The 57,671-nt window shown below is 68.7% G+C and carries 47 protein-coding genes (1 of these 47 running past the window's edge); 25 read left to right on the forward strand and 22 right to left on the reverse strand.

The window, feature by feature from the left end:
* The first annotated feature begins 31 nt into the window (after positions 1-31).
* The gene (locus K0H49_RS20490; RefSeq protein ID WP_219216374.1) at positions 32-667 is read left to right on the forward strand and encodes a tRNA-uridine aminocarboxypropyltransferase; all 636 of its coding nucleotides are present in this window, start codon (positions 32-34) and stop codon (positions 665-667) included.
* A gap of 62 nt (positions 668-729) precedes the next feature.
* Here the strand turns inward: K0H49_RS20490 and K0H49_RS20495 are convergent, their stop codons facing one another.
* Both K0H49_RS20495 and K0H49_RS20500 read right to left on the reverse strand, forming a co-directional pair.
* Positions 730-981, reverse strand: a complete 252-nt coding sequence (locus K0H49_RS20495; protein ID WP_219216376.1) for a hypothetical protein — start codon at positions 979-981, stop codon at positions 730-732.
* Positions 982-1,138: 157 nt separating this feature from the next.
* On the reverse strand, positions 1,139-2,032 hold the full coding sequence (locus K0H49_RS20500; protein ID WP_219216378.1) for a DMT family transporter: 894 nt from the start codon (positions 2,030-2,032) through the stop codon (positions 1,139-1,141).
* 339 nt (positions 2,033-2,371) lie between these two features.
* Between K0H49_RS20500 and K0H49_RS20505 the strand changes: the two genes are divergently transcribed.
* On the forward strand, positions 2,372-4,279 hold the full coding sequence (locus K0H49_RS20505; RefSeq protein WP_374122389.1) for a potassium transporter Kup: 1,908 nt from the start codon (positions 2,372-2,374) through the stop codon (positions 4,277-4,279).
* A 16-nt stretch (positions 4,280-4,295) separates the two neighbouring features.
* Here the strand turns inward: K0H49_RS20505 and K0H49_RS20510 are convergent, their stop codons facing one another.
* The 8 genes from K0H49_RS20510 to K0H49_RS20545 all read right to left on the reverse strand — a co-directional run bounded on the left by K0H49_RS20510 (position 4,296) and on the right by K0H49_RS20545 (position 18,608).
* Positions 4,296-4,643, reverse strand: coding sequence for a copper-binding protein (locus K0H49_RS20510; protein ID WP_219216383.1), 348 nt, complete (start codon positions 4,641-4,643; stop codon positions 4,296-4,298).
* Positions 4,644-4,660: 17 nt separating this feature from the next.
* On the reverse strand, positions 4,661-7,825 hold the full coding sequence (locus tag K0H49_RS20515; RefSeq protein WP_219216385.1) for an efflux RND transporter permease subunit: 3,165 nt from the start codon (positions 7,823-7,825) through the stop codon (positions 4,661-4,663).
* A complete protein-coding gene (locus K0H49_RS20520) occupies positions 7,822-9,312 on the reverse strand; it encodes an efflux RND transporter periplasmic adaptor subunit (RefSeq protein WP_219216386.1) in 1,491 nt (496 codons plus the stop codon). Before K0H49_RS20520 ends, K0H49_RS20515 begins: the two co-directional genes overlap by 4 nt.
* On the reverse strand, positions 9,309-10,550 hold the full coding sequence (locus K0H49_RS20525) for a TolC family protein (protein ID WP_219216389.1): 1,242 nt from the start codon (positions 10,548-10,550) through the stop codon (positions 9,309-9,311). The genes K0H49_RS20520 and K0H49_RS20525 overlap by 4 nt, the downstream gene beginning before the upstream one ends.
* 76 nt (positions 10,551-10,626) lie before the next feature.
* The gene (locus tag K0H49_RS20530; RefSeq protein WP_219216390.1) at positions 10,627-11,013 is read right to left on the reverse strand and encodes a hypothetical protein; all 387 of its coding nucleotides are present in this window, start codon (positions 11,011-11,013) and stop codon (positions 10,627-10,629) included.
* Between the two features lie 49 nt (positions 11,014-11,062).
* Positions 11,063-12,085 (reverse strand): transglutaminase family protein, encoded by a 1,023-nt coding sequence (locus K0H49_RS20535; protein WP_219216392.1) that lies wholly within the window; start codon positions 12,083-12,085, stop codon positions 11,063-11,065.
* A gap of 231 nt (positions 12,086-12,316) precedes the next feature.
* Entirely contained in the window at positions 12,317-15,028 is a 2,712-nt protein-coding gene (locus tag K0H49_RS20540; protein ID WP_219216394.1) for a circularly permuted type 2 ATP-grasp protein, read from the reverse strand.
* Positions 15,029-15,107: 79 nt separating this feature from the next.
* Positions 15,108-18,608, reverse strand: a complete 3,501-nt coding sequence (locus tag K0H49_RS20545; RefSeq protein ID WP_219216396.1) for a transglutaminase family protein — start codon at positions 18,606-18,608, stop codon at positions 15,108-15,110.
* Positions 18,609-18,785: 177 nt separating this feature from the next.
* Here K0H49_RS20545 and K0H49_RS20550 point away from each other — a divergent pair, with 177 nt between their 5' ends.
* The 12 genes from K0H49_RS20550 (at position 18,786) to K0H49_RS20605 (ending at position 32,916) form a co-directional block, all read left to right on the forward strand.
* Positions 18,786-21,191 carry a DNA internalization-related competence protein ComEC/Rec2 gene (locus tag K0H49_RS20550; protein ID WP_219219034.1) on the forward strand — a complete coding sequence of 802 codons (2,406 nt, stop codon included), beginning with the start codon at positions 18,786-18,788 and terminating at the stop codon, positions 21,189-21,191.
* Between the two features lie 139 nt (positions 21,192-21,330).
* Positions 21,331-22,182 (forward strand): IclR family transcriptional regulator, encoded by an 852-nt coding sequence (locus tag K0H49_RS20555; RefSeq protein ID WP_219216398.1) that lies wholly within the window; start codon positions 21,331-21,333, stop codon positions 22,180-22,182.
* Positions 22,182-23,345: a thiolase family protein gene (locus K0H49_RS20560; protein ID WP_219216400.1), complete on the forward strand. Its 1,164-nt coding sequence runs from the start codon at positions 22,182-22,184 to the stop codon at positions 23,343-23,345. The genes K0H49_RS20555 and K0H49_RS20560 overlap by 1 nt, the downstream gene beginning before the upstream one ends.
* The gene (locus K0H49_RS20565; protein ID WP_219216409.1) at positions 23,342-23,731 is read left to right on the forward strand and encodes a Zn-ribbon domain-containing OB-fold protein; all 390 of its coding nucleotides are present in this window, start codon (positions 23,342-23,344) and stop codon (positions 23,729-23,731) included. Before K0H49_RS20560 ends, K0H49_RS20565 begins: the two co-directional genes overlap by 4 nt.
* A gap of 52 nt (positions 23,732-23,783) precedes the next feature.
* Positions 23,784-24,776, forward strand: a complete 993-nt coding sequence (locus K0H49_RS20570) for a tripartite tricarboxylate transporter substrate binding protein (protein ID WP_219216410.1) — start codon at positions 23,784-23,786, stop codon at positions 24,774-24,776.
* On the forward strand, positions 24,776-25,651 hold the full coding sequence (locus tag K0H49_RS20575; RefSeq protein WP_307886079.1) for a MaoC family dehydratase: 876 nt from the start codon (positions 24,776-24,778) through the stop codon (positions 25,649-25,651). Before K0H49_RS20570 ends, K0H49_RS20575 begins: the two co-directional genes overlap by 1 nt.
* A 26-nt stretch (positions 25,652-25,677) precedes the next feature.
* Positions 25,678-26,688, forward strand: a complete 1,011-nt coding sequence (locus K0H49_RS20580; RefSeq protein ID WP_374122390.1) for a Bug family tripartite tricarboxylate transporter substrate binding protein — start codon at positions 25,678-25,680, stop codon at positions 26,686-26,688.
* Positions 26,688-27,479, forward strand: coding sequence for an oxepin-CoA hydrolase, alternative type (locus K0H49_RS20585; protein WP_219216412.1), 792 nt, complete (start codon positions 26,688-26,690; stop codon positions 27,477-27,479). The genes K0H49_RS20580 and K0H49_RS20585 overlap by 1 nt, the downstream gene beginning before the upstream one ends.
* Before the next feature lie 37 nt (positions 27,480-27,516).
* Positions 27,517-29,601, forward strand: coding sequence for an acetate--CoA ligase family protein (locus tag K0H49_RS20590; protein WP_219216414.1), 2,085 nt, complete (start codon positions 27,517-27,519; stop codon positions 29,599-29,601).
* A gap of 75 nt (positions 29,602-29,676) precedes the next feature.
* Entirely contained in the window at positions 29,677-31,200 is a 1,524-nt protein-coding gene (locus K0H49_RS20595) for a circularly permuted type 2 ATP-grasp protein (protein ID WP_219216416.1), read from the forward strand.
* Positions 31,201-31,220: 20 nt separating this feature from the next.
* The gene (locus K0H49_RS20600; RefSeq protein WP_219216418.1) at positions 31,221-32,177 is read left to right on the forward strand and encodes an alpha-E domain-containing protein; all 957 of its coding nucleotides are present in this window, start codon (positions 31,221-31,223) and stop codon (positions 32,175-32,177) included.
* A 133-nt stretch (positions 32,178-32,310) separates the two neighbouring features.
* Positions 32,311-32,916 carry an Lcl C-terminal domain-containing protein gene (locus tag K0H49_RS20605; protein WP_219216420.1) on the forward strand — a complete coding sequence of 202 codons (606 nt, stop codon included), beginning with the start codon at positions 32,311-32,313 and terminating at the stop codon, positions 32,914-32,916.
* A gap of 3 nt (positions 32,917-32,919) precedes the next feature.
* Here the strand turns inward: K0H49_RS20605 and K0H49_RS20610 are convergent, their stop codons facing one another.
* Positions 32,920-33,705 (reverse strand): sulfite exporter TauE/SafE family protein, encoded by a 786-nt coding sequence (locus K0H49_RS20610; protein WP_219216429.1) that lies wholly within the window; start codon positions 33,703-33,705, stop codon positions 32,920-32,922.
* Positions 33,706-33,791: 86 nt separating this feature from the next.
* Positions 33,792-34,214, reverse strand: a complete 423-nt coding sequence (locus K0H49_RS20615) for an Lrp/AsnC family transcriptional regulator (protein WP_219216431.1) — start codon at positions 34,212-34,214, stop codon at positions 33,792-33,794.
* A gap of 152 nt (positions 34,215-34,366) precedes the next feature.
* Here K0H49_RS20615 and K0H49_RS20620 point away from each other — a divergent pair, with 152 nt between their 5' ends.
* On the forward strand, positions 34,367-35,416 hold the full coding sequence (locus tag K0H49_RS20620) for an ornithine cyclodeaminase (RefSeq protein WP_219216433.1): 1,050 nt from the start codon (positions 34,367-34,369) through the stop codon (positions 35,414-35,416).
* The gene (gene ctlX, locus K0H49_RS20625) at positions 35,416-36,357 is read left to right on the forward strand and encodes a citrulline utilization hydrolase CtlX (protein ID WP_257625045.1); all 942 of its coding nucleotides are present in this window, start codon (positions 35,416-35,418) and stop codon (positions 36,355-36,357) included. The genes K0H49_RS20620 and ctlX overlap by 1 nt, the downstream gene beginning before the upstream one ends.
* Here ctlX and K0H49_RS20630 read toward each other — a convergent pair.
* The 3 genes from K0H49_RS20630 to K0H49_RS20640 form a co-directional block, all read right to left on the reverse strand.
* Positions 36,354-38,015: a phosphoethanolamine transferase gene (locus K0H49_RS20630; RefSeq protein ID WP_374122391.1), complete on the reverse strand. Its 1,662-nt coding sequence runs from the start codon at positions 38,013-38,015 to the stop codon at positions 36,354-36,356. The genes ctlX and K0H49_RS20630 overlap by 4 nt on opposite strands.
* Before the next feature lie 100 nt (positions 38,016-38,115).
* A complete protein-coding gene (glpK, locus tag K0H49_RS20635) occupies positions 38,116-39,612 on the reverse strand; it encodes a glycerol kinase GlpK (protein ID WP_374122392.1) in 1,497 nt (498 codons plus the stop codon).
* A gap of 152 nt (positions 39,613-39,764) precedes the next feature.
* Positions 39,765-40,535 (reverse strand): DeoR/GlpR family DNA-binding transcription regulator, encoded by a 771-nt coding sequence (locus K0H49_RS20640; protein WP_219216452.1) that lies wholly within the window; start codon positions 40,533-40,535, stop codon positions 39,765-39,767.
* Positions 40,536-40,633: 98 nt separating this feature from the next.
* On the opposite strand from K0H49_RS20640, the gene glpD reads away from it, so the two are divergent.
* Positions 40,634-42,187 (forward strand): glycerol-3-phosphate dehydrogenase, encoded by a 1,554-nt coding sequence (glpD, locus tag K0H49_RS20645; RefSeq protein WP_219216454.1) that lies wholly within the window; start codon positions 40,634-40,636, stop codon positions 42,185-42,187.
* On the opposite strand, the gene K0H49_RS20650 is transcribed toward glpD, so the two are convergent.
* From K0H49_RS20650 to K0H49_RS20670, 5 genes are all read right to left on the reverse strand, one after another.
* Entirely contained in the window at positions 42,180-43,031 is an 852-nt protein-coding gene (locus K0H49_RS20650) for an endonuclease/exonuclease/phosphatase family protein (RefSeq protein ID WP_219216456.1), read from the reverse strand. The genes glpD and K0H49_RS20650 overlap by 8 nt on opposite strands.
* 109 nt (positions 43,032-43,140) lie before the next feature.
* On the reverse strand, positions 43,141-43,977 hold the full coding sequence (locus tag K0H49_RS20655; RefSeq protein ID WP_219216458.1) for a carbohydrate ABC transporter permease: 837 nt from the start codon (positions 43,975-43,977) through the stop codon (positions 43,141-43,143).
* Positions 43,974-44,846 carry a carbohydrate ABC transporter permease gene (locus K0H49_RS20660; protein ID WP_219216461.1) on the reverse strand — a complete coding sequence of 291 codons (873 nt, stop codon included), beginning with the start codon at positions 44,844-44,846 and terminating at the stop codon, positions 43,974-43,976. The genes K0H49_RS20655 and K0H49_RS20660 overlap by 4 nt, the downstream gene beginning before the upstream one ends.
* 114 nt (positions 44,847-44,960) lie before the next feature.
* Entirely contained in the window at positions 44,961-46,250 is a 1,290-nt protein-coding gene (locus K0H49_RS20665; protein ID WP_219216463.1) for an ABC transporter substrate-binding protein, read from the reverse strand.
* A gap of 47 nt (positions 46,251-46,297) precedes the next feature.
* A complete protein-coding gene (locus K0H49_RS20670) occupies positions 46,298-47,326 on the reverse strand; it encodes an ABC transporter ATP-binding protein (RefSeq protein ID WP_219216465.1) in 1,029 nt (342 codons plus the stop codon).
* 130 nt (positions 47,327-47,456) lie between these two features.
* Between K0H49_RS20670 and phbB the strand changes: the two genes are divergently transcribed.
* Both phbB and ybaL read left to right on the forward strand, forming a co-directional pair.
* Entirely contained in the window at positions 47,457-48,194 is a 738-nt protein-coding gene (gene phbB, locus K0H49_RS20675) for an acetoacetyl-CoA reductase (RefSeq protein ID WP_219216467.1), read from the forward strand.
* A 162-nt stretch (positions 48,195-48,356) separates the two neighbouring features.
* Positions 48,357-50,051, forward strand: coding sequence for a YbaL family putative K(+) efflux transporter (gene ybaL, locus K0H49_RS20680; protein WP_219216469.1), 1,695 nt, complete (start codon positions 48,357-48,359; stop codon positions 50,049-50,051).
* A gap of 26 nt (positions 50,052-50,077) precedes the next feature.
* Here ybaL and K0H49_RS20685 read toward each other — a convergent pair whose 3' ends face one another.
* Positions 50,078-50,482: a hypothetical protein gene (locus tag K0H49_RS20685; protein ID WP_219216471.1), complete on the reverse strand. Its 405-nt coding sequence runs from the start codon at positions 50,480-50,482 to the stop codon at positions 50,078-50,080.
* Between the two features lie 252 nt (positions 50,483-50,734).
* Here K0H49_RS20685 and K0H49_RS20690 point away from each other — a divergent pair, with 252 nt between their 5' ends.
* From K0H49_RS20690 to K0H49_RS20715, 6 genes are all read left to right on the forward strand, one after another.
* A complete protein-coding gene (locus tag K0H49_RS20690) occupies positions 50,735-50,947 on the forward strand; it encodes a hypothetical protein (protein ID WP_219216473.1) in 213 nt (70 codons plus the stop codon).
* A gap of 323 nt (positions 50,948-51,270) precedes the next feature.
* Entirely contained in the window at positions 51,271-52,689 is a 1,419-nt protein-coding gene (locus K0H49_RS20695) for a serine hydrolase domain-containing protein (protein WP_257625047.1), read from the forward strand.
* Between the two features lie 37 nt (positions 52,690-52,726).
* Entirely contained in the window at positions 52,727-54,004 is a 1,278-nt protein-coding gene (locus tag K0H49_RS20700) for a serine hydrolase domain-containing protein (protein ID WP_374122393.1), read from the forward strand.
* Positions 54,005-54,536: 532 nt separating this feature from the next.
* Positions 54,537-55,364 carry a toll/interleukin-1 receptor domain-containing protein gene (locus K0H49_RS20705; RefSeq protein ID WP_219216477.1) on the forward strand — a complete coding sequence of 276 codons (828 nt, stop codon included), beginning with the start codon at positions 54,537-54,539 and terminating at the stop codon, positions 55,362-55,364.
* Positions 55,365-55,706: 342 nt separating this feature from the next.
* Positions 55,707-56,897, forward strand: a complete 1,191-nt coding sequence (locus K0H49_RS20710; RefSeq protein WP_219216478.1) for a reverse transcriptase family protein — start codon at positions 55,707-55,709, stop codon at positions 56,895-56,897.
* Positions 56,863-57,651, forward strand: coding sequence for a retron Ec48 family effector membrane protein (locus tag K0H49_RS20715; protein ID WP_219216487.1), 789 nt, complete (start codon positions 56,863-56,865; stop codon positions 57,649-57,651). Before K0H49_RS20710 ends, K0H49_RS20715 begins: the two co-directional genes overlap by 35 nt.
* Before the next feature lie 19 nt (positions 57,652-57,670).
* On the opposite strand, the gene K0H49_RS30715 is transcribed toward K0H49_RS20715, so the two are convergent.
* Position 57,671, reverse strand: a 1-nt sliver of a protein-coding gene (locus K0H49_RS30715; protein WP_374122394.1) for a tyrosine-type recombinase/integrase. 866 nt of this gene lie beyond the right edge of the window; a 1-nt sliver of its 867-nt coding sequence is all that appears in the window; its start codon lies beyond the right edge, outside the window — the gene reads right to left on this strand; the stop codon is cut by the window's right edge — 1 of its three bases falls inside, at position 57,671.

Genomic DNA, 57,671 nt, shown 5'->3' on the forward strand with positions numbered 1-57,671 from the left:
CCTAGCCAGGCACGCTGAATAAAATTCAGCCATGTGCGCCGCCTTAGTCCCCCGCCCCCAGTGCACCGCGTGCCTGCGCCCGCTCAGCGCCTGTATTTGCCGCTGGGTCGCGCCCACCGACCACGCGGTGGAGGTAGTGGTGCTGCAGCACCCGCTGGAGGTTCACCACGCCAAAGGCAGTGCCCGCCTGCTGCATCTCAGCTTGGCACATTGCCGCTTGGTGGTGGGTGAGGCATTTGCCGCGCCGGTCTGGCCGGTCGACGGCAAGCACACGCTGCTGCTGTACCCGGACAGTCCGCAAGAGAGCGCTCCGGACCTGCGAGCCCCACTTCCGCTACCGCCCGAGTGGCTGCAAGCGAAGTCGTCGCGCCTGCGCCTGGTCGTGCTGGACGGCACCTGGCGCAAAAGCCGAAAGATGCTCTACCAAAGCCCGCCACTGCAACAGTTGCCCCGCCTGGCCCTGCGCAACCTGCCGCCTTCGCATTACCGTATCCGCAAAGCCCATGGGCCCGACCAACTCTCTACGCTGGAGGCGACCTGCTACGCCTTGGGCCAACTGGAAGGCGATGCGGCGCGGTTCCAGCCCTTGCTGGATGCCTTCGACGGGTTTGTAGAGTACGTGGAGCAGGCTGGCGGGCAGCGAAACGCGCAAACTGACGAGTCCTGACCTCGACTAAGGGTTACGAGGTTCATTTAAGTGAACAGCCAAATGCCTGGTTCTGGCCGAATTCAGACCTGGCCGCGCGTCATCCAGTAGACAAGAGCCGCGACAAGCAGCCCGTAAAAGGCCAAGCCTATGAGAGTAAGCCCGGCCGTGGTCACCACGCGCCGACCATCGAGCACGAACGACAACGAACCCGCAGCCGCGTGAAGACGTGCCTCATTGCCGTTCAGAGCCTCGCCGCGCCACTTTCCGAGCGAGAAAAGCGAGACAAGGCCCTTTCCGGTCAAAGCAAGCAGCAGTTCAATGACAGCGTCCATGGATAGATGAAGGTCAACGGTGGATGTCTGCTTTTTAGGCGACTGTAGCCGGTCCCTACCTCCAGACCTTCGGAGCCCAAGCCGTCGATCAGCCACTCAAGGTTATCGCCTGAACTCGCTGCAACAGCACGTGCCCCTGCACGAGCTTCACTGAAGCTCAAGCGGACTGCCGCTTTTTCCGTGCAGCCCTTGGCGCCTCGCTTCGCGCCAGCCACAGCCCGCTCGCCACGATCAACGCCCCGCCACCCAGCGTCCATGCATCGGGCGCGGCCTGCCAGAACACCCAGTCCAGCAGGAGCCCCCAGGCGAGGGCGCTGTATTCGAAGGGGGCGATGGCGGCGGCCTGGCCGTGGCGGAAGGCTTCGGCGATGGCCAACTGGCCCAGGAAGCCGCTGATGGCCAGGCCTGCCAGCAGCCAGGTGTGCTCGGCCTGGATCGGTACCCATTGCGGTGCCGCCAACAGGCTGCCGCAGACAGCCATGCCGGCCGTGGTCCAGAAGACCAGCGCGGCGCTCGATTCGGTGCGGCTGATGAGCCGGCCCAGCATGTTCGACAGCGCGTAGCAGACGGCGGCCACCAGAATCGCCAGGGCGCCGGTCGAGAGGAAGGCCCCTTGTTCGGGTCGCAGCGCGATCACGACACCGATGAAGCCCAGCCCGATCGCGATCCAGTGCCGCGGCTGCACCGACTCGCCCAGCATCGGCACGGCGATCAGCACCATCAGCAACGGCGCGATGAAGGTGAGGGTGTAGGCCTCGGCCAAGCCCAGGGTCTTCAGGCCATGGACAAAGAGCACGAGCATCGTCATGTTCAGCGCGGTGCGCAGCAGATGCAGGCGCCAGCGCAGCCGGCGGTTGAAGACGCCGGCGGCCTCGCGCCGCGAAGCGATGTACAGGCACACCAAGGGCAGGGCCGTGAGGCCGCGCATGGCCATCACCTGCACCGGCGGGTAATGTCCGGCCAGGTTCTTGAGCAGCGCGTCCATGCAGGCGAAGAAGGCGCAAGCCAACAGCATCGCGGCGATGCCGCGCAGGGTTCCGGTCGAGTGCATGGTCGGGTTGTCTCGCGGCCGTGGCCGGAGGGATGGGGCTTGTGGTTTGATCGCCTGGCGTAGGCGCTATGAACGTCTGGTGCTGGGCGGATTCTGCCTTCGATCAGCGCGTTGCAGGACGCGCGTGTTCGACCCGCAAGGCCGGGCAGGCGCATGGTGATGCGCTGGGTACATTGCGTCCTCGGACGCTGTGGGCCAGCAACAGCATCGCAGGCCGCTCGCAAAAGAGCATCTCCCCTCCCGCCGCCAGTGGCACACTGCGCCTGTCGTCCCCAGCGGGCATTCCGGCGCGATGCGCTTCCAAGAATGACGTCCACATCCAGCGCAGCGACAACGGCAATGGCACCGCTCGCGGCACCGTCCCCCGGCCCCCTGCATGGCAAGCGGCGGACACCGATGCTGGTGCTGGCCGCGATCGGCGTGGTCTACGGCGACATCGGCACCAGCCCGCTCTACACGCTCAAGACGCTGTTCGACCCGGCCAACGGCATGCCGCTGAATCCGACGAACGTGATCGGCGTGGTGTCGCTGATCTTCTGGTCGCTGATGATCGTGGTCTCGCTGAAGTACGTGGTGCTGATCATGCGGGCCCACAACCATGGCGAGGGCGGGATCATGGCGCTGCTCGCATTGGCCGCGTCCTCGGTCGCCGACCGCCCGCGGCTGCGCCGCGTGCTGCTGCTGATCGGCGTGTTCGGCGCCTCGCTGTTCTACGGCGACGGCGTGATCACGCCGGCGATCTCGGTGCTCAGCGCGATCGAGGGGCTCGAACTCGCGGCGCCCGGGCTGGCCCAGTACGTGGTGCCGATCACGCTGGCCGTGCTGGTGCCGCTGTTCCTGGTGCAGAAGCGCGGCACCGCGGGCATGGGCGCGATCTTCGGGCCGATCATGGTCGTGTGGTTCGTGGTGCTCGCGGGCGCAGGCGTCGCGCATCTGCTGGCGGCACCGGCCATCCTGGCGGCCCTGAATCCGCTCGCGGGCCTGGCCTTCTGCCTGCATCACGGCTGGCTGGCCTTCGTCGCGCTGGGCGCGGTGGTGCTGGCGCTGACCGGCGCCGAGGCGCTGTATGCCGACATGGGGCATTTCGGCGCGACGCCGGTGCGGCTGTCGTGGTTCAGCCTGGTGTTCCCGTCGCTGGCGTTGAACTACCTGGGGCAGGGCGCGCTGCTGATCGCCAATCCCAAGGCCATCGAGAACCCGTTCTTCCTGATGTTTCCTGGCTGGGCCTTGGTGCCGATGGTGCTGCTGGCTTCGGCCGCCACCGTGATCGCCTCGCAGGCCGTGATCTCGGGCACCTATTCGATGACCAAGCAGGCCATCCAGCTCGGTTTCCTGCCGCGCATGCAGGTGCGCTACACCTCCGAATCGGAGGCCGGCCAGATCTATGTGCCGGCGGTCAACTGGCTGCTGCTGGCGGCCGTCGTCATGGCCGTGCTGGGCTTCGGCTCGTCGACGGCGCTGGGTTCGGCCTACGGCATCGCGGTCACCGGCACCATGCTGATCACCACCTGCCTGACCTTCTTCGTGGTGCGCTACGCCTGGCGCTACAACTGGTGGCTGTGCGTGCTGGCGACCGGCTTCTTCCTGATCATCGATGTGGCCTTCTTCTCCGCCAACCTGCTGAAGATCGTGCAGGGCGGCTGGTTCCCGCTGGCCATCGGTGCCGTGATGTTCATCGTGCTGACCACCTGGCACCGGGGCCGCGAGATGATGGAGCGCGAGGCCAGGGAGCGTGCCGGCACGACGCCGCTGGGGCCCTTCATCCAGGCGCAGGTCGGCCACAGGACGGACCGTGTCGAAGGCTCGGCGATCTACCTGTCGATCAACCCCAACGGCGTGCCGCATGCATTGCTGAAGAACCTCGAGCACAACCACGTGCTGCACGAGTGCATGGTCTTCCTCACGGTCGTCAACCACGAGGTCCCGCGCGTGCCGGCGGCCGAGCGGATCACGCTGACCGACCTGGGCGCGAACTGCTTCCACCTGAGCGTGCAGTACGGCTTCAAGGACCGTGTGCATATCCCGATGGCGCTCGAGCTCTGCGCGCGCCACGGGCTGCTGTTCAAGCCCAACAAGGTCTCCTACTTCCTGAGCCGCGCGTCGCTGGTGCCGAGGCCGGGACACGGCATGGCGATCTGGCGCGCGCGGCTGTTCGCCACGATGCTGCACAACGTCGGCAGCGTGGCCGACTTCCTCAAGCTGCCCTCGAGCCGGGTGATCGAGCTGGGCGTGCGCATCGAGATCTGAGCCGGCCCGCCCGGGCTCAGCGCGCCGATTCGAGGTGCGTGACGGTCGGCTTGCCCTGCACGACCTCGACGTGGAAGCGCACCTTTTCGCCGGCCTTGACCTGGTCGAGCATCTTCCGGTCCGCGACGTCGAAACCCATGGTCATCGGGGGCATCGCGAGGTTGGGGATGTCGCCGTGCTTGAGCACGATCAGGCCGCGCGCCGGATCGATCTTCTGGACCACCGCGTCGGTCAGCTGGCCGGCCCCGGCCTGCGGCTGCGCCGGCATCTGCATGGACGCCATGGGGTCCTTCGAGGGCTGGGCATGGGCCAGGGCCGCCGACGCGGCGAGCAGTGCGAAGGCGAGGGAAAGGATGGTTTTCATGGTGTGACTCCTGGGGTTCAATGACTTGATTGGGTTGAAGAAGAAGGACGCGAGGCGTGCGCCCGGCCACGGCGCCGATGCAGCAGGTACCAGGCCGCCGGCACGACCAGCATGCTCAGCAGCGGTGCGCTGACCATGCCGCCGACCATGGGCGCGGCAATGCGCGTCATCACCTCCGAGCCCGTGCCGTGGCCCCAGAGGATGGGCAGCAGGCCGGCCATCACCACGGCCACGGTCATGGCCTTGGGCCGCACGCGCAGCACCGCGCCTTCGCGGATCGCGGCGCGCAGGGTGTCGTCGTTCATCGCTTCGCCGGCCTCGAGGCGCCTGGCCAAAGCGTTCTTGAGGTAGACCAGCATCACCACGCCGAACTCGGCCGCGACGCCCGCCAGCGCGATGAAGCCGACCGCGGTGGCCACCGAGATCGAATGGCCCAGCGCCCAGATCAGCCAGAAGCCGCCGATGAGCGAGAAGGGCACGGCCGCCATCACCAGCGCCGCATCGGCGAAGGACCGGAACAGCAGGTAGAGCAGCACGAAGATCACGGCCAGCGTGAGCGGAATCACCAGCGCGAGCCGCTCGGTCGCGCGTTCCAGGTACTCGAACTGGCCCGACCACGACACCGCGTAGCCGGGCGGCATCTTCACGGTCTGGTCGACCGCGGCCTGCATCGCTTGGACGGCGGAACGCAGGTCGCGCCCGCGCACATCGACGTAGACCCAGCCCGAGAGCCGCGCGTTCTCGCTGCGCAGCATGGGCGGGCCGTCGGCGATGCCGATCTTCGCCACGTCGCCGAGCAGCAGCTGCGCGCCCTTGTCGGTCACGAAGGGCAGCTGCCGCAGGCGCTCCAGCGAGTCGCGGATCTCGCGCGGGTAGCGCACATTGATCGGATAGCGCTCGCGGCCCGCGATGAGCTCGCCCACGTCGTCGCCGCCGATGGCGGTGGACACCACGGCCTGCACGTCGGCCACCGAGAGCCCGTAGCGCGCGGCCGCGAGCCGGTCGACATCGACGTCGATGTAGCGCCCGCCCGTGAGCCGCTCCGCGAGCGCGGAGGACACGCCGGGCACGGCCTTCACGGCTGTTTCGATCTGCGTGCTCAGCGCATCGATGGTGGCCAGGTCCGGGCCCGCCACCTTGATGCCCACGGGGCTCTTGATGCCCGTGGCCAGCATGTCGATGCGGTTGCGGATCGGTGGCACCCAGACGTTGCTCAGGCCCGGCACCTGCACCGCGTGGTCGAGTGCCTCGATCAGCTTGTCGGGCGTCATGCCCGCGCGCCACTGGTCCCCGGGCTTGAACTGGATCGTGGTCTCGAACATCTCGAGCGGCGCGGGGTCGGTCGCGGTGTCGGCGCGGCCGGCCTTGCCGAACACGCGCGCGACCTCGGGCACGGTCTTGATCAGGCGGTCGGTCTGCTGCAGCAGTTCGGCCGCCTTCGACACCGACAGGCCCGGCAGCGCCGATGGCATGTAGAGCAGGTCGCCCTCGTCCAGCGGCGGCATGAACTCGCCGCCCAGCCGCATCAGCGGCACGGCCGTCAGCGCCAGCAGCAGCGCGGCGAGGAGCAGCGTGGCTTGGGGGAAGCGCAGCACCCATTCCAGCGCGGGCCGGTACACGGCCATCAGGACGCGGTTCACCGGGTTGGCGGCCTCGTGCGGGATGCGCCCGCGGATCAGGTAGCCCATGAGCACCGGGATCAGGGTCACCGACAGGCCGGCCGCGGCCGCCATGGCATAGGTCTTGGTGAACGCCAGCGGCGCGAACAGCCGGCCCTCCTGCGCCTCGAGCGAGAACACCGGCACGAAGGACAGCGTGATCACCAGCAGCGAGAAGAACAGCGCGGGGCCGACCTCCACCGAGGCATCGCCCACCAGCCGCCAGCGTTCCGTGGTCGTGGGCTGCCGTCCCTGCGCGGTCTCGAAGGCCTCGATGTGCTTGTGCACGTTCTCGACCATCACGATCGCGCCGTCGACCATCGCGCCGATGGCGATCGCGATGCCGCCCAGCGACATGATGTTGGCGTTGACGCCCTGCCAGTGCATCACGATGAAGGCCGCGAGCACGCCGACCGGCAGGGCCACCACCGCCACCAGCGCCGAGCGCAGGTGGAACAGGAAGACCGCGCAGACCAGCGCCACCACGATGAACTCCTCGATCAGCTTGGTGCGCAGGTTGTCGACCGCGCGGTCGATCAGCAGCGAGCGGTCGTAGGTCGGCACGATCTCCACGCCTGGCAGCAGGCTGGGCTTGAGCGCTTCGAGCCTGGCCTTGACGGCCGCGATGGTGGCGCGCGCATTCTTGCCCGAACGCATCACGACCACGCCGCCGGCCACTTCGCCTTCGCCGTCGAGCTCGGCGATGCCGCGCCGCATCTCGGGGCCGACCTGCACGGTCGCCACGTCGCGCAGCAGCACGGGCGTGGCGCCGCTCGTGGCCAGCGGGATGGTGCGGAAGTCGTCCAGCGTGCGCAGGAAGCCGCGCGAACGCACCATGTACTCGGCCTCGGCGAACTCGACCACCGAGCCGCCCGAGGCCTGGTTGGCCTTCTGCAGCGCGTCGACGACGGTCGATTGCGTGATGCCCAGCGCGCGCATGCGGTCGGGGTCGAGCACCACCTGGTACTGGCGCACCATGCCGCCGATGCTCGCGACCTCGGCCACGTCGGGCACGGTCTTGAGCTCGAACTTGAGGAACCAGTCGTTGAGCGCGCGCAGCTGCCCGAGGTCGTGCGTGCCCGTGCGGTCGACCAGCGCGTACTCGTAGACCCAGCCCACGCCCGTGGCATCGGGGCCCAGCGCTGCGTTGGCGCCCGCGGGCAGCTTGCTCTGCACCTGGTTCAGCGACTCCACGACGCGCGAGCGCGCCCAGTAGGGATCGGTCTTGTCGTCGAACAGCACATAGACGAAGGAGTCGCCGAAGAAGGAGTAGCCGCGCACGGTCTTGGCGCCGGGCACGCTGAGCATCGTGGTGGTCAGCGGATAGGTGACCAGGTCCTCCACCACCTGCGGCGCCTTGCCGGGGAAGGGCGTGCGGATGATGACCTGGGTGTCCGACAGGTCGGGCAGCGCATCGAGCGGCGTGCGGGCCACCGACCAGGCGCCCGCGGCCATCAGGAACAGGGTCGCGATCAGCACCAGGAAGCGGTTGCCGATGGACCAGCGGATCAGGGCGGCGATCATGGTTTGGCGCCTGCTGGCACGCGCTGCACCGACACCAGCTCGTAGCCGATGGGGCCGCCTTCCTTGAATGCGAAGCGCACCGTGTCGCCGGGCCGGATGTCCAGGAACGCATCGGGCGATGCCTTGGCGAAGCCCATCGTCATCGGCGGCCACTGGAGCGTGGCGACCGGGCCGTGCGAGACGGTGATGGCGTCGGGCGCCACGCTCTCGACCCTGCCTTCGGCCTGGTGGATCGCCGCGGCGGGCGCCGACGCAGTCGAGGCCGGTGCAGGTGCCGCCATGTTCCCCAGCACCGCACGCAGCCGCGCCTCGGAGTCGATCAGGAACTGGCCGCTGGCCACCACCTGGTCGCCTTCGGCCAGGCCGGAGAGGACCTCGGTGTCCTCGCCCTGGTCGGCGCCCAGCGACACCTCGCGCGGCTCGAAGCCGCCCTCGGGCTGGCGCACGATGACGACGGCGCGCTGGCCGGTGCGGATCACGGCTTCGGACGGCACGAGCAGCCGGGTGCTGCGCGGCCCCGCGACCTGCAGGCGCAGCAGCATGCCGGGCACCAGCGTGCCTTGGCGGTTGTCGACTTCGAAGCGGGCCTTGAGCGTGCGAGTGGCCGCGTCGATCTCGGGCAGGATCTCGTCGAGCGTGCCCTCGAAGGATTGCGTGGCATCGGCCTGCAGGGCCGCCGTGACCTTTTGCCCCCGCACCAGGCGCAGCGCCTGCGCCTCGGGGATTTGGACCACGGCCCAGACCTTGTCGAGGCCCGCGATGCGGAACAGCGTGGTGCCGGGCGACACGGCCACGCCTTCGCGCACGCCCAGCTCGGCCACCACGCCGGCGCTCGGTGCCGTGAGCACGTAGCGCGCCTGTGCGGTGCCCGTCGCTTCGCTGCGCCGAATCAGGTCGGCCGGGATCGACAGGGCACGCATGCGCTCGCGCGCCGCCGCAACGAGGTCGGCCGACACGCCGGCGCGCTGGAGCGCCAGCAGTTCGTTCTGCGGGCCGAGCCACTCGGGCGCGAAGACCGTCGCCAGGGCCTGGCCCTTGCGCACGCGCTCCATCGGCGCGCGCACCGACAACTGCTCGACATAGCCCGCCACGCGCGTCTGCACGGCCACGTTGAGCCGCTCGTCGAACTGCACGGTGCCGACCGCGTCGAAGGACGTGGACGTCTCGGCGCGCCGCACCGTCGCGTAGCGGATGCCCAGGTTCTGCTGCACTGTCGGACTGACCGCCACGCCTGTGTTTTGCGTCGCGCCTTCGGCATAGACGGGCACCAGCTGCATGTCCATGAAGGGCGACTTGCCGGGCTTGTCGAAGCGCTGGCCCGGCACCATCGGGTCGTGCCAGTAGAGGACCTGGCGGGCGTCGGTGGCGGAAGGGGCCGCCATCGATGCCTCCATCGACGAGCCCGTCCTGCGGCCCAGGTAGAAGGCGCCGGTTGCAAGCAGCAGGGCGGCCAGCAGTGCGATGACGATCGCGTGGGTCCTTTTCATCGCGCCACCTCTTCGCCGAGCGGCTTGAAGGCCAGCTGCACCTGCGTTCTGGCCAGGTCGCGCTGCAAGGCCAGCAGCTTGCGCTGCGCCTCGACCTCGGCATGCCGGGCCTCGAACAGCGTGACCAGGCTGCCCTGGTTGGACTGGTAGGCGGCCGTGGCGGCGGTCGTCCTCTGGCCGGCCGGAACGACGACCGCGCCGCGGTAGCGTTCGATGCGTTGCTGCAGGCGCTGCGCGTCGCTGGCGAGCGATCGGTACTCGGCGGTGGCGGCCCGGGTGGCTTCGGCCAGCGCGGCCTCGGCCTTGTCGGCCAGCGCGAGCTGGGCGGCGGTGTCGCGGTCCTGGCGCTCGCCGGGCGCGATGGCCAGCGGGATGTTCACGCCCACCGACACCATGTCGGCATAGCCGGTGCGCTGGCCGTAGCTGAGGTCCCAGCTCCAGTTGGGCTTGCGGTTGGCGGCGGTCACGTCGGCGTTGCGGCGCGCCATGTCGAGCGCGCGCTGCAGCGTTGCGACCGTGGGGTGCGCGGCCACATAGGCTGGCTCGGTGGGCAGCGTGATGGCGGGCGGCGGCTGCAGGTCTTCGGGCACGACGCCGACCCAGCGATGGAAGGCCACACCGGCGGCGCTCTGCTGCTGCCGGATGTCGGCCGTCTCGTCTTCGGCCACGCCTTTGGCGCCGGCCAGGGCCAGCACCTCCTGGCTGCTGCCCGCGGCCGAGGACAGGCGCGCGCGCGACGCTTCCAGCTCCTCATGGGCGTGGTGTTCCATGCGCGTGGCGAGCTTCAGGTTCTCGCCGGCATAAAAGGCGTCGACGTAGGCCAGCGCGGTCTGAAGGCGGGTGTCGGCGGTGGCGGCCTGCACCTGCACCGCCTCGCGATCGACCGCCGCATCGGCGGCCGCCTGCCGCGCCGCGCGCTTGTCGGCGGACAGCCATTCCTGGCTGATGCCGATGCGCTTCATGGTCATCGAATCGCGCGCGGTGTGGAAGCGGTCCGGCCCGGTGGCGGGCAGGTTGTCGACGCCGATGCGCAGCGTGGGGTCGGGCAGCTGGGCGGCCGCATGGGCTGCCTCGGTGGCGCTCAGGACCCCGGCCTGGGCCGCGCGGGTGCTCTGGGAGCGCTGCGCGGCAAGCTGCAGCGCGGCGTCGAGGGACAAGGACGGCGGGGACGCGGCCGCGGCAAGGCACGGCAGTAGCGCGGCGGCCCAGACGGCCGCGCGCGAGGAGAGAAGGGACATGAGAACTCCGCAGACGAACGAAACAATCGCCGGGTTGCGGACACGCCGCACCGGCACCGATCAGTCGACGGAGGGATCAGACGCGCAGTCTGCGCGTGGAGAGGAAAACGGGTTCGGGCGGCGGATGCTGCCGCTCGGGTTCGGCCTGGCGGGGCAGGGCATGGCCCTCCGACGCCAGCACCAGGGGCATGACCACGATCTGCACGATGGCGGGCAGCGAGGGCGTGCTGAGCTTCACCGGCTCGAAGGACAGCGAGAGGTCCGCGGCATGCTGGAAGCACAGCACCGGCTGGGCCATGTCCATGCCCTCGCAGGGCGCGCCTGTCGCCATCATCTCGGCCATGGCGTCGGTGTCTGGCACGCCGGGGCAGACATAGCTCGCCAGCGCCAGCTGCGAGAACAGCAGCGACAGGACCACGGCGAAGGCGGTCAGGCAGCGATGGAGGGAGCGGCGGCGGGCCATGAAGACGCGGAGTGTAGCGCGGCAGGCCGCGGCTTGCAGGAGCCGGGGTTCAGGTCCTGGATTGCGACTGCGACTGCGACTGCGACTGCGACTGCGACTGCGACTGCGATGGCGATGGCGATGGCGATGGCGATGGCGCGCCCTCGCGCGTCGCGGGTGCTGCCACGGCCTCCACCGCGGGTTCGTGTGATGGCCGGACCGTCACCCCCACGTCGAGCGTGTGGCGCGCGCCGCCGTGCAGCACGCCGCGCATCGGCGAGACGTCGGCGTAGTCGCGGCCGATGGCCAGGGTCACGTAGTCTTCGCCCGGCTGGCGGCCGTTGGTCGGGTCGAAGTCGGCCCAGTCGCCAGGGCCGTCCGCGCCGGGCAGGTAGACCGACACCCAGGCATGCGAGGCGTCGGCGCCGACCAGCCGCGGCTGGCCCGGCGGCGGCTGCGTGAGCAGGTAGCCGCTGACGTAGCGTGCCGGCAGGCCCATGGTGCGGAAGCAGGCGATCAGGATGTGGGCGAAGTCCTGGCACACGCCCTTGCGCTGGGCCAGCGCCTCGACCGCGGGCGTGCTGATCTCGGTGCTGGTCGCGTCGTAGTCGAAGTCGCGGTACATGCGCAGCATCAGGTCCGTCGCGACCTCGAAGGTCGGGCGGCCCGGCACGAAGCTGGCGCGGGCGTAGGTGGCGAAGTCCTCGTGCCGCGGCACGTAGTGCGAGGGAAAGACGAAGTCCGAGGCGGGGTCGAAGGTCGCACCCTTGGCATAGCGGAAGCGCTCGCGCACCGCCTCCCAGGGCAACTCGCGCGCGATGCTCTTGGCCAGCACCGGCTCCGAGGTCTCGACCACGCTCTGGGCCTTGACCACCAGGTGTTCGTGGGTCGACTCGAGCGCGAAGAAGGCCCGCGTGTTGCCGTAGACGTCGGCCGACTCGCTGCGTTGCGCGGGCTCGGGCGTGATCGACAGCGCATGGCTCAGCAGCTTCTGCGAGGCGGTCTCGCGCGGTTTGAGGTGCGCCAGGTGCTGCGCGGTCTCGACCGGCGGCACGTAGTCGTAGCGGGTCTCGTGGGTGACGTGCAGGCGCATCTCAGTTCTCCGTGGCAGTGCGCGCCGAGGACAGCGGATGAACCTGGCACAGGCGAAGGCCAGGGATACCGCGGAACCGGCTTTGCCGGGCCGCTGGTATCGCCCCCTCGAGGGGGAGGCGCCGCAGGCGCGTCGGGGGTGGTCCAGAGATACCGCGGAACCGGCTTTGCCGGGCCGCAGGTATCGCCCCCTTGAGGGGGAAGCGCCGCAGGCGCGTCGGGGGTGGGCTTCTCATACGCCGACCGAGCGCACGGACTCGGAAGTGAGCGTGAAGTAGCGGATGCCGATCGCATCCGACACGTGGTAGGCCGCGGTCTCGCAGAACTCGAAGAGCTGGATCAGCGCGGGGTAGCGGCCTTCGGCGTCGGTCTCGCACAGGTGCTCGAGCGTCCACATGGCCGGGTCGGGCAGCTCGTACGAGAGTGCGGTCAAGGTGCCGGGCGCGCTGCCCGCGAGCTTGGCGATGCGCCCGCGCAGCGTCTGCGTGACCCAGGCCAGCGAACGCGGGTTGTCGCCGTCGAGCACCAGCAGGTCGACCATGGTCGCCACGTCGCGGCGCTGCTGGTAGCGCGCGTGGAAGGTGATGGTGCTGTCGAACAGCGCCACCATGGCCTCGAAGCCGCTGACCTCGTGCACCGCGCCGTTGGCGAAGCCCGCGGCCATCGCGCTCGACAGGAAGGCCAGCCGCTCGATGTGGCGGCCGATGGACAGCAGGCGCCAGGCATCGTCGCGCGTCATGCGGTCGGTCTGCGCGCCGGTCATGGACGACAGGGCGGCGCTCGCGGCCTCGAGCGAGCGCAGCGCGGCACCGGCGGCCAGCGTGCCGTCGAGCCTCTCGCCGGGCTGCTCGGTGGTCTGGTGCAGGAAGTCGATCTCGGCGCGCACGATCTGGTTCCAGTGGTCCTGCGACAGCCGCTCGCGCACCGCGGCCGCGGCCTGCCGCACGCAACGCAGGTTGTAGCCCACGCTGCCGCCGGTCTCGACGTTGCCCAGCTCGGCGATCAGCGCGCGCTCGAACACGCGCCGCGACTTCGAGCCGATGGGCACGCCGGGCGCGATCAGCGCGTTGCGCGTGGCCAGGCCGTGCAGCCATTCGAGCAGCGTGCGGGAGGAGGGGTCCTCGCCGCCCATCAGGTCGAGCGTGATGCGCGCCAGGCGCACTGCGTTCTCTGCGCGCTCGGTGTAGCGGCCCAGCCAGAACATGTTCTCGGCCGCGCGGCTGGTCACGGGCGCGCGGTGCCGCGCCAGCGAGGCCGGCGTGGCCTGCGGCTGCAGCAGCGTGGTGCGGTCGACCTCGCCATGCGTCTGCACCCACACGTCGGCACTGCTGCCGCCGCGCTGCATCGACGCGATCTGCGCATTGGCGCCGGCCAGGCGCGCCAGCCCGCCGGGCAGCACGCGCCAGGACTGCGCGCCGTCGCTGACCGCGAACACGCGCAGCAGCACCGAGCGCGGCGCGATCCGGCCGCGCTCGGCGCGGTCGCTGCCTTCGGCCCAGGTCGGCATCTGCGACAGCGGCAAATAGCTCTGCACCGTGTGCTCGTCGCCCTGGCGCACGATGCGGCCGGCCCATTCGTCGAGCTCGCGCCGGCCCATGCGGCTGCCCAGCACGGCTTCGAAGCTGGTGTGCGAATCCTCGCCCGGGTAGGTGGCCTTGATCGCGCAGTCGCCCAGTTGCGGCAGCGCGGCCTCGAGCGCCGCGCGCTCGCCGCACCACCAGGTCGGCAAGGCCGGCAGCTGCAGCTTCTCGCCGATCAGGCGGCGCGCCAGCGCGGGCAGGAAGCCCAGCAGCGCAGGCGATTCCAGGAAGGCCGAGCCCGGCATGTTGGCCACCAGCAGGTTGCCGGCGCGGATGGCCTGCAGCAGGCCGGGCACGCCCAGCGTGGAGTCGGGGCGCAGCTCGAGCGGGTCGAGGAACTGGTCGTCGAGCCGCTTGATCAGGCCGTGCACCGGGCGCAGGCCCTGCAATGTCTTGAGGTACACGCGCTGGTCGCGCACCGTGAGGTCGCTGCCCTCGACCAGCGTCACGCCCAAATAGCGCGCCAGGTAGGCGTGCTCGAAGTAGGTCTCGTTGTAGGGGCCGGGCGTGAGTAGCGCGATGTGCGGCGGCGAGCCCGCCGGGCACATGCGCTGCAGGCCTTCCATCATCGCGCTGTAGGTCGCGGCCAGCCGCTGCACCTGCAGCTCCTCGAAGGCCTGCGGGAACTGGCGCGAGATGGCCAGCCGGTTCTCGAGCAGGTAGCCCAGGCCGGAAGGCGCCTGGGTGCGCTGCGATACCACCCACCAGTTGCCGTCGGGGCCGCGCGCCAGGTCGAAGGCCGCGATGTGCAGCCAGGTGTCGCCGGGCGGCTTCACGCCGTGCATGGCGCGCAGGTAGCCCGGATGGCCGCGCACCAAGGCCGCGGGCAGCAGGCCTTCGGCCAGCAACTGCTGCGGGCCGTAGACGTCGGCCATCACGCGGTCGAGCACGCGCACGCGCTGCTGCACGCCGGCCTCGATCTGGGTCCAGCTCTCGGGCGAGATGATCAGCGGGAACAGGTCCAGCGACCAGGGCCGCTGCGGGCCGTCGGCATCGGCGTAGACGTTGTAGGTGACGCCGTTGTCGCGGATCTGCCGCGCCATGCTGGTGGCGCGCCGCGGCAGGTCGGCGAAGCCGCCATGGCCCAGGTGGTCGAAGAAGCGGCTCCAGGGCGGCGTGAGTTCGGACGGCGCCGCGGCCTTGGCCGTCGGGGCTGGCGCAGCCGCCGGTGCCTGCGCCGCGTCGTGCAGCACCGGCGCGGGCGCGGCAGTCGGCGTGGCCGGGCGCGCCGGCACGACAGGCGTCGCCGCGCCGCGCAATTCGTCGAAGTGGCCGGCCGAGGCGGCAGGCGCCAGCGCCGAGGCCAGCGCGGCAGGGGATTCGAGCGCTTGGGCTTCGAAGAGCGATTCGTTCAGGGGTTCCACGGTGCGCCGATTGTCACACCGCCGTCATCGACGGCGCCCGCGAAGACGTGACAAATCGCCGCAATACGCATGGAAGCGCTCATCCTTTTCTGAGATCGAGCGTGAAGGGGAATTCGCGGCTGCCCGCGAGTTCGATCGTCGCCGGTGGCGTCTTCATCAGCCCCGGCGTGTGGCCGGTGCGCGTGAAGCGCGACATGCGCCGGCTCTCGGCCTCGTAGGCGTTGACCGGGAAGGTGTCGTAGTTGCGTCCGCCCGGGTGGGCCACGAAGTACTGGCAGCCGCCCAGCGAGCGCTTCATCCAGGTGTCGACGATGTCGAAGGTCAGCGGCGCATGCGCGCCGATGCTGGGGTGCAGCGCCGAGGGCGGGTTCCAGGCCTTGTAGCGCACGCCGGCGACGAACTCGCCGACCGTGCCCGTGGGCTGCAGCGGCAGCACCTTGCCGTTGACGGTGATCACGTGGCGGCTTTCGTTCAGGCCGGTCACGCGCACCTCGATGCGTTCGAGCGACGAATCGACATAGCGCACCGTGCCGCCGGACGAGCCTTCCTCGCCCATCACGTGCCAGGGCTCGAGCGCGTTGCGCAGCGACAGCTCGACGCCCATCGCCTGCACCTGCCCGACCAGCGGGAAGCGGAACTCGAGGTGCGGCGCGAACCAGTTCGGGTCGAAGGCGAAGCCGGCCTGGCGCATCTCGCTGATCACGTCGTCGAAGTCCATCTTGACGAAGGTCGGCAGCAGGAAGCGGTCGTGCAGTTCGGTGCCCCAGCGCGTGGCGGGCGCCTTGTAGGGTTCGTCCCAGAAGCGCGCGATGAAGGCGCGCAGCAGCAGCTGCTGGGCGATGCTCATGCGCGCATGCGGCGGCATCTCGAAGGCGCGCAGTTCCAGCAGGCCCAGGCGGCCGGTCGCCGAGTCGGGCGAGTAGAGCTTGTCGATGCAGAACTCGCTGCGGTGCGTGTTGCCGGTCACGTCGACCAGGATGTTGCGCAGCGTGCGGTCGACCAGCCAGGCCGGCATGTTGGCGCCGTAGATCTCGCGGTTCTTCGCGATCTCCTTGAGCGCGATCTCCAGCTCGTAGACCTGGTCGTTGCGCGCTTCGTCCACGCGCGGCGCCTGGCTGGTCGGGCCGATGAACATGCCCGAGAACAGGTAGCTCAGCGAGGGGTGGTTGTGCCAGTAGAGCAGCAGGCTGGCCAGCAGCTCGGGCCGGCGCAGGAAGGGGCTGTCGTTGGGCGTGGCGCCGCCCATCACGAAGTGGTTGCCGCCGCCGGTGCCGGTGTGGCGGCCGTCGGTCATGAACTTCTCGGCCGACAGCCGGGTCTCGAAGGCCGCGTCGTAGAGGAACTCGGTGTGCGCGACCAGCTCCTTCCAGTTGTTGGCCGGATGGATGTTGACCTCGATCACGCCCGGGTCTGGCGTGACCGCCAGCATCTTCAGCCGCGGATCGCGCGGCGGCGCGTAGCCTTCCATCACGATCTGCAGGCCCAGCTGTGTCGACGTGGCCTCGATGGCCGCGACCAGGTCGAGGTAGTCCTCGAGGCGCTTGAGCGGCGGCATGAAGACGTAGAGCACGCCCGAGGCGCTGCCGACCTTTTCCGCGGCCGGGCCGTTGGCGCGGCGCGGGTCGCGCACCTCGACGCACAGCGCGCTGCGCGTGATCCAGTGGGCCGATTCGCCGCGACCGGGCTGGCGCGGCGTCTTGCCGTCGGCCTCGGTTGCGCCGAGGCCCGTGGTGCTCGCGCTTCCCGGTGTCTGCATGCGCAGCGCCGCGCCCGAGGCCGGCGGCGTGCCGAAGGCATAGGGCACGGTGCCCATGTCGGCCTTGGGGCCGACCGGCGGACCGGCGTAGCGCGCGCGGTAGTCCGCTGCGTCGGGCAGGCTGCCCACGGGCGCGGTCGGGTCGCGGTCGATCAGGTAGGGGTAGTCGCCCTTGCGCACCCAGGGCTGCGAGTCGAGCGGCAGCCGGTAGCCCATGGGCGAGTCGCCCGGGATCAGGTACATGCGGTCGTCGCGCAGGAACCAGGGGCCGGTCTTCCAGCCCGGGCCTTCGAGCGCGGGGGCGTCGCGGTCGGCACTTGCGGGCTCGATCGGCAGCATGTAGCCGATCACCGCGTCGAGCTTCTGCGTGAACACCCGTCGCAGGCGCACGCGCTCCATCTCGTCGTCGAGCTTGGAGTCGAAGGGGTCGACGTTGACCGGCAGCCGGCGCTCGCGCCAGAGGTAGTAGTAGGTGTCTTCGTAGGCCGGCTGGATGTAGCGCTCGGTCAGGCCCAGGCGGTGCGCCAGCACGGTGGTGAAGCGGCGCGCGTCCTCGCTGGTGTAGTGCGTGGGCACGCGCTCGTCGGCGAAGAGTTCGGGGTCGTGCCACACCGGCTGGCCGTCGGCGCGCCAGAAGATCGACAGCGCCCAGCGCGGCAATTGTTCGCCCGGGTACCACTTGCCCTGGCCGAAATGCAGGAAGCCGCCGTCGCCGTATTCGGCGCGCAGCTTCTGCACCAGCTCGGTGGCGTAGCCGCGCTTGGTCGGGCCCAGCGCATCGGTGTTCCATTCGGCCGCGTCGCGGTCGCCGGTCGCCACATAGGTCGGCTCGCCGCCCATCGTGAGGCGCACGTCGCCGGCCGCCAGGCGCTTGTCGACCGCCTCGCCCAGGGCCAGCACCTCGGCCCATTGCTCCTCGGTGTAGGGCTTGGTGACGCGCGGCGATTCATGGATGCGCGTGACCACCATCTCGTGGCCGAACTCGACCTCGGCGTCGTCGACCACGCCTTCGATCGGCGCGGCGCTCGAGGGCGTGGGCGTGCAGGCCAGCGGGATGTGGCCTTCGCCGGCCAAGAGGCCCGAGGTGGCGTCGAGACCGATCCAGCCCGCGCCGGGCAGGTAGACCTCGCACCAGGCGTGCAGGTCGGTGAAGTCGACCGTGGTGCCGCTCGGGCCGTCGAGCGCCTTGACGTCGGGCGTGAGCTGGATCAGGTAGCCCGAGACGAAGCGCGCGGCCAGGCCCATGTGGCGCAGCAGCTGCACCAGCAGCCAGCCCGAGTCGCGGCAGGAGCCGCTGCCGTTGGCGAGCGTCTCTTCGGGCGTCTGCACGCCGGGCTCCATGCGGATCAGGTAGTTGACGTCGGACTGCACCTGCTGGTTGATGCCCACCAGGAAATCGATGGTGCGCTGTTCCTTGCGCTCGATCTTGTCGAGGTAGGCCTGCACCAGCAGCGTGGCCTCGTCGGCCACCAGGTAGGGCGCGAGTTCCTCGGCCTGGGAGGCGGTGTACTTGAAGGGGAAGTTCTCGGCCTGCGGCTCGAGGAAGAAGTCGAAGGGGTTGTAGACCGCCATCTCGACCACGAGGTCGACCGTGACCTTGAATTCGCGCGTCTTCTCGGGGAAGACCAGCCGCGCCTGGTAGTTGGCGAAGGGGTCCTGCTGCCAGTTGACGAAATGCTGCTCGGGTTCGATGCGCAGCGAATACGAAATGATGTTGCTGCGGCAATGGGGCGCCGGACGCAGGCGCACCACCTGCGGGCCGAGCTGCACCGGACGGTCGTACTTGTAGTGGGTGACGTGGTGAAGAGCGGCGTGAATGGACATCAGTGGTTCTCGGAGCGGAGCGAGTGGCGACGTGCCTCAAGTGAGACGCATACTAGCCCACAGGCATAGCAATTTACGCGCCATCAGAGCGTTGAAAGGGAGGCCCTGCCGTATGGAATCGAGAGTGTTTTCGTGGTAGCGCCACGCGAACTGCGCGGCTGGACGGCCTTCGCCGCCATGGCCGGCGCGATCGCGGGCGCGGCCCTGCAACTTCAGCAGCCCGCGCTGGGCTCCGCCGCAGTCTATGCCGCGCTTGTGACAGCCGCGTTGGCCTGCGGGCTCGCCTGGCGCGTCCGATGGCGCCTGCGGCCCGTCGGCGGGTGCGGGCTCGCGGCCATGCTGCTGGTCGGCCTGGCCTTCGGCGCCGGGCTCACCGGCTGGCGCGCGGCCGTGTTCGCAGCGCAGGCGCTGGACCCGGCGCTGGAAGGCCGCGACCTGCAGGTCGTCGGCGTGGTCGCGCAGATGCCGCAGCGCGACGAGGGCGGCACGCGCTTTCGCTTCGATGTCGAGTCGGCCCGCGCGCTGGAACCGGCGGGCGGCGCCGTGCCGCTGCCCCCGCGCCTGGCCCTGGGCTGGTATGCCGAAGGCACGGGGCTCTGGGCCCGCGCGACGCCCGCCGTGGATGCGGCGCCTCTTCGACGTCCCGAGCCCCTGCACGCCGGCGAGCGCTGGCAGTTCACCGTGCGGCTCAAGGCGCCGCACGGCAACCTCAACCCCAAGGGCTTCGACCAGGAGCTGCAGCTGTGGGAGCAGGGCGTGCAGGCGAGCGGCTATGTGCGCGCCGGTGCGCAGGATGCAGCGCCCGTACGTCTCGGCGACACGTGGCGCCATCCGATCGAGCGGGCGCGCGAAGCGGTACGCGATGCGGCCTTCGCGCGCATCGCCGACCGGCGCACGGCCGGCGTGATCGCCGCGCTGGTGACCGGCGACCAGAGCGCGATCGACCGGGTGGACTGGGACATCTACCGCGCCACCGGCGTCGCGCACCTGGTGTCGATCTCGGGCCTGCACATCACCATGTTCGCCTGGCTCGCGGCGCTGGCCGTGGGGGCGTTGTGGCGCTGCAGCACGCGGCTCATGCTGCGCTGGCCGGCCCAGCAGGCCGCGCTGGTGGGCGGCGTGGCCCTGGCCGGCCTGTATGCCTTGTTCAGCGGGTGGGGCGTGCCCTCGCAGCGCACGGTGCTGATGCTGGCCACGGTGGCATTGCTGCGCATCGCGGGCCGGCGCTGGCCCTGGCCCTGCGTCTGGCTGCTGGCCTGCGCGGTGGTGGTGATCGCCGACCCCTGGGCGCTGATGCAGGCCGGCTTCTGGCTCAGCTTCGTGGCCGTGGCCGCGCTGTTCGCCACCGATGCGAGCGTGGATGGCGAACAGGCCAAGGGCTGGCGCGCACGCCTGTACCGGCTGGCGCGCGAGCAGGCCGTGGTCACGCTGGCGCTGGCGCCGCTGACCCTGCTGCTGTTCCAGCAGGTGTCGGTGGTGGGCCTGCTGGCCAATGCGCTCGCGATCCCCTGGGTCACGCTGGTGCTGACGCCGCTGGCCATGCTCGGTGCGGTGGTGCCGCCCCTCTGGGACCTGGCGGCCTGGGCGGTGCGCGCGCTGTCGTGGTGGCTCGAGTGGCTGGCGGCCATGCCCCTGGCCACCCTGTCGATGCCGGCGCCGCCAGTGTGGGCCGCGGCCGGCGGCGTGCTCGGCGGCGTGCTGCTCGCGATGCGCCTGCCCTGGTCGGCGCGGCTGCTCGGCGTGCCGCTGCTGCTGCCAGTGCTGCTGTGGCAGGTGCCGCGTCCGCCCGCGGGTGAGTTCGACCTGCTGGCCGCCGACATCGGCCAGGGCAATGCGGTGCTGGTGCGCACCGCGACCCACAGCCTGCTCTACGACACCGGGCCGCGCTACAGCCTCGACAGCGACGCGGGCCAGCGCGTGCTGGTGCCGCTGCTGCGCGCGCTGGGCGAACGGCTCGACACCGTCGTGCTGAGCCACCGCGACAGCGACCACACGGGCGGCGCGCCGGCCGTGCTCGCGATGCAGCCGCAGGCCGCGCTGCTGAGCTCGATCGAGGCCGGCCATCCGCTGCAGGCCTTGCGGCCGGCGCGGCGCTGCCTGGCGGGGCAGCGCTGGCAATGGGACGGCGTCGACTTCGAGCTGCTGCATCCGGTCGAGGCCGACTACGAACGCATCGCGGCCAAGCCCAACAGCGTGTCCTGCGTGCTGCGCATCGGCAACGGCCGCGCGAGCGTGCTGCTGGCCGGCGACATCGAGCGCGCGCAGGAGGAGGCGCTGGCCGCACGCGCGGCGGAAGGGGCGCTGCGCGCCGACCTGCTGCTGGTCCCGCACCATGGCAGCAAGACCTCGTCGAGCCCGGCGCTGCTCGAGGCGGTGCAGCCCCGGCTGGCGCTGGTGCAGGCCGGCTACCGCAACCGCTTCGGCCATCCGGCACCGCCGGTGCGCGAGGCCTATGCGGCGCGCGGCACGGCCGTGATCGACAGCCCCCATTGCGGCGCGGCCCGGTGGTCGAGCCTGCAGCCGCAGAGCGTGGGCTGCGAGCGCGCGATGCGGCCGCGCTACTGGCACCACCGGGTGCCTTGAGCGTCGAGCCCGTCCGGGTTTCCCCTGGAAAAGTTTCGTCTGCAGCAACTTCTTCCTATTTGCTTGACGCGAGAAAGCCGCGCCGCGTTCAATGCAGCACGGTTCGAAGATGTTCCGCTCAACGAAACAAAAGACAAAGATGCCCGGACGCACACGTGCCCCTTCCTCCATGCTGGCCCAGCGCGCCGTGGAGCCCACCTCCTCGGTCGAGCGCGCCTGCCGCATCCTGCGCGCGCTGTCGGACCCCGGCGTCACGCGCCTGACCGACATCGCGGTCGCCACCGGCCTCGACAAGACCACCGTGCTGCGCCTGCTCGAGGTGCTGATGCACGACGGCTTCGTGGTGCGCGACCCGCAGAGCAAGCACTACAGCCTGGGCGCCGAACTGCTGGTGCTGGGCGCGGCCGCGCTGGCCCGCTTCGACCCGCGCCCGCTGGTGCGGCCCGCGCTGCTGCGGCTCACCGGCCGGTTCGAGGACAGCGTGATTCTGTCGATTCCCAGCGGCATCGAGTCGCTGTGCGTCGACGTGGAGGAGGGCCGCTATCCGATCCGCGCCAACTACCTGTCGATCGGCAGCCGGCGCCCCTTGGGCGTGGGCGCCGGCAGCCTGGCGCTGCTGGCCTGGATGCCCGAGGCCGAGCGCCAGGCCGCGCTGGCGGTGATCGCGCCGCAGCTGCAGCGCTATCCGCGCATCACGGCCGAACTGCTCGAAGCGCATGCCAAGGCGTCACGCGAGCGCGGCTATGCGGTGCTGCTCGACGTGGTGGTCGAGCGCATGGGCGGCATCGCGGTGCCGATCCTCGGCGTCGACGGCCGGCCCGTCGCGGCCATCAGCATCGCGGCCCTCAACGACCGCATCACCTCGCGCGAGACCGAACTCGCGCAGGCACTGCGCCGCGAGGCCGCGACCTGCGAGGTGCTGTGGAGCCGCGCTGCCCACACAGGCGCTGCCGCGGGCGCGGCCGCCACGCGCCGCGCGAGGGTCCATTGATGACGAACAGCACCCATCCGACGGCCTGGATCACCGGCGTCGGCGGCACCGCCTTCGGCCGCCACGAAGGGCGGGGCGCGCTCGACCTGATGGCCGAGGCCGCGCAGCAGGCACTGCAGGGCGCGGGCCTGCAACGCGGCGACATCGACGGCCTGCTCTGCGGCTACGCGACGACGCTGCCGCACCTGATGCTGTCCACGCTGTTCTGCGAGCGCTTCTCGCTCGATCCGTCCTATGCGCACAGCCTGCAATTGGGCGGCGCCACCGGGGCCGCGATGCTGATGCTGGCGCGCGAACTGGTGCGCAGCGGCCGCTGCCGGCGGGTGCTGGTGGTGGCCGGCGAGAACCGGCTCAGCGGCCAGTCGCGCGACAGCGCGATCCAGACGCTGGCGCAGGTCGGCGACCCGGACTACGAGGTGCCCAACGGCGCCTCGGTGCCGGCCTACTACGGCCTGATGGCCTCGCGCTACCTGCACGAGACCGGCACGACCGAGGCCGATCTCGCCGAGTTCGCGGTGCTGATGCGTGCCAACGCGGCGCGCCATCCCGGCGCCCATCTCACGGCACCGATCACCGTGGCCGACGTGCTCGCGTCCAAGCCCATCGCGGCGCCGCTCAAGCTCATGGACTGCTGCCCGATCTCCGACGGCGCGATGGCGCTGGTGGTCTCGGCCGTGTCCGGCGACGGCCCGCGCGTCGCGATGACCGGCGCCGGCCAGGCGCACCGCCACCAGCACCTGAGCGCGATGGCCGACGTGATGCAGTGCGGCGCGGCCGTCGCGGCGCAGCGCGCCTTTGCCGAGGCCGGACTGGGCGTGGCCGACATCGACCACCTGGGCATCTACGACTCCTTCACCATCACCCTGACCATGCTGCTCGAGGAGATCGGCTTCGCCCCGCGCGGCGGGGCCGCACAGCGCCTGCGCCATGGCGACTTCGCCCCGGACGGCCCGCTGCCGCTCAACACGCACGGCGGCCTGCTGTCCTTCGGCCACTGCGGCGTGGCGGGCGGCATGGCGCATGCGGTCGAGGTGTTCCGGCAGATGACCGGCCAGGCCGGCGCGCGCCAGGTCGCGCGGCCGCGCCATGCCTTCGTGCACGCCGACGGTGGCGTGATGTCCTCGCACGTGAGCCTGATCCTGTCGCAGGAGCCTTCGCCATGAACGCCGCCATCGCATCCTCCAGCGCGCTGGCCGCGCCCTTCGTCGAAGGCCTGGCGCAGCACGCACTGCGCTTCCAGCGCTGCACCGCCTGCGGTACCGCGCAGACGCTGGCGCGTTACGCCTGCGCGCACTGCGGCGGCGAAATCCTGCAGTGGGAAACGGCCCGCGGCACGGCCACGCTGCATGCGCTCACCGTGGTGTCGCGTGCGCCCTCCGACGCCTTCCGCGCGCTCGCGCCCTACACGCTGGTGATCGCGCAACTCGACGAGGGCCCGCGGCTGATGGCCCATGCCGAGCCGGGCCTGCGCATCGGCGAGCGCGTGCGGGCCGGCTTCTTCGTGCACGACGGCCGCACGCTGGTCCGCTTTTCCCGCGATCCCGGCTAGCGGCCTGCGCATCGGGGCATCGGCGATTCATAAAACCACAGGAGACAACGACATGCATTCGAGCCACCTTCACTCTTCCGCGCGCCGGCTGCTGCTGGCAGCCGCTGCCGCACTTTGCCTGGCCGCGCCGGCCTTCGCGCAGGCCCAGGCCTATCCCACCAAGCCGGTGCGGCTGGTGGTGCCCTACCCGCCGGGCGGCCCGACCGACATCGTGGCGCGCGTGGTGGCGCAGAAGCTGTCGGAACAGCTGGGCCAGCAGTTCATCATCGACAACCGGCCGGGGGCCGGCGGCAACACCGGCGCCGAGCTGGTGGCGCGCAGCCCGGCCGACGGCTACACGCTGGTGGTCGCGACCACCGCGCATGCGATCAATCCCTCGCTGTTCAAGAACCTGGGCTACTCGTTGTCGAAGGACCTGGCGCCGGTGTCGCTGCTGACCAGTGGCCCGCTGGTGATCGTCGCCAACCCTTCGCTGCCGGCGAAGAACGTGGCCGAACTGATCGCGCTGGCCAAGGCCAAGCCCGGCGAACTCAACTTCGCCTCCTCGGGCAACGGGCAGTCGACGCACCTGTCGGCCGAGCTCTTCGCCTCGATGGCCGGCGTGAAGATGAACCACATCCCCTACAAGGGGAGCGCGCCCGCGCTCACCGACACCATGGGCGGCCAGACGCAGCTGATGTTCGACACCATGCTCTCGGCCATGCCGCACGTGAAGGGCGGCAAGCTCAAGGCGCTGGCCGTGACCAGCGCCACGCGCTCGCCCGTCGCGCCCGACGTGCCGACGGTCGCCGAGTCGGGCCTGCCCGGCTACGAGGCCATCGCCTGGAACGGCCTGCTCGCACCCGCCCACACGCCGCCCGAAGTGCTGGCCCGCCTGAGCACCGCGCTGAAGAAGGTACTGGCCGCGCCCGACGTGAAGGACAAGTTCGAAGCCCAGGGCTTCGCCGCCACCTGGACCTCGCCCGAGGACTTCGGCCGTTTCATGACGGCCGAGATCGACAAGTGGGCCAAGGTCGTGAAGGTCTCCGGCGCGACGGTGGACTGATGATCGACTTCCATCGCCTCAAGGACTGGCACTTCGACGAGGTGGTGCAGCGCTACACCGCCGACGACACGATGCGCTACGCGCTCGCATTGGGCCTGGGCCGCGACCCGACCGACCCGAAGCAGCTGCAGTTCGTCAACGACGTGCCCGCCGCGCCGCTGGCCCTGCCCACGATGGCGGTGGTGCTGGGTTTTCCGGGTTCGTGGATGCAGGACCCGGCCACCGGCATCGACTTCACGCAGATCGTGCACGGCGAGGAGCAGGTCGTGTGGCACCGGCCGCTGCCGTCGGCGGGGGCGGTGCGAGCGCGCCATCGCGTCACCCGTATCGTGGACAAGGGGCCGGGCCGCGGCGCCACCATCACCTACGACAAGACGCTGCACGACGCCGACAGCGATGTGTTGCTCGCGACCGTGACCCACACCACTTTCGCGCGCGGCAACGGCGGCTTCGCGACGGCGGCGGTGCCGGGCGATGCGGCCGCGGCGGCGCCCGTGCCGGTGCCCGCCGGCGTGCCCGATGTCACGCTCGACATCCCGACCCTGCCGCAGCAGGCCTTGCTCTATCGCCAGTGCGGCGATCGCAACCCGCTGCATGCCGATCCGGAGACCGCGCGGGCGGCGGGCTTCGAGCGGCCGATCCTGCATGGCCTGTGCACCTGGGGCATCGCCGCCCATGCGCTGCTGGCGCAGTGCGCCGACAGTGAACCGGCGCGGCTGCGCAGTCTCTATGCGCGTTTCTCGGCACCGGTGTTCCCGGGCGAGACGCTGCGGCTGGAGCTGTTCGGCGACGCTGGAGACGTGCGCTTCCGTGTGCGCGCCGTGCAGCGCGACCGGGTCGTGCTCGACCACGGCCATGCCCTGTTTTCCGCTTGAGCTTCATTCCATCACGAGGTGACGACATGACGATGCAGACCTTCGAGACACAGGATGCCCGGCGCATCGGCCGCCGGACCCTGCTGGGCAGCGCGGCCGCCGCGTTCGGCACGCTGGCCTTGCCCAGCTTCGCGCAGAGCGCATACCCGAGCCGACCGGTGAAGTTCATCGTGCCGTTCCCGGCCGGCGGACCGGTCGACACCACCGGCCGCGCCGTGGCGCAGAAGCTGTCGCAGCTGTGGGGCCAGCAGGCCATCGTGGACAACCGCGCGGGCGCGGGCGGCATCGTCGGCGCCGAGATCGCGGCCCGCGCGCCGGCGGACGGCTACAACCTGTTCGTCTGCAGCATCCACCATTCGGTGCTGCCCAGCCTCAAGCCCCGGCTCGGCTACGACATCGAGAAGGACTTCGTGCCGCTGAGCTTCGGCGCCATGTTTCCGGTCGTGCTGGTGGCGCATCCGGGCGTGCCGGTGAAGACGGTGGCCGACATCATCGCGCTCGACAAGCGCACGCCGGGCCAGCTGAGCTTCGGCTCGGCCGGCAACGGCGGCGGCACGCACCTGGCCGGCGAGCTGTTCAACATGCAGGCCGGCACCAGGCTGCTGCACGTGCCCTACAAGGGCAGCGCACCGGCCATGACCGACCTGCTCGGCGGGCAGGTGCAGTTCATGTTCAGCGATGCGCCCACCGCCTTGCCGCAGATCAAGGCCGGCAAGGTCAAGGCGATCGCGGTGGCCAGCGCCCGCCGCTCGGCGCTGCTGCCCGACGTGCCCACGGTGGCCGAGTCCGGCCTGCCGGGCTACGAGGCCTACTCGTGGGCCGCGTTCATGGCGCCCGCCGGGACGCCCGGGGACATCGTGCAGCGCCTGAGCGCCGACATCGGCAAGGCGCTGGACGACCCGCAGGTCAAGCAGCGTCTCTACGACGCGGGTGCCGAGGCGATGCCGACCACGCCCGAGGCCTTCGGCAAGATGCTGCACAGCGAGATCGTCAAGTGGACGAAGGTGGTGCGCACCGCCAACATCAAGGTCGACTGATGGCCGTGCCCTCCTCCGACAGCGCGGCGCGCCTGGTGATGCGTCAAGACGGCCCGGTGCTGGTGATGACGATCAGCAACCCGGCAGCGCGCAACGCGATGCATCCGTCGCTCTACCGCACCGCGGTCGATGCGCTGCGCCGGGTGGCGGACGATCGCACCGTGCGCGCCATCGTGCTGACGGGCGAGGGCGATCATTTTTGCGGCGGCGGCGACCTCAAGCGGCTGGCCGCACAGCGCGAATTGCCGCGCGAGACACAGGTCGCACACCTCGATGCGCTGCACGACTGGGTGATGGCGATGCACGACGCGCCGCAGCCGGTGATCGCGGCCGTCGAGGGCGCCGCGGCGGGCGGCGGCTTCTCGGTCTGCCTGGGCTGCGACCTGATCGTTGCCGCGCAGGACGCGAAATTCGTCATGTCGTACGTCAAGCTCGCGCTCACCCCCGACGGCGGCGGCTCCGATTCGCTGGCACGCGCGCTCCCGCCGCAGATGGCGCTGGAACTGCTGCTCGACGGAGGCGCGTGTTCGGCCGAACGGCTGCACGCGCTCGGCCTGGTCAACCGCGTGGTGCCGCAGGGCGAAGCGCTGGCCACGGCGATGGCCTGGGCAGAGCGGCTGTCCGCCGGCCCCTTCGACGCGCAGGCGCGCATCAAGCAACTGGTGCACGCCGCACGCGGCCGCTCGCGCCGCGCCCAGCTCGATGCCGAACGCGACACCTTCGTCGACAGCCTCTACAGCGACGCCTGCGGCGCAGGCATCGCGTCGTTCCTGAACGCGCGCCGCGCCTGACGCCGCGCATCTTTCTTCTTTTTTCGCAAGGCTCTTCATGTCCGACCTGCTCGAATCCGCCCTCAACCCGCAATCGGTCGCCGTCATCGGCGCCTCCGAGAACATCCACAAGATCGGCGGCCGGCCGATCCACTACATGCGCAAGCACGGCTTCGGTGGCCGCATCTACCCGATCAACCCCGCACGTGAAGAGGTGCAGGGCCTCAAGAGCTACGCCTCGCTGGCGGCGCTGCCCGAGGCGCCCGACCTGGCGATGGTGGTGGTGGGCGGCGAGAAGGCGGTCGAGGCCGTGGCGCAGTGCGCGGCGCGCGGCGTGAAGTCGGCGGTGGTCGTCGCCTCGGGCTTCGGCGAGACGGGCGAGGCGGGCCGCGCGGTGCAGCGCGCCATGGTCGACACCGCGCGCGCCGCCGGCATGCGCCTCTACGGACCCAACACCCAGGGCCTGGCGAACTTCGGCACCGGCGCCATCGCGGGCTTCTCGACCATGTTCGTCGAGGTGCCGCCGGCCGACGGCCCGGTCGGCATCGTGAGCCAGAGCGGCGGCATGAGCGCCATGGCCTACGGCCTGCTGCGCGGCCGCGGCCTGGGCGTGCGCCATGTGCATGCGACCGGCAACGAGGCCGACATCACGGTCTCCGACCTGGCCTGGGCGGTGGCGCACGACCCCGACGTGAAGCTGCTGCTGCTCTACCTCGAGAACATCGCCAATCCCGAACTGCTGGCGCGCACCGCCGCCTATGCGCGCGAGCGCGACCTGCCGATCATCGCGGTCAAGGCCGGGCGTTCGGAGAGCGGGCAGAAGGCCGCGTCCTCGCACACCGGTTCGCTGGCCAACGAGGACCGCACGGTCGACGCCTTCTTCCGCCACCACGGCATCTGGCGCGTGCGCGACCCGCATGCGCAGGCGCTCGCGGCCGAGGCCTACCTCAAGGGCTGGCGACCCGAGGGCCGGCGGCTGGTGATCATCAGCAACTCGGGCGCGAGCTGCGTGATGGGCGCCGACGCCTCGGAGGAATTCGCGCTGCCGCTGGCCGCGCTGGCGCCTGCCACGCGCGCCGAGGTGGCGAGCCGGCTGCCGGGCTTCGCGACGGCCGACAACCCGATCGACATCACGGCGGCATTGCTGTCCAACAGCGGCCTGTTCGGCGACGTGCTGCCCGCCGTGGCGCAGGACCCGGCCGCCGACCTGTTCCTCATCAACATCCCGGTGGCCGGTGCCGGCTACGACGTCGAGGCCTTCGCGCGCGACACCGCCGCCTTCGAGCGCAGCACGGGCAAGCCGGTGGTGGTCGCGGCCTGGCAGGACTCGGTGGCCGCGCCCTTCAAGGCGCAGGGCATCCCGACCTATGCCAACGAGAACGACGCGCTGGGCACGCTCGCGCAACTGGCGTCGCACACCGCGCTGATGCGCAAGCCGATCGTGGCCTGGACTGCGGGTACGGCGCCCGCGCTGCCGGCCGGTGGCGGGCGCTTCCTCAACGAGGCGCAGAGCCTGGCCGTGCTGGGCGCGGCCGGCGTGCCGGTGGTGGCGCACCGGCTGTGCCGCAGTGCGCAGCAGGCCGCCGAGGCGCTGGCGGCCGTGGGCGCGCCGGCGGTGGTCAAGGCCTGCTCGGGCGACGTGCCGCACAAGTCGGAGCACGGGCTGGTGGCGTTGAACGTCGCGACGGCCGCCGACGCCGCCGCGCTGTTCGAGCGCCAGTGGGCCAAGCTGGCCGAACTGGGCGCGGCGCAGGAGGGCGTGATCGTCGCCGCCATGCGCCGCGGCCAGCGCGAGCTCATGGTCGGCGCGCGCATCGACCCGGTCTTCGGCCCGGTGGTGGTGGTGGGCGACGGCGGCAAGTACGTCGAGGCGCTGCAGGACGTGGCGGTGCTGCTGCCGCCCTTCGCCGCGGCCGACGTGACCGCGGCGCTGCGCACGCTGCGCATCGCGCCGCTGCTCGAGGGCGTGCGCGGCGACCCGCCGCTGGACATCGACGCGCTGGCCGCGGTGGCGGTGGCGGTGGGGCAGCTCATCGTGGCCGCCGGTGGCGCCATCGCCTCCATCGACGTGAACCCGGTGCTGGTGGCGGCGCGCGGGGAGGGGGCCGTGGTGGTGGATGCGCTGATCGAGCGGGGAGACTGAGTCCCGTTTGTGCAAAGATCGCCCAAAGCTTGGCCTTGAACTTGCTAAGCTATGTCGAAGGAGATTGGTCGTTCCATGCACAAATTCGATGAGATGTACGAGCAGCTGCCCTATGCGGGCGCTGCGATCCGGGGTCATTACAAGCGCTACGACCAATGGCTGGCCAAACAGCCCGGCGAACTGATGCGATCCCGGCGCGAGGAGGCCGAGATGATCTTCCGCCGTGTCGGCATCACCTTCGCGGTGTATGGCGCCAAGGACGAGGACGGTGCCGGCACCGAGCGCCTGATTCCCTTCGACCTGCTGCCGCGGATCATTCCCGCGCACGAGTGGGAGAGCATGGAGCGCGGCCTGGTCCAGCGCGTGACCGCACTCAACCGCTTCATCTACGACGTCTACCACGACCAGGAGATCATCAAGGCCGGCATCGTGCCGATCGAGCAGATCCGCGACAACGCGCAGTTCCGCCCCGAGATGATGGGCGTGACCGTGCCCAACAACGTCTACTCGAACATCTCCGGCATCGACATCGTGCGCGCGCCCGATGCCGACGGCAACGGCGAGTACTACGTGCTCGAGGACAACCTGCGGGTGCCCAGCGGCGTGAGCTACATGCTGGAGAACCGCAAGATGATGATGCGGCTGTTCCCCGACCTGTTCGCGCAGAACCGCATCGCGCCCGTGGCCCACTACCCCGACCTGCTGCTCGAGACGCTGCGCGCCAGCGCGCCGCCGGCCACGGCCGAGCCCACGGTGGTGGTGCTCACGCCCGGCATGTACAACAGCGCCTATTTCGAGCACGCCTTCCTCGCGCAGCAGATGGGCGTCGAGCTGGTCGAGGGGCAGGACCTGTTCGTCAAGGACGACTTCGTCTACATGCGCACCACGCGCGGCCCGAAGCGCGTCGACGTGATCTACCGCCGCGTCGACGACGACTTCCTCGACCCGGAAGTGTTCCGCCCGACCTCCACCCTGGGCTGCGCCGGCCTGATGCGCGCCTACCGCGCGGGCAACGTCGCGATCTCGAACGCGGTGGGCACGGGCGTGGCCGACGACAAGTCGATCTACCCCTACGTGCCGAAGATGATCGAGTTCTACCTGGGCGAGAAACCGATCCTCAAGAACGTGCCGACCTACATGTGCCGCAACAAGGACGACCTGCAGTACACGCTCGACAACATGAAGGACCTGGTCGTCAAGGAAGTCCACGGCGCCGGCGGCTACGGCATGCTGATCGGCCCGGCCGCGACGCAGGCCGAGATCGAAGAATTCAAGCAGGCCGTGATCGCCAAGCCCGATGGCTACATCGCGCAGCCCACGCTGAGCCTGTCGACCTCGCCGACCTTCGTCGATGCCGGCATCGCGCCGCGCCACATCGACCTGCGGCCCTTCGTGCTGTCGGCCAAGGAAGTGCTGATGGTGCCGGGCGGCCTGACGCGCGTCGCGCTCAAGGAAGGTTCGCTGGTGGTCAACTCCTCGCAGGGCGGCGGCACCAAGGACACCTGGATCCTCGAAGCCGACCGGCGCCCGCGCGCGCCTGCGGCGGCCACCCAGAGCCAGACGCAAACCCAAACCCCGACGCCATCCCAGACCGTCTGAAGCCAGAGGAAAAGCCGAACATGCTGTCACGCACCGCCGACCACCTCTACTGGATGTCGCGCTACACCGAGCGGGCCGAGAACACGGCCCGCATGCTCGACGTCAACTACCAGACCTCGCTGCTGCCGCAGTCGGCCGAAGTCGCCAAGTTCGGCTGGCAGGGCCTGCTGTCGATCAGCGAACTGCTGCCGGCCTACGACAAGAAGTACGACCAGATCGTGCCGAACGACGTGATGGAGTTCATGGTCAAGGACGAGGAGAACCCGTCGTCGATCGTCTCCTGCCTCAAGGCGGCCCGCGAGAACGCGCGCGCCGTGCGGGGCGCGCTCACCACCGAGGCCTGGGAAACGCAGAACACCACCTGGCTCGAGGTCAACCGCATGCTGCGCGCCGGCGACTTCGAACGCGACCCGGGCCAGTTCTTCGAGTGGGTCAAGTTCCGCTCGCATCTTTCCCGCGGCGTCACGCTGGGCACGATGCTGCAGGACGAGGCCTTCTACTTCTCGCGCCTGGGCACCTTCCTCGAACGTGCCGACAACACGGCGCGCCTGGTCGACGTCAAGTTCCATGCGCTCAACAGCGAGTTCTTCGGCACCGCCACCGAGGAAGACCAGGAGTACGACTTCTATCACTGGAGCGCGATCCTGCGCAGCGTCTCGGCCTTCGAGGTCTACCGCAAGGTCTACCGCGACGTGATCAAGCCCGAGCGCGTGGCCGAGCTGCTCATCCTGCGTGCCGACATGCCGCGCTCGCTGCATGCGAGCCTGGCCGAGGTGGTGGCGAACCTGGCCAAGGTGCAGAACGACCAGAGCGCCGAGACCCAGCGCCGCGCCGGCAAGCTGCTGGCCGACCTGCAGTACGCCCGCGTCGACGAGATCCTGGCCACCGGGCTGCATGCCTACCTCACGCAGTTCCTCGACCGCGTGAACGAGCTCGGTTGGCGCATCAGCCAGGACTTCCTGGTGCCGACGCACTGAGACGCCCGTCGCTGTCGGGCGGGCGCATGCCGCGTCAACGCGCATGCCCCCGCGTCATTCCCCGCCTGCCGGACGACCGGTGGCGGCTTTCGCGCTGGACCTCGATGCCGTCGAGCGAGCGCAGGACCTGCCCATGAAGAAATCAAATGCCGCCCGCAAGGGCCTGTGGAGAGCCGTCGCCTTGGCGGCGGTGTCGCTTCTCGCCGCCTGTGACCGGGACGCCTCACCGGCGCCAGCGAAGGCAGCGGCCACATCCGCTGTCGTCACCGATCCCGCGACGGGCCTGCGCTGGCTGCGCTGCGCCCTGGGCCAGACCTGGCAGGACGGGCGTTGCGTCGGCGAGGTCGAGGCTCTGGGCCTGATGGAAGCCCAGGCGCGCGTCGAGGCGCTCAACGCGCAGAGCCACGAAGGCATCGCCCAGTGGCGGCTGCCGACCCTGGTGGAACTGGCGGCCCTGCGGCGTTGCGACCATGGCCTGGTCGACGAGCAGTTCACGCTCGAGCTGAGCCCCGAACAGGCGCCCGTCAGCGTGCCGCGCTGGTGTGCGGGCGAGACCACTTCGCCCACCATCGACACCGCGCGCTTCCCCGACACGCCGCCGCGCAAGTTCTGGTCCGGCTCGGGCAGCGAGGCCGCGCAGCACTTCTATGCCGTGAATTTCGGCAATGCCTGGATCGGTCTCAACGAGGCGGCCGACGCCACCCATGCGGTGCGGCCGGTCGCCGACGGCGCGCGCTGAGGGCTAGAGCAGGATGCGAACGCCTGCGATCGCCAGGAACACCGAGAACGCGCGCTTGAGCGTGTCCACGGGCAGCCGGTGCGAGACCATCGCGCCAATCGGCGTCGCCAGCAGGCTGCACGCCGAGATCCCGAGCCACGCGGGCCCATAGACATAGCCGAGGCTGTAGGCGGGCAGGTCGGTGCGGCCCCAGCCGGCGACCAGGAAGCCGACCGTGCCGGCCAGGGCCAGCGGCACGCCGCAGGCCGAGGCCGTGCCCACGGCCGTCTTGACGTTGACGTTGCACCAGACCAGGAAGGGCACGACCATGCTGCCGCCGCCCACCCCGACGATGGCCGAGGTCCAGCCGATGGCGCCGGCCGTGGCATCGAGGCCAGGCGCGCCGGGCAGGCTGCGCTGTGGGGCGGGCTTGAGCGACAGCGCCATCTGCAGCGCCAGCAGCAGCAGGAACACGCCGAAGGCGATGCGCAGCACCTGCGCGGAGAACAGGCCGGACATCCAGCCGCCGACGACGGCACCGATCACGATGCCCGGCAGCAGCCGGCGCACGATGCGCAGGTCGAGCGAACCCCGCCGGTGGTGGGCGCGGGCCGACGACAGCGACGTCACGACGATGGTGGCGAGCGAGGTGCCCAGGGCCATGTGCATGGCGCGGTCGGGGGCGAAGCCCTTGAGGTGGAACAGGTACAGCAGCCCCGGCACCACGACCTGGCCGCCCCCGACGCCGAGCATCCCCGAGAGCAGTCCCGCGCCGATGCCGAGTGCTGCATAAAGTGCCAGAACCTCCATTCCCTGTCTCCCCGTGCTCTTGATTTGGCGCGCATCATGGTCCGTGACACCCGCCGTTCATGTCGCGGGCGAGACCTGCCGCAGGGCTACAGCTTCTGCGTCGACAGCAGGATGCTGGTCTCGGTGCTGGAGATGCCCTCGATCAGCCGGATCGCATTGAGCACCTGGTCGAAGGCCTCGAGCGAATCGGCGCGCAGCTCGGCCATCAGGTCCCAGCGGCCGTTGGTCGAGTGCAGGGCCACCACGTTGGAGTGGCCGCGCAGCAGCCGGCTGACCTGCTCGGCGCGCTGGCCCTCGATGCGGATGCTCATGATCGCGCGGATGCGGTGCGCCTCGGCTTCGGGCTTGAGCCGCACGGTGTAGCCGACGATCGTGCCGTCCTGCTCCAGCTTCGCGATGCGGTTCTGCACGGTGGCGCGCGCAACGCGCAACTTCTTCGCCAGCGCCACCACCGGCGTGCGGGCGTTGTCGCGCAGCAGGGCCAGCAGTTGTCGGTCGGTGTCGTCCATGGCGATGGGTGTCAAAGTGCTGATCTGATCGAGCCGAATGTAAGGTTGGTCAACCGATCTGACAAGTTGCAGGGTTCAATCTGGCAGGCCTTCCCGGAACAATGAAGCCACGGGTGCACGCCGCAGCCGGACCATTTCAGGAGGAGAACACCATGACCCGCTTCATCGACGTTCCCGCGATGTCCCGCCTCGTTCAGGAGATCGGCGTGGCACCCTTCATCGGCGCACTCGCCGATGCCATCCGTGAAGACTTTGTGCGTTGGCCGGATTTCGACAAGTCCGCGCGAATCTCAAGTCATTCGGACATCGGCGTGATCGAGCTGATGCCGGTCTCCAACGCCTCGCGCTATGCCTTCAAGTACGTCAACGGCCATCCGGCCAACACCGCGCGCGGCCTCTACACGGTGATGGCCTTCGGCGTGCTGGCCGATGTCGACACCGGTTACCCGGTGCTGCTGTCGGAGCTCACGCTGGCCACCGCGCTGCGCACCGCCGCGACCTCGCTGATGGCGGCCCGCGCGCTGGCCCGGCCCGATGCGCGGCGCATGGCGCTGATCGGCAACGGCGCGCAGAGCGAGTTCCAGGCGCTGGCCTTTCATTGCCACCTGGGCATCGAGGAACTCGCCGTCTACGACACCGACGCCCGCGCGACCGACAAGCTGGTGCGCAACCTTGCAGCCTTTCCGTCGCTGAAGGTGCGCCGCGCCGACTCGGTGGCGCAGGCGGTGCGGGGGGCCGACATCGTGACCACCGTCACCGCGGACAAGGCCAACGCCACGATCCTCACGCCCGAGATGATTGAGCCCGGCATGCACATCAACGCGGTCGGCGGCGACTGCCCGGGCAAGACCGAACTGCATGCCGACGTGTTGCGCCGCGCACGCGTGTTCGTCGAGTTCGAGCCCCAGACGCGCATCGAGGGCGAGATCCAGCAGTTGCCGCAGAGCTTTCCGGTCGTCGACCTCTGGCGCGTGCTGGCCGGCACGACCGCAGGGCGCGAGAGCGCGGGCCAGGTCACGGTCTTCGACTCGGTCGGCTTCGCGCTCGAGGACTACACCACGCTGCGCTACGTGCATGCGCAGGCCGAACGGCGCGGGCTCGGCGTGGAGGTAGAACTCGTGCCGCGCGCCGACGACCCTAAGGACCTATTCCGCCACACGCGCGCGGCTGGCGCGCGCGCCCTGATGCGGAGGGTGGCCTGATGCCGGGCGCGATGCGCTCGGTCCAGGCGCCTGCCGCGGTGGTCATGGTCCGGCCGCATCGCTTCATGCCGAACCCGGAGACCGCGGCCGACAACGCCTTCCAGACCGAGGCGGCGCAGGAAGCCGCGCAGGCGGTGTCCGCCGCGGCCTACCGCGAGGTGACGCAGGCCGTCGATCGCCTCGAGGCCGAGGGCGTGCGCGTGCATCTGTTCGAAGACCGGGGTGCGCACGACACGCCCGATTCGGTCTTTCCCAACAACTGGTTCTCCACACACGCGGGCGGCCATGTCGCGATCTACCCCATGCATTCGCCCAGCCGCCGCCGCGAGCGCCGGGCCGACGTGATCGAACTGCTCAAGTCGGCCTACCGCGTGCAGGACGTGATCGACTATTCGGGCCTCGAGCACGACGGCCTGTTTCTCGAGGGCACGGGCGCGATGGTGCTCGACCATGTGGCGCGCGTGGCCTACACCGCGCGTTCCAACCGCGCCGATCCGGTGGCGCTCGAGCGCTTCAGCACGCACTTCAACTTCGAACCGATGCTCATCGACACGGCCGATGCGCACGGCCGCCCGATCTATCACACCAACGTGCTGATGTGCGTGGCCACGGCCTTCGCGCTGGTGGGCTTCGACATGATCCCGGATGCGCGCCGCGCCGCCGAGGTGCGCGCGCGGCTGGAGGAGTCAGGGCGCGAGGTCATCGCGTTGTCGACCGCGCAGATCGCCGAGTTCGCCGGCAATGCGATCGAGCTGTCGGGCCGCGACGGCCGCCTGCTCGCCTTGTCTCAACGCGCCTGCAGCAGCTTGAGTGAGGCGCAGAAGGCCGTCATCGGAGACTCGGCGCGGCTGCTGCCGCTGTCGGTGCCGACCATCGAGATGGCTGGCGGCTCGGTGCGCTGCATGATCGCGGGCATCCACCTGGCGCCGCGAGGAAACTAGCGCCAGAACGCGTCGGCCGCCACCGGAATCGCCGGTGCCTGCCAGCGGTAGCCCTCGGACAGCACGTTGCGCTCGGGCATCTGGCCGTTCCACTGGATGTGGAGCAGGTCCATCAGCGCCCAGCCCGTCCAGTCCGCGCGAAAGGGTTGCTGCAATGCTTCGGCCGACAAGGGCTGCTGGTTGCGCCACAGCACGGTCGGGATGCGGTAGCCCGACGCGGTCGACGGGCTGTGGCCCGCGCGGTCGCTGCCGTGGCCGACCTCCTGGCCATGGTCCGACAGGTACATCCAGGCCCGGTAGTCCTGGGGCTTGCCGGCGCTGCGCGTCTGCTGCAGCAGCTCCGACACCACGAAGTCGTGGTACAGCAGCGCGGCGTCGTACTGCTGGCGAAAGTGCCGCACCCAGGCCGAGCGGCCGCTCTTCACCAGCCCGGTCTCGACCGCGTCGACGTCGTCGTCGAAAGGGTTGGCGTTCTCTGGAAAGCGCAGGCTGTAGTGCGGGTGCGCGCCCATCAGGTGCACCACGATCAGCTTGCGCTCGGTGCCCGTGTCGGCCAGCGCTTCCTGCACGCAGTCGAGGATCTCGCCGTCGAGCGAGGCGCTGGCGCGGCCGGGCGTGCGGTTGACCATGTCCACCACGTCGGCATGGCGCGCATGCTGCTGCTCGATGGCGATGTCGTCGTGGTTGCTGATCCACCAGACCTTGTAGCCCGCGGCACGTGCCAGGGCCAGCACATGCGGCGGCTCCTGGCTGTCGGGCAGGCCGAAATGGAACATGTTGCGCAGCGCGGGCACGGTGCTGGCGTCCACCGACCAGGCGTTCTTCAGCACGGCCATCTGTGCGCCGGCCTGCGCCTGGTGCGCCAGCAGGCGCGGTGTGGTCGGGCGGCCGTAGCCGTAGAGTGCCATGTTGTCGCGGTTGATGCTGTCGGTCACCACCAGCACCACCGTCGACGGCCCTGCCCGGGTCACCACCGGCGCGATGGCGCGGGCCTGGGCCGCGAGGCGGTCGCGCACCTTCTGCTGGTCGGCCCAGGTGGCGCGCTGCTGCTGCACCGACTGCGACCAATGGGTCCAGAAGAGCACAGGATGCAGCCGGCGCCAGGGCTTGCTCGCATAGGCCAGGCAGGCGCCGAGCAGCAGCAGGCTCACCAGCGCGACGGCCCAGCGCGGAGGTCGGCGGCCTGGCGCGTCGGATGCGATCGCGCCGCGGCGCGCGAAGAGGGCGGCGATGACCCCGGCCGTGACCAGCGCGGCCGACCAGACGAAGGCCGAGCGCCAGTGCATCCAGAGGTACTCTGCGCTTTCGCGCGCATGGGTGTTGGCCGCAGCGCCCAGCACCAGCGCGCTGTCGGGCGCGGCCTGGTAAGTGTCGAGCAGGTAGGCGCGCACCACGGCGTCGAGCCCGAAGCCCAGGGTCCAGAGCGTGACCAGCAGGGTGCGCAACCGGCGCATGCGTGCGCTGCGCAGCGGCCAGGCCAGCCACAGCACCAGGGGCGACGCGAGCAGGGCCAGCTGGGCGATGCGGCGGCCGTCGTGGCCCAGCGTGATCAGCACCGCCAGCGTGGCGCCGACCACGGCACAGGCGAGCAGGGCGGAGGAGCGGGCAGTGTGGGCGGGTTGCGGCGTGCGCGGTGCTTCGGCGGAGGGCGTGTTCAAGAGGGGCGGCGGCAGTCGAGGGCCGGCGGATTCTGCGCCGCGTGCCGCCGCCAGCCGCGCGCAGTGTCCCCAAGGGCGCGAGGTGTTTGGCCGCCGCGCCTCAGGTCGCCGTGGCCTGGCGCACCGCGCGTTCCCAGCGCGCCATCGATTCCTCGGCCTGCGCGCGGCCCATGGTCGGCAGGAAGCGGCGCTCCACCTTCCACAGCTGCGAGAGCTGGCGCGCGTCGCTGTAGATGCCGGTCGACAGGCCCGCCAGATACGCGGCGCCGAGCGCGGTGGTCTCGATTACCTGGGGCCGCACCACCGGGATGCCGAGCAGGTCGGCCTGGAACTGCATCAGCAGGTCGTTGACGCTCGCGCCGCCGTCCACGCGCAGTTCCGAGACCGGCGCGCCGCCGGCCGCCACCGCATCGCGGCTCATGGCCTGCAGCAGCGCGGCGCTCTGGTAGGCGATGCTCTCCAGCGCAGCGCGCGCGATGTGCGCGACCGTGGTGCCGCGCGTCAGGCCGGTGATGGTGCCGCGGGCCTCGGCGTTCCAGTAGGGCGCGCCCAGGCCGGTGAAGGCCGGCACCATCATCACGCCACCCGCATCGGGCACGCTCTCGGCCAGGCCCTGCACCTCGGCGCTGCCCTTGATGGCCTGCAGCCCGTCGCGCAGCCACTGCACCACGGCGCCGCCGACGAACACGCTGCCTTCCATCGCGTAGCGCGGCGTGGCGTCGACCTGCGCGGCGCTGGTCACGAGCAGGCCGTTGTGCGAAGGCTGGAAGGCGGCGCCGGTGTGCATCAGCAGGAAGCAGCCGGTGCCGTAGGTGTTCTTGGCCATGCCGGCCTCGAAGCAGGCCTGGCCGAACAGCGCGCTCTGCTGGTCGCCGGCCACGCCGCCGATGGGCAGGGCGCGGCCGAGCAGTGCGGCCTCGGTGTCGGCGAAGTGCGAGCTCGAGGGCTGCACCGTGGGCATCAGCGCCGCGGGGATGTCGAGCAGCGCGAGCAGCTCCGCATCCCATTCGTTGCGGTGCACGTTGAAGAGCATGGTGCGCGAGGCGTTGCTGACATCGGTGACGTGGGTCTTGCCGCCGGTGAGCTGCCAGATCAGCCAGCTGTCGATGGTGCCGAAGGCCAGTTCGCCGCGCTCGGCCTGGGCGCGTGCACCGGGCACGTTGTCGAGCAGCCAGCGCAGCTTGGTGCCGGAGAAGTAGGCGTCGATCACCAGGCCGGTCTTGTCGCGGATGGTGTCGGCCATGCCGTCCTCGCGCAGCTTCGCGCACAGCGGTTCGGCGCGCCGGTCCTGCCAGACGATGGCGTGGTGCACAGGCTGGCCGGTCCGGCGGTTCCACAGCACGGTGGTCTCGCGCTGGTTGGTGATGCCGATGGCGTGGATGTCGGAGGCCTGCAGCTTCGCCTTGGCCAGCACCTCTTGCGCGGTGGCGAGCTGGCTGCGCCAGATCTCCATCGGGTCGTGCTCGACCCAGCCCGGCTGCGGGTAGATCTGCGTGAGTTCCTTCTGCGCGATGGCGACGATGTGGCCCTCGCGGTCGAACACGATGCTGCGCGAGCTGGAGGTGCCCTGGTCGAGGGCGAGCAGGTAGGTGGTCATCGGTGTCATCTCCTTGGTGTTCGGTCTGGCTCCTTCCCCCTCCGGGGGAAGGTGGGGATGGGGGCATGCAGCCTTCGATCAGGCGCCGCGCCTCTTCGGCGGCTGCATGCCCCCACCCCAACCCTCCCCCAGTGGGGGAGGGAGAAAAATCATCATGGCTTGTCGGCGATCTCCAGGCGCACCTGCGCACGTTCGAGCAGCGCCGGGAACGGGGCCGGCGGCGCCGCGTCGGTGAACAGCCGGTCGATCTGCGCCAGCTCGGCGAGCTGCACCATCGCCGGCCGGTTGAACTTGCTGGCGTCGGCCGCGAGCCAGACCTCGCGCGCCTGCGCCACGATGGTCTGCGCGACCTTGACCTCGCGCAGGTCGAAGTCGCGCACCGTGCCGTCGGCCTCGATGCCCGAGCAGCCGATCAGCGCGATGTCGACCTTGAACTGGCGGATGAAGTCCATCGTCGCTTCGCCCACGATCGCGCGGTCGCGCGCGCGCACCGCGCCGCCGGCCACGATCACCTCGCAGTCGGGGTTGTCGGCCAGGATGTTGGCCACGTGCAGGTTGTTGGTGATCACGCGCAGGCCGGTGTGGCGCAGCAGCGCCTTGGCGATGGCCTCGGTGGTGGTGCCGATGTTGAGGATCAGCGAGCAGTCGTTGGGCACCTGGGCCGCGACGGCGCGCGCAATGCGCGCCTTGCCGTCGGCATTGAGCGATTCGCGCAGCCGGTGGCCGAGGTTCTCGGTGGTCGAGCTCGGCACCCGCACGCCGCCGTGGAAGCGCGCCAGCAGGCCGTCGTCGGCCAGGCGCTGCACGTCGCGCCGCACGGTCTGCAGCGTCACGCCCAGCATCTCGGCCAGCTGCTCGACCGTGGCCGAGCCACGGCCGCGCACGGTGTCGAGCAAGCGGATCTGGCGGGGGTTGGAGTTCACGTTTTTCGGCGTTGGAGCGAGGGAAGCAGTTTAAATCGAAAGAAAACGAATTGATCTTAGGGGAAACTACAGCGAAAATCGCAGCATAAGGAATCGAAATGGACAAATACGAAGCGCCTGCGGGTGATCTGAGCTGCGACGTGCTGGTGGTCGGCGGCGGCATCAACGGCTGCGGCATCGCGCGCGACCTGGCGGGCCGCGGCCACCAGGTGGTGCTGTGCGAGAAGGACGACCTGGCCTCGCACACCTCCTCGTCCTCGACCAAGCTGATCCACGGCGGCCTGCGCTACCTCGAGTACTACGAGTTCTCGCTGGTGCGCAAGGCGCTGCAGGAGCGCGAGGTGCTGCTGAAAAGCGCCCCCCACATCATGTGGCCGCTGCGCTTCGTGATGCCGCACGACCCCTCGATGCGCCCGGCCTGGATGATCCGCATCGGCCTGTTCATGTACGACCACCTGGCCAAGCGCGACGTGTTGCCCGGTTCGCGCTCGGTCGACCTGCGCCGTCACGCGGCCGGCCAGCCGCTCAAGCCGCAATACAAGCGCGGCTTCGTGTACTCCGACGGCTGGGTCGACGATGCGCGGCTGGTGGTGCTCAACGCCATCGACGCCCGCGCGCGCGGCGCGCAGATCCTCACGCGCACCTGCTGCACCAGCGTGCAGCGCGATGCCACCGGCTGGACCGCCACGCTGGAAGGCCCCGAGGGCGTGCGCAGCGTGCGCGCGCGCGCCGTGGTCAATGCGGCCGGCCCCTGGGCCGAGTCCTTCCTGCGCGGCACGGCCAAGGCCGCCAAGGGCGAAGCGCTCGCGACCAAGAGCCTGCGGCTGGTCAAGGGCAGCCACATCATCGTGCCGCGGGTGTTCGAGCACGACCACGCCTACATCTTCCAGAACCCCGACAAGCGGATCATCTTCGCCATTCCCTACCAGGACGACTACACGCTGATCGGCACCACCGACGTCGAGGTCGGCGCCGACGACGCGGGCGCCTCGCGCATCTCGACCGAGGAGATCGACTACCTGTGCGAACAGGCCAGCCGCTACTTCGAGAAGCCCATCGTGCCGGCCGACGTGGTCTGGACCTATTCGGGCGTGCGGCCGCTGCTCGACGACGCCTCGGGCGACCCGTCGGCGGTCACGCGCGACTACCTGCTCGAAGCCAACACCACGGCCGCGCCGCTGCTGTCGGTGTGGGGCGGCAAGATCACCACCTTCCGCAAGCTGGCCGAGGACGCGGCCGACGAGGTGGGCCGCATGCTCGGCGACCAGCGGCCGGCCTGGACCGGCGGTGCCTACCTGGCCGGCGGCGACCTGTCGGGCTGGATCGGTGCGCCCCAGCGCCCCGACACGGACTTCGAGCGCTTCGTCGCAGCCGTGCAGGCGCGCCATGGCTGGCTGCCGGCCCCGCTGGCACGCCGGCTGGCCCATGCCTACGGATCGCGCATTGCGAACCTGCTGGGCGATGCGGCCTCGATGGCCGACCTGGGCGAGGAAGTGGCGCCCGGCCTGCATGCGCGCGAGCTGCGCTACCTGCAGGCCGAGGAATGGGTGACCACGGCCGACGACGCGCTGTGGCGCCGCTCCAAGCTGGGCCTGCGCTACACGCCGGAACAGCGCGCGCAGGTCGCGCAGTGGCTGCAGCGCCTCAGCTGAACTCGACCACCACCGGCTGGTGGTCCGAGGCCTGCGTGACGCCGTCGATGTCGATGCGGCGCACGCGCGGCGCCAGGCTCTCGCTCACGAAGACGAAATCGCAGGCCACGGGCTCGGGTCCGTAGGTGCGGTCGAACAGGCGGAAGGTCGGCGCATGCGGCGTCGCGCCATGGCGGATGCGCCAGGCATCCTGCAGTTGCTGCGCGCCGTCGGCGCCGAAGCCCTGCTGGATGGCCGCGTACTCGGGCTCGGTCGGCTCGAGGTTGAAGTCGCCGCACAGCACCGCGTGGCCGGTGTGTACCTTGGTCTGGAAGGGCGAGCGGCTGTCGTCGTCGAGTGGCGGCGCGGCCGCGTGGGCGCAGGCCGCGATGTGCAGCTCTCGCAAGGCCAGCGCCTGCGCCATGCGCTGCGGCTTCGAGTAGTACTCGAGATGCGTGGTCATCACGCGCACCGGGCCGAGCACCGGACTGCGCAGCGTCACGACCGTGCACATGCGCGGCATGCTGCGCACGCCCGCATCGGCCGGCCAGGGCAGTGCATGGTGCTGCACTTGCGCGACCGGCAGCCGCGTCGCGATCAGGTTGCCGAAGCGCATGCGGCGCCCCTTGGCATCGAACTCGTCGACCGCGGCGCCGAAGAAGAGCTGGAAGCCCGGCAGCAGCGCCTGCAGCTCGGCCGGCTGGTCGCCGGGGGCGCCCGGCATGTCGGCATAGCCCTGCGCGATCTCCTGCAGGCACAGCACGTCGAAGTCGGCCATGGCGCGTGCGCCTTCGACGATGCGTTGCGGGCTCACGGCACCGTCGAGGCCGCGGCACCATTGGGTGTTCCACGTCACAAGCTTCATCTGGTTTCTTTCGTGAGACACCGCGGAACCGGCTTTGCCGGGCCGCTGGTGTCGCCCCCGGAGAGGGGGTTGGCGAAGCGACACGCAGTGCGCGGAGACTGGGGGTGAGTCATTTAATACCCGCGCGCATGAAGCTCTGGACGAACTGGCGCTGAAAGAGAAGGAAGGCGATCAGCAGCGGCGCCGAGGTCATCAGCGTCGCGGCCGTGATGATCGACCAGTCGATGCCCTGGTCCACCGAGGAGAAGACCTGCAGGCCCACCGTGAGCGGCCGCGCCTTGACGCTGTTGGTCACGATCAGCGGCCAGAGGAAGTTGTTCCAGTGGTAGCTCACCGACACCAGCCCGAAGGCCACGTAGATCGGTTTGGCCAGCGGCACGTAGACGCGCCAGAGGATCTGCAGCGCGCTCGCGCCTTCCATGCGCGCGGCCTCGTCGAGCTCCTTCGGAATGCCCATGAAGGTCTGGCGCAGCAGGAAGATGGCCAGCGCCGAGGCGAAGTAAGGCAGGCCGATGGCGAACAGGCTGTCGATCAGTCCCAGGCTGGCCATGGTGCGGTAGTTCTCCACCAGCAGCAGGTCGGGCATGACGGTGAGCTGCACCAGCACCAGCGAGAACACGATGTCGCGGCCGCGGAACTCGTAGCGCGCGAAGGCATAGGCCGCCATCGTGCTGAGCACCAGCTGCGCCGCGAGGATCATCACCACCAGCAGCGTGGTGTTGAGGAAGTAGCGCGCGAAGGGCGCGGCCTCCCAGGCGCGGGTGAAGTTGTCCAGCGTGAGCGGCGCGTTCCAGACGAAGCGCGCCGCGTATTCCGGCGCGTGGAAGGCGGTCCACACGGTGTAGATCAGCGGCAGCACCCAGGCCAGCGCGAGCAGCCAGGCGGCCAGCGTGTCGAGTTTTGTCGGCGCGTTGTAGGCGAGCCGTTGCGAGGGCGCGGCCTTCATCGGTAGTGCACCTTGCGGTCGAGCACGAAGAACTGCAGCAGCGTCACGCCGACCAGCGCCACGATGATCACCATGGTGAGCGCCGAGGCGTAACCGGTGTCCCAGAAGCTGAAGCCGACTTCATAGAGGTGGTAGAGCAGCAGCGTCGAGGCGTTGTCGGGGCCGCCGCGCGTGAGCACGAACAGGTGGTCGACCATGCGGAAGGCGTTGATCACGCAGTTGATCAGCACGAACAGCGTGGTGGGCATCAGGAGGGGCCACTGCACGCGGCGGAAGAAGTACCAGCGCGAGGCCCCCTCGATCGCGGCCGCCTCGCGCAGGCTCGGGTTGAGCGACTGCAGCGCGGCCAGGTAGAAGATCATGAAGAAGCCGGCTTCCTTCCACACCGCCACCAGCGTGACGGCGCCCAGCGCGGTGCTCGGGCTGCCCAGCCAGTTGTGCGAGCCGAAGCCCAGCGCGCCGCTGACCTGTTCGAGCAGGCCGTATTGCGGCGTGTAGAAGAACAGCCAGATGTTGGCCACCGCGATCATCGGCAGCACGGTGGGCGTGAAGTACGCCATGCGCAGGAAGGTGCGGCCCGCGATGCGCTCGTTGACCCACAGCGCCATCGCCAGCGCCAGGCCGATCGACAGCGGAATGGTCGCGCCCGCGAACCACAGGTTGTTGGTCAGCGCCTTCCAGAACACCGGGTCGTCGAGCATGACCTGGTAGTTCTCCAGCCCCACCCACACCGCCGGCCGGCCGCTCTTGGGCGTCGACTGGAAGCTGTGCCACAGCGTGCCGATCACCGGCCAGTGGGTGAAGGCCAGCAGGATCAGCGAGGCGGGAAGCAGCAGCAGCCAGGCATGGATCGCGTTGCGCTCCTTCATGTCAGCGTTGCCTTTGCGTGGAACACCGCGGAACCGGCTTCGCCGGGCCGCTGGTGTTGCCCCCGGCGAGGGGGTTGGCGGAGCGACACGAAGTGCGCGCAGACTGGGGGAGGATCATTTGTAGCTGCGCAGGATGCGGTCGGCTTCCTTCTGCGCGTCCTGCATCGCCTGGGCCGGCGTCTTGGTGCCGGTCAGCGCGGCCTGCAGGCCGTCGTTCAGGGCCTTGGTCACGCGCTGGTTCTCATGCGTGGAGAACTCGGCCACCGACACCGGCAGCTGGTCGCGCGCCACCAGCGCGGCCGGGAAGTCCTGGCCGTACTTCTTGAGCGTGGGCGTGTCGTAGGCGGCCTGCGAGACCGCGACGTAGCCGGTCTCCATGCTCCACTGCGCGGCGCGTTCGGGCTGGGTCACCCACTTGGCGAACTTGAAGGCGGCTTCCTGCTGCGCCGGCGTCGACTTCTTGAAGATGTAGAAGTTGCCGCCGCCCGTGGGCGAGCCCTTGCGCTTGTTGCCCGGGATCATGCCGACGCCGAAGTCGAACTTGGCGTTGGCCTTGATGTTGGTCAGGTTGCCGGTGGTCGTGTAGATGATCGCGGCCTTCTTCTCGAAGAAGTCCTTGGGCGTGGTGCCCCATTCGACGACGCCCGGCGGGTGGATGCCGGCCTTGCCCAGGTCGACCCAGAACTGCAGCGCCTCGATCACCTTGGGGTCGTCGAACTTGACCTGCGTGCCCGCGTCGTTGGCGAGGATCGTGTCGTTGGGCGTGGTCAGGGTCTGGAACAGCCAGTAGGGGAAGCCGCTCGACGGGATCTGCACGCCGTACTGCGTGGTCTTGCCGCCGGCGTCCTTCTTGGTGAGCTTGGTCGCGGCGTCCTTGAGCTCGGCCCAGGTCGTCGGTGCCTTGTTCGGGTCGAGGCCGGCTTCCTTGAACAGTTCCTTGTTCCAGTACATCACCACGGTCGAGCGCTGGAAGGGAATGCCCCAGGTCTTGCCGCCGGTCTGGCTGTTGGCCATGAAGGCCTTGTAGAAGCTGCTCATCCAGGCCTTGTCTTCGGCGGTCTTGGCGAAGTCGTCGAAGGGCACGATGGCGTCTTCGTCGATCAGCGTGAACATGTCGGTCGACAGCAGCACCGAGGTGACCGGCGGCGTGCCCGACTTGTGGGCCGTGAGCGCCTTGACGATGGTCTCCTGGTAGGTGCCGGCATAGATCGGCGTGACTTTGATGCCCGGGTTCTCCTTCATGAAGCCGGCCGCGAAGCCGTCGATGGTCTTGGCGATCGGGCCGCCGACCGCGACCGGATAGTAGAACTGCAGGTCGACCGGGGCCTGGGCGTGCGCCATGCCGGCGAGGCTGGTGAACAGGGCCGTGGCGGCCAGCGCCTTGACGAAGGTGTTGCGTTGCATGGGGGACTTCTCCTCGAAATAAAATCGTCGTTCTGGGGTGGTGCGCGTCAGTGCGCCGTTTCGGTGCGTCGGCCCGCGGCATCGAAACCGTGGGCCTCGTCCGGCGACCAGCGCAGGCCGACTGCGTCGCCGGGCGCCGCTTGGTGCTGGCCCGCGGCGCGCACCAGCAGCGTCTCGCGGCCGACCGCGCAACGCAGCACCAAGTCGGCGCCCAGGTACTCGACGCTGCGCACCACGGCGGGGATGCCCTGGGCGTCGAGCGTGATGGCCTCGGGTCGCACGCCCAGCATCGCGGCCCGCACGCCGGATGCGGCCTCGCTGCCCGCGATGCAGCCGTCGGCCTCGAGCGCGACCAGGTTCATGGGCGGCGTGCCGATGAAGCGCGCCGCGAAGGTGGTGGCAGGCTGCGCATAGAGCGTGCGCGGCGTGCCGGCCTGCTCGACCCGGCCCTGGTGCAGCAGCACCACCTGGTCGGCCATGCTCATGGCCTCGGTCTGGTCGTGCGTCACGTAGACCACGGTCAGGCCCAGCTTCTGCTGCAGCTCGCGCAGTTCGCGGCGCATGTCCTGGCGCAGCTGGGCGTCGAGGTTGGACAGCGGCTCGTCCATCAGGCAGACCTTGGCCTGCGCGACCAGCGCGCGGCCCAGCGCCACGCGCTGCTGCTGGCCGCCCGAGAGCTGGCCGGGCTTGCGGTCGAGCAGGGCGCTCAGGCCCAGCAGCTCGGCCGCCTCGCGCAGCCGTCGCGCGCTCTCGGCGGCCGGCACCTTGCGCACCGACAGGCCGAAGCCGATGTTGTCGGCCACGCTGAGGTGGGGGAAGAGGGCGTAGTTCTGGAACACCATCGCGATGCCGCGCTGGGCCGGCGGGAGGTCGGTGACGTCGCGGCCATCGATCAGCACCTGGCCGGCGCTGGCGGTCTCGAGGCCGGCAATGATGCGCAGGGTGGTGGACTTGCCGCAGCCCGAGGGGCCCAGGAGGACGCAGAAGGAACCGGATTGAATCTGCAGATCGACGGCATGCAGGGCGGTGCTGTCGCCCCAGGATTTGGCGACGCCGTTCAGGGCGATGGAAGACATGCCGCAGTGTAGGAATGAAGTGTGACAAGTGTGTTGCCTCTTGGCTCAGTGTTTTCCTAGGAGGGAGGGCATGCGAAACTTCGCTACAGTGATCTCGCCTGTCCGGGCTTCGTATATCTAAGGAAAATTCATGAGCAAGAAAGTCGCTTACGTCACCGGTGGCATGGGAGGCATCGGAACCGCCATCTGCCAACGCCTGCACAAGGACGGTTTCACGGTCATCGCGGGCTGCGGCCCCACACGCGACTTCAGCAAGTGGCTCAACGAGCAGAAGGCGCTGGGCTACGAGTTCCACGCATCGGTCGGCAACGTCGGCGACTGGAATTCGACGGTCGATGCCTTCGGCAAGTCCAAGGCCGAACACGGCAGCATCGACGTGCTGGTCAACAACGCGGGCATCACCCGCGACCGCATGTTCCTCAAGATGACGCCGGAGGACTGGAGCGCGGTCATCGAGACCAACCTCAACAGCATGTTCAACGTCACCAAGCAGGTGGTGGGCGACATGGTCGAGAAGGGCTGGGGCCGCATCGTCAACATCAGCTCGGTCAACGGCGCCAAGGGTCAGGCCGGCCAGACCAACTACTCGGCGGCCAAGGCCGGCATGCACGGCTTCACGATGGCGCTGGCGCAGGAACTCGCCGCCAAGGGCGTGACGGTCAACACCGTGAGCCCGGGCTACATCGGCACCGACATGGTCAAGGCCATCCGCCAGGAAGTGCTCGACAAGATCGTCGCGACCATTCCCGTCAAGCGCCTGGGCGAGCCCAGCGAGATCGCCTCGATCATCTCCTGGCTCGCGACCGACGAGGGCGGCTACTCCACCGGCGCCGACTTCTCGGTCAACGGCGGCCTGCACATGCACTGAGCGCCGCGCGCGCCGGCCCAGAAAGAGACCCGCTTCGGCGGGTTTTTTCATGGCTGTCGTGCCGTGGCGGGAGCGTGGACGCTACAGTCGCAGCAACCCCTCGCGCCTGTTCATGGCGCGAGTCCTCTCCAGCGATTTCCCTCAGCAAGCGATACCCACCGGATGCCCCACAGCGTTTCATTGATCAACACCATCGCCGCAGGGCTGGGCCTGGCGCTCATCCTCGGCTTCCTGGCGGCGCGCGTGCGTTTGCCGGCACTCGTCGGCTACCTGCTGGCGGGCGTGATCATCGGACCGTTCACCCCCGGCTTCGTGGCCGATGCCGAGATCGCCGCCCAGCTGGCCGAGATCGGCGTGATGCTGCTGATGTTCGGCGTGGGACTGCACTTCTCCCTCGACGACCTGCTGGCGGTGCGCAAGATCGCCGTGCCCGGTGCGCTGGTGCAGATCGGCGTCGCCACGCTGATGGGCGGCGCGCTCGCCACCTGGTGGGGCTGGGACCTGGGCGGCGCGCTGGTCTTCGGCCTGGCGCTGTCGGTGGCCAGCACGGTGGTGCTGCTGCGCGCGCTCGAGAGCCTGGGCCTGCTCGATTCGTACACCGGCCGCATCGCGGTCGGCTGGCTGGTGGTGGAAGACCTGGCGATGGTGCTGGTGCTGGTGCTGCTGCCGCCGCTGGCCGGCACGCTGGGCGGGGCCGCCGACGGTGCCGACGCCGGCGCCATCTGGACCACGCTGGGCATCACGCTGCTGCAGGTCGGCGGCTTCGTGGCGCTGATGCTGGTGGTCGGCCGGCGCGTGTTTCCCTGGATCCTTTGGCAGGTCGCGCGCACCAACTCGCGCGAGCTCTTCACCCTGTGCGTGGTGGCCGCGGCGGTGAGCATCGCCTTCGCTTCGGCCGCGCTGTTCGGCGTGTCCTTCGCGCTGGGCGCGTTCTTCGCCGGCATGGTGATGCGCGAGTCGGAGTTCAGCCAGCGCGCGGCCGAGGAGTCGCTGCCGCTGCGCGACGCCTTCGCGGTGCTTTTCTTCGTCTCGGTGGGCATGCTGTTCGACCCCTCGGTGCTGGTCGACCGGCCGCTGCAGGTGCTGGCCGTGGTGGGCGTGATCGTGGTGGGCAAGTCGATCGCGGCCTGCGTGCTGGTGCTGGCCTTCCGCTACCCGCTCAACACCGCGCTCACGGTGAGCGCAAGCCTGGCGCAGATCGGCGAGTTCTCCTTCATCCTGGTCGGCCTGGGCGTGGCGCTCAAGCTGCTGCCGCCCGAGGGCCAGAGCCTGATTCTGGCCGGCGCGCTGATCTCCATCGCCACCAACCCGCTGTGGTTCAGCCTGATCGCGCCGATCCAGAAATGGCTGCGCGCGCATTCGGCCTTCGCGCGTTCGCTCGATGCCCGCGACGACCCGCTGGCCGAGCTGCCCACCACCACCGAGGCGCGCTACCTGTCGCGCCAGGTAGTGCTGGTGGGTTACGGCCGCGTGGGCCGGCGCATCGCCGCGGCGCTGACCGCGCACCACATCCCCTTCGTGGTCGCCGAGCAGAACCGCGAACTGGTCGAGAAGCTGCGCGCCGAAGGCGTGGCCGCGGTGTGGGGCGATGCCGCCGAACCCGCGGTGCTGATCCAGGCCCACGTGGCCCGTGCCCGGGTGCTGGTGGTGGCCACGCCCGATGCGATGAACGTGCGCCAGATGATCGAGACCGCGCGCACCCTCAACCCGAGCATCGAGACCGTGGTGCGCAGCCACAGCGAAGATGAGGCGCGCCTGCTCACGCAGGAGGATGCCGTGACGGTGTTCCTTGGCGAAGAGGAACTGGCCCAGGCCATGGCGCGCGACGTGGTGCGCCGCGCTGCCGTGCCGGCCTGAGCGCCTGTCCGCAGATCCCCAGCGGCTCAGAGGTCTTCGATCACCAGCATCCGGTAGCGCTGTGCGATGGCATAGGGCACGGTGCGTACCACCGTCATCAGCCGCTCGGCCGCTTCCTCGTCCTTGGTCTCGACCAGCAGCGCGGTGTGGCCTTCGCGCGCCAGCTTGGTGTAGGCCCGCACGGTCGCGCCTTCGGTACCGGCCGAGGGCAGGGGGTTGTCGGCGTCGGAAGTCGTTGGCGTGATCTGCGCCAGCACCGCTTCGGGCGGGATCAGGTAGATGGCGTCGGCGTCGAAGCCGTGGTCACGCAACTGCTGCCCCACGTGCCGGGCGTCGTCCGCGTTCGGGAACATCACCATCGAATGGCCGGTGGGATAGAAGGCGCCCCCGATGGTGGCGGTCATGTGGGGTTCGAGCGCAAAGTTCTTCATGGTGAGGTCTCCGGTCACGGCGCGGGGCCGAAAACCCCAGCCTAGAAGCCGCACGGTGGCGCAGTTGTAGGAGAAGCCTGGAAGCGCATGAAGCCGCCCAGCCTGAGGCCGGCGTCTTGCATCGGCGCGTCAGGAAGGCAATGGCTATTACAAACTAAGACGTTTGTGATAAATCGTGACTTTGTCCCCTGGCAAAGTGGCGGCGCTTGCATAGCATTGGGCCGTGTCTTCGACCCCTCACCCTTCCTCTTCATGTCTCCCCTGCGAAACATCGCGTTGACCGTCCACGAGCTGGAGGAGGGCGAGTTCCATTGGGTGCTGGTGGAAGCGCCCGGCGTGGAAGAGACACTGCCCTACCAGCCATTGGAAGCTTCCGACGACGCGTACGACAACTACAGCACCGCGCTCGTTGCGGGGCTGGCGGCCATGCGGCGCCTGTTCGGCAGCGCGGGGCCGCGCGGCTGAGTCCTGGCGCGGGTGTCGGCACTCGGGGCCGCCGGGCTTCGGCATCGGTCGTTCGCCTCTTCGTCCTTGCCGGTGTGTCCCTCGCACGGGACAGGCTCGCCGTACGACGGGTAAACGCCGAGGCGCCGAGGCCAAGGAAGTCTCCGTGCTCTGTGACAATCTGTGTCCCGTCCCCACGAGGAATTCAGATGCCGAGGTCGAGCCCTGTCCCGTTTTCCATCCTGGCCGCGACTTTCGCGGTCTTGGCCCTGGCGTCTTGTGGAGGTGGCGGGGGCGGTGGCGGAGGGGGCGGTGGCGACAGTGCACCCTCGACAGGCCCGGCCTTGCCCGCACCCGCGGCCATGATCGCGCGCGCCAAGGCGCTCGAACTGAACACCCCCTATGTGCCGCCGCCGGGCGACGTGCTCGAGCACCACACCTCGGGCTATGCCAAGACGATGTGCTCCGCGGCCTTCATCACCGGACTCAATCCGGATGTCGCCGTCGAGAACGTGGGCTTCTTCACCGGCCCCTATGCCTGGCGCCAGGCCGTGGGCAAGCCGGTCTTCGACTACGCGAAGAAGGAAGTCCGGATCACCATGCCCAACAGCCGGGTGATCACGGCCCGCTACTACGGTTCGCAGGGATGCGTCACGTTGCCGAACGGGCGCGATGATGTGGCGTTCACGCCGGTGCGCGTGACCAGCACGTTGCCCAGCGCCGACAGCCTGCCCTGGCCCATGGGCGATGTGTTGCCCACCGACCCGGTGGCGGGCATCGACACGGCCAAGGTGGCGCAGGCGGTGCAGGCTGCCTTCGCGGCACCCGACGCCTACACGGCGGCTTTCGTGGTCACCCACAAGGGCCGCATCGTGGGCGAGCGCTACATGCCGGGCATCACGCCGAGCACGCCGCTCGAGTCGTGGTCGATGGGCAAGAGCGTGGTGGGCACGCTGATGGGCGTGCTGGTCAAGCAGGGCGACTACACGCTCGACCAGCCGGCCCCGATCCCCGAGTGGCAGGCGGCCGGCGACCCGCGGCAGAACATCCGGATCTCCGACATCCTGCACATGTCGAGCGGGCTGCGCATCAAGGCGCCCGAAGACCCGGACTTCGACCCCCAGGGCACCTACCCCGACCACACCTACTTCTACACCGGGCGCATCAACATCTTCAACTACGCGGCGACGCGGCCGCAGCAATGGCCGCCCAACACCGTGGGCCGCTACCGCAACACCGACCCCGTGCTCGCGAGCTACCTGGTGCGGCTGGCGGTCGAGAAGCGCGGCGAGGAATACCTGTCGTTCCCGCAGCGCGCGCTGTTCGACAAGATCGGCATCCGCTCGATGGTCATGGAGACCGATCCCTACGGCAACTTCATGACCCAGGGCTACGAGTTCATGGCCGCGCGCGACTGGTCGCGCCTGGGCAACCTGTACCTGCAGGACGGCGTCTGGAACGGCGAGCGCATCCTGCCCGAGGGCTACGTGAAGTTCGTCAGCACGCTGGCGCCCGCCTGGGCCGCCGACAAGCGACCCATCTACGGCGGCTTCTTCTGGCTCAACGGCTCGGGCCAGTACGCCGTGCCGACCTCCGCCTATTACATGCTGGGCGCTGGCGGCCAGATCACGCTGATCGTCCCCTCGCACGACCTGGTGGTCGTGCGCATGGGCTTCGACCGCGGCGCGACACCGTCGGTGGCCGCACTGCAGAAGGCCCTCGGCTTGCTCATGGAAGCCGTGCCCCGTTCCAATGGCCAATGAACGTCACTTCCCCTCCCGGAGGCCGCAGCCGCTGCGCGTGGCCTCTTCCGCGTTGATGGTGTCCATCGCGCTGCTGCTCGCGTCGTGTGGTGGCGGAGGAGGTGGGGGCGGCGGCAGCAGCACCGAGGCGCCAGCGCCGAATCCGCCCGCGAACCCCGGCACCGGCAACGGCTACCCGCATGCCGCGGAGCCGATCGGCACGGTGCGCCAGATGTACGACGGCGTGCTCACGCCCGAACTGGCCGTGAGCACCTACCGCAACATCGACCGCCTGTTCCCGACCCGCACGATCGATGCCGGCGGCACGCCCTACGCGCTGCCTCCGGCCGCCACCCAATTGACGCAACTGCGCTTCGTGGCCGGCACCCGCGACTACGGCCTGGACGAGTTCTTTGCCGCCAACCGCGTGGCCGGCCTGCTGATCCTCAAGGACGGCAAGATCGCCCACGAGAGCTACCAGTACGGCAACACGCAGAAGACGCGCTGGATGTCGATGTCGGTCGCCAAGTCGGTCACCTCGACCCTGATCGGCGCGGCCGTGCAGGACGGCCTGATCGCGAGCATCGACGACCCGGTCGTCAAGTACGTGCCGCGGCTCAAGGGCAGCGCCTACGACGGCGCGACCGTGCGCGACGTGATGATGATGGCTTCGGGCGCGCGCTGGAACGAGACCTACACCGATCCCACCTCCGACCGCCGCCAGATGCTCGAGGCCCAGATCGGCCAGACGCCCGGCGCGCTGATGACCCTGATGAGCAAGCTGCCGCGCGCGGCCGCGCCCGGCACGGTCAACAACTACAGCACCGGCGAAACGCAGGTGGCGGGCGAGATCGTCTACAACGCGGTCAAGCGGCCGCTGGCGCAGTACCTGTCGGAGAAGATCTGGTCGCGCATGGGCATGGAGGCGCCCGCCAACTGGTGGCTGGATTCGCCCAACGGCGTGGAAATCGGCGGCAGCGGCATCAGCGCGACCCTGCGCGACTACGGCCGCTTCGGCCTGTTCATGATGAACGACGGCGTGATCGACGGCCAGCGCGTGCTGCCACCCGGCTGGGTGGCCGAGGCGGGGTCCCCCAAGCGGCTGAGCGGCGGCGCACCGCTGGCCTACGGCTATCTCTGGTGGATCCCCGGCTGGCGTTCGGGCGACGACGGCGCCTTCTACGGCACGGGCATCATGGGCCAGTACCTCTACATCAACCGCAAGGAGAAGGTCGTGATCGTGGTGTGGGGCGCGCAGCCGCAGCCGACGGGGGCAGGGTTGCCGATGGTGCCGTTTTTTGATGCGGTGGTGGGGGCGCTGCAGGGGGCGAAGTAGGGCGGCTTCGCGTTTCCCTTGAGGAGTCGAGGTCGGTGACAAAGAAACCATGTCCTGAATTCCACGCTCCGCGCCGGTTGCCTGTCCATCGTCCCATGATGGATTGAATGTAGGTGAAGACCGCGTGACGGCCCGCGCCGCGCGTGATTGCAGGCATGCAGCTTGCCAACGAGGCAATCACCGGCGTCCGGCCCGACGCCGCCGGTGATCGCAAGCTGTCCAGTCCCGGTGCCGCTCAGTGACGATTCCATGGGGGCACTGCTCGCGAAGGTCATCGAGCAGGGAAACACCTACCGTGAGTGCCGGGCCGCGGCGCTGGGCGTGCCGGCGCCCACCTCGAGCCAGTGACATAGCCCCTCGGCGCTTCGGCGCTGGGGGGCTTTTTTTCGTCTTAGATTGCGCATCCCGTGCCGGCGGCGTGAGTATTGTTGCTGATCGCGCCGATCTTACCGCGCACTTCTCAGCATATGCTCTAAGTCAACTTGCATTCGCTTACGATTGCGGTCCGCTCATGGCGGCAAGGAGCGATTCTGTGAAAGTATTTATCAGTTGGTCAGGTGAGCTGAGCCATGCCGTTGCGCAGGTTCTGAGGGACTGGGTTGGTTCGGTACTCCAAGCTGCGAAGCCCTGGCTTTCATCTGCAGACATTGAGCGCGGAGCTCTGTGGATGGGAGATATTGGGGCGCAGCTCCACGAATCGACTGTCGGCATCTTTTGCCTCACGGGTAACAACAAGAACGCACCGTGGATATTGTTCGAGGCGGGCGCGGTAGCGAAGGGTGTCGCAAGCAGCCGCATCTGCACGTTGCTTATCGATCTGGAGCCCACAGCCGTACTCGGCCCACTATCACAGTTCAATCACACGAAGCCCACGAAAAGTGACATGTTCAAGCTCGCTTCGACTTTGAACTTAGCTCTTGGCGATGGGCGGCTGTCAGATTCCGGCCTGCGTCGATCGTTCGATGCCCATTGGCCGCAGTTTGAACAAGAGTTTAATCACGCTGTTGCGACAAATCCTGAGCCTCAAGGCGCTGCGCCGGCTCCAAACGCGAACGATCTTTTGACGGAGATCTTAGCCAGCGTTCGATCGCTCGGCAGTCGGGTGCAACAGATGGAAGAACGCGCCGTTCGACTTAGCCCGCAAATGGCCTATCCGTTCCCGAGTGATCAATCAACGGCAGAACCGATTCCCCGCTGGGCTAGGCCGATCGCCTCCAATTTTGCCAATGAGGAGCGCGCACGTATGGAAGCTGCCGCCCGATCTGCTCAAGCCGGTGCCCTTCAGTCTGTAGTTTCTCCGACAGGTCGGCGTAGAGGTCTCAGTGCCGAAAAGGAGTCCGGCAAGATTTTTCCAGAATGAAACTGAGGTAACTCCTGTGGATCGTAAGGAGTTTCTTAAAAAATCGTTACGAAGAGGGTTGCATGTTCGGTTTTGTAACGGTACAGTGGCTGCGCGCGGGCGTCTCGCCTGATCGCTGCAGTTGACACTTGAACTCGTTGGATTTGCCTTCGTAAGAAGGCGCTTGCTTGCAAGCGTACGGGAAGGGACCTAGGGTCCTCTCTCCCTCTCGGAAGAGAGAACGTCTGTAGATCTAGCCATGGGAAATTTGGTAGTTTCCAACGAGTTGTCGGCGTATGCGACAAGTTTCCCTGTTGTCCTATTGAATGGACTGGCTAGAAATCTACCATTCTGGAATTAAAATTGGCTGTTTTAGTTCCATATAAAAAAACCAACACTTCCATTGGTTCTATTGAGTCGCTTTGCGGCACTCTAGGGATTACACAGGAAGAGCTGGCAAGAGCAATTGCAATGCCTCTGGTGATGCGCTACACGACGGTAGAGGCGCAGCCCAAAGCGGATGGCTCTGTTCGCTCGGTTAGCAACCCCCATTTCCTGATCCGAAAAATTCAGCGACGCCTAAACAAGCGTATTTTTTCAAACGGCGCGTTAATCGGATGGCCTGACTATATTTTTGGGTCGATACCTAATCAGTTTGATGCGTTGGGCGTTGAGGCGGATAAAGACTATATTGCATGCGCGGCGCGGCACTGTGGTGCGAAAAGTATTTTGCATTTGGATGTGCAAAGCTTCTTTGACAACATTCATCGTACTCAAGTTCTTGCAATATTTGAAGATTTTTTGAAGTACAGTGAAGCGGTGTCTGATCAGTTGGCTGACATATGCTGTAATGGGGAAAATCTTGTGCAAGGCGCACTTACCTCTAGCTATCTGGCAACGTTGTGTCTATGGGATGTCGAAGGTGAAATGGTTAATCGCTTGAACAGAAAAAGCCTTACCTACACTCGGTTTGTTGACGACATTACGATCTCTTCTAAAGTTGCCAGTTACGATTTTTCATATGCGCAGGGTATCGTGCAAGATATGCTGGCCAGCAAAGATTTGCCTATTAATTCAGGTAAGACGCGGGTGCGCCGAATCTCATCTGAGGCTCTAACGGTTCATGGCCTTCGAGTCAACTTTAGTCAACCGAGACTCCCAAGCGATGAGGTTAGGCGCATTCGAAGCTCCGTCCAGAATGTTGAGAAATTGGCGGTCGAATCGAATTACAGGCAAAGTCACTCATACCGAAAAGACTTCAACAGGTGTATGGGGCGCGTCAACAAACTGAAGAGGGTCGGGCACAAACAGCATGCTGATTTGTTGAAGAGACTTCGGGAAATCCTCCCATTGCCCTCGTTTAAGGATATTGAGCGTGCTCATTTAATGGTTGCTCGTTTGAAGGACAGTTACCAAGCAAAAGGCGACTCCTTCTGGTATAGGCGGCGCTTTTACGCCACTCACGAGCGACTCACCATCCTAGACCGTTCATTTCACGCAATCGCGGTAAAGCTTCGAGGTGAGCTTCGGCTCATCCGTCCCAGCTATGACTAGAGCTCTGCCTGCGCTGCAGAGCCTCATGCGTTTCGGTGGGCGGCTCACTTGGCCGACAGAAGTGCTCTCTATCCTGTGGGTGCTCGTGATCATTGCGACCACGGGGTTGATCGTTGCGACGATTATTTCATGCTCGACACTCTGGCTGGATGGTTATTGGCGCAGGGAGTTCTGCCTGAGAAATGATTGCATAAACGAGTTTGCTGCTGGGTTTTCTCAAGCGTTTGTAGTGTTAAAGGCAACATTGGATATCGTGGTTGCAGTCGCAACGGCTGGAGGAATAGTCGTTGCATTGTTGAGTTATCTATCTAATGTTCGAGTGACTGCGCTCGCGAACCATATCTCGCATTTAAATCTTTTTCAGCAATACGTTGCCTCTGAGATTTCCAAAAGAGACCGGCTCGCCCAGAAAAGCTTTGACACCCATTTTTTCTATAACAAGATTTTCAGCGCCTCCCGGAGTGGGTTGACAGACGTCTCTTTCGAGTACCTTCAGTTTGTAGATAAAATGAACAATCTCATTTTATTTTCAAATGATCAGAGTGTGTACGCAAAAGGCGGATCGTATCGTTACAAGCCTCATCAAGAAAGAGTCTGTGCGCATTTGAGAACTGTTGGTATATTTATTAATCCCGCGCCTCGCAATGATTTTTACGAAATAGAGGGGCAGATTATTTCGTTAATTCAAACCATTAATCGTTCTATGTGCGCGGTTGGAGAGGTTCCTGAGTTTTTGGACAGAAGGTACATTTAAGTTCATTGAGCTTCTATGCT

It is taken from the genome of Variovorax boronicumulans (genome assembly GCF_019352895.1).
Lineage (GTDB): Bacteria > Pseudomonadota > Gammaproteobacteria > Burkholderiales > Burkholderiaceae_C > Variovorax > Variovorax boronicumulans_A.

Coding starts and splice junctions, on each gene's coding strand:
- K0H49_RS20670 (WP_219216465.1), bottom strand. CDS start 47,326: ATGTCTTCCATCGCCCTGAACGGCGTCGCCAAATCCTGGGGCGACAGC.
- glpK (WP_374122392.1), bottom strand. CDS start 39,612: ATGACCACCTACCTGCTCGCCCTCGACCAGGGCACCTCCAGCTCGCGC.
- glpD (WP_219216454.1), top strand. CDS start 40,634: ATGGACAAATACGAAGCGCCTGCGGGTGATCTGAGCTGCGACGTGCTG.
- K0H49_RS20560 (WP_219216400.1), top strand. CDS start 22,182: ATGACGAACAGCACCCATCCGACGGCCTGGATCACCGGCGTCGGCGGC.
- ybaL (WP_219216469.1), top strand. CDS start 48,357: ATGCCCCACAGCGTTTCATTGATCAACACCATCGCCGCAGGGCTGGGC.
- K0H49_RS20595 (WP_219216416.1), top strand. CDS start 29,677: ATGCACAAATTCGATGAGATGTACGAGCAGCTGCCCTATGCGGGCGCT.
- K0H49_RS20535 (WP_219216392.1), bottom strand. CDS start 12,085: ATGCGCCTGCACGTCACCCACGAGACCCGCTACGACTACGTGCCGCCG.
- K0H49_RS20565 (WP_219216409.1), top strand. CDS start 23,342: ATGAACGCCGCCATCGCATCCTCCAGCGCGCTGGCCGCGCCCTTCGTC.
- K0H49_RS20585 (WP_219216412.1), top strand. CDS start 26,688: ATGGCCGTGCCCTCCTCCGACAGCGCGGCGCGCCTGGTGATGCGTCAA.
- K0H49_RS20690 (WP_219216473.1), top strand. CDS start 50,735: ATGTCTCCCCTGCGAAACATCGCGTTGACCGTCCACGAGCTGGAGGAG.
- K0H49_RS20500 (WP_219216378.1), bottom strand. CDS start 2,032: ATGCACTCGACCGGAACCCTGCGCGGCATCGCCGCGATGCTGTTGGCT.
- K0H49_RS20600 (WP_219216418.1), top strand. CDS start 31,221: ATGCTGTCACGCACCGCCGACCACCTCTACTGGATGTCGCGCTACACC.
- K0H49_RS20590 (WP_219216414.1), top strand. CDS start 27,517: ATGTCCGACCTGCTCGAATCCGCCCTCAACCCGCAATCGGTCGCCGTC.
- K0H49_RS20620 (WP_219216433.1), top strand. CDS start 34,367: ATGACCCGCTTCATCGACGTTCCCGCGATGTCCCGCCTCGTTCAGGAG.
- K0H49_RS20510 (WP_219216383.1), bottom strand. CDS start 4,643: ATGAAAACCATCCTTTCCCTCGCCTTCGCACTGCTCGCCGCGTCGGCG.
- K0H49_RS20555 (WP_219216398.1), top strand. CDS start 21,331: ATGCCCGGACGCACACGTGCCCCTTCCTCCATGCTGGCCCAGCGCGCC.
- K0H49_RS20505 (WP_374122389.1), top strand. CDS start 2,372: ATGGCACCGCTCGCGGCACCGTCCCCCGGCCCCCTGCATGGCAAGCGG.
- K0H49_RS20545 (WP_219216396.1), bottom strand. CDS start 18,608: ATGTCCATTCACGCCGCTCTTCACCACGTCACCCACTACAAGTACGAC.
- K0H49_RS20575 (WP_307886079.1), top strand. CDS start 24,776: ATGATCGACTTCCATCGCCTCAAGGACTGGCACTTCGACGAGGTGGTG.
- K0H49_RS20570 (WP_219216410.1), top strand. CDS start 23,784: ATGCATTCGAGCCACCTTCACTCTTCCGCGCGCCGGCTGCTGCTGGCA.
- K0H49_RS20520 (WP_219216386.1), bottom strand. CDS start 9,312: ATGAAAAGGACCCACGCGATCGTCATCGCACTGCTGGCCGCCCTGCTG.
- K0H49_RS20490 (WP_219216374.1), top strand. CDS start 32: ATGTGCGCCGCCTTAGTCCCCCGCCCCCAGTGCACCGCGTGCCTGCGC.
- K0H49_RS20515 (WP_219216385.1), bottom strand. CDS start 7,825: ATGATCGCCGCCCTGATCCGCTGGTCCATCGGCAACCGCTTCCTGGTG.
- K0H49_RS20615 (WP_219216431.1), bottom strand. CDS start 34,214: ATGGACGACACCGACCGACAACTGCTGGCCCTGCTGCGCGACAACGCC.
- K0H49_RS20650 (WP_219216456.1), bottom strand. CDS start 43,031: ATGAAGCTTGTGACGTGGAACACCCAATGGTGCCGCGGCCTCGACGGT.
- ctlX (WP_257625045.1), top strand. CDS start 35,416: ATGCCGGGCGCGATGCGCTCGGTCCAGGCGCCTGCCGCGGTGGTCATG.
- K0H49_RS20580 (WP_374122390.1), top strand. CDS start 25,678: ATGACGATGCAGACCTTCGAGACACAGGATGCCCGGCGCATCGGCCGC.
- K0H49_RS20525 (WP_219216389.1), bottom strand. CDS start 10,550: ATGTCCCTTCTCTCCTCGCGCGCGGCCGTCTGGGCCGCCGCGCTACTG.
- K0H49_RS20550 (WP_219219034.1), top strand. CDS start 18,786: ATGGCCGGCGCGATCGCGGGCGCGGCCCTGCAACTTCAGCAGCCCGCG.
- K0H49_RS20685 (WP_219216471.1), bottom strand. CDS start 50,482: ATGAAGAACTTTGCGCTCGAACCCCACATGACCGCCACCATCGGGGGC.
- K0H49_RS20610 (WP_219216429.1), bottom strand. CDS start 33,705: ATGGAGGTTCTGGCACTTTATGCAGCACTCGGCATCGGCGCGGGACTG.
- K0H49_RS20655 (WP_219216458.1), bottom strand. CDS start 43,977: ATGAAGGCCGCGCCCTCGCAACGGCTCGCCTACAACGCGCCGACAAAA.
- phbB (WP_219216467.1), top strand. CDS start 47,457: ATGAGCAAGAAAGTCGCTTACGTCACCGGTGGCATGGGAGGCATCGGA.
- K0H49_RS20605 (WP_219216420.1), top strand. CDS start 32,311: ATGAAGAAATCAAATGCCGCCCGCAAGGGCCTGTGGAGAGCCGTCGCC.
- K0H49_RS20530 (WP_219216390.1), bottom strand. CDS start 11,013: ATGGCCCGCCGCCGCTCCCTCCATCGCTGCCTGACCGCCTTCGCCGTG.
- K0H49_RS20495 (WP_219216376.1), bottom strand. CDS start 981: ATGGACGCTGTCATTGAACTGCTGCTTGCTTTGACCGGAAAGGGCCTT.
- K0H49_RS20660 (WP_219216461.1), bottom strand. CDS start 44,846: ATGAAGGAGCGCAACGCGATCCATGCCTGGCTGCTGCTGCTTCCCGCC.
- K0H49_RS20665 (WP_219216463.1), bottom strand. CDS start 46,250: ATGCAACGCAACACCTTCGTCAAGGCGCTGGCCGCCACGGCCCTGTTC.